Raw genomic sequence first — 54861 nt, 5'->3', positions numbered from 1 at the left:
ATCTCGGCCGCGCGCTCGCCATCGGGCCGGCGGAACGGCAGGCCCTCGTTGGTGTTGTAGGGGATGAAGTTCATCATCGCGTAGCGGCCCTGCAGCAGCGTGGCGATGCGGTCCAGCTCGTCGTCGCCGTCGTTGATGCCGGCCAGCAGCGTCCACTGGTACTGGATCGGGTAGCCGGTGGCGCGGGCATAGCGCTCGCCGGCCTCCACCAGCGCGGCGGGGTCGAAGCGCGGCGCGCGCGGCAGCAGTTCGGCCCGCTTGGCGGCGAAGGTGCTGTGCAGCGACAGTGCCAGCGCCGGCTTCACCGGGCCCTGCGGCAGCCGCTCGAACACCCGTTCGTCGCCCACGGTGGAGAACACCAGCTGCTTGTGGCCGATGCCGCCTTCCTGCCCAAGCAGCTCGATGGCCTGCATCACGTTGTCCAGGTTGTGCGCGGGCTCGCCCATGCCCATGAACACCACCTTCTTCACCGGCCGGCGCTGGCGGGCCAGCACCACCTGGGCCACGATCTCCGCGCTGCTCACCTGGCGCAACAGGCCGTCGCGGCCGGTCATGCAGAACACGCAGCCCACCGCGCAGCCCACCTGGGTGGACACGCACACGCCGTCGCGCGGCAGCAGCACGCTTTCCACCGCCTGGCCATCGGCCAGCGCCACCAGCAGCCGCTCGGCGCCGTCTTCGGCCGGATGGGCCGACCTGATCGTGGCCAGGCCGGCCAGCTCCGCGCCCAGGGCCGGCAGCGCCTGGCGGATGGCCCGCGGCAGGAAGTGCTCGGCCTGGCTGCGGCCGCCCTCCAGCGCACGCGCCTGCACCCACTGGCGCAGCAGCCGCGCCTCGTGGGTGGGCTTGGCGCCCAGGGCGCGCAGGCGTTGGCGGAGCTGGTCGATGCGCATGGAACGGCAGGATGAAGCGGCGGCGAAGGCCGGGAGTGTAGGCAGCCGCGCGGGGGCGAAGCGGTCTGCAGGGCTTAACCTGCTGCCATGAAATCCCGCGCTTCCTCCTCACCGGCCGCCAGCGGCGGCCTGGTCTATTCCACCGACGCCGGCCGGATGTGCCCGCAATGCCGGCAGCCGCTGGCCCGGTGCCAGTGCGCCGCGCTGGCCGCGCAGCAGAAGCTGGCCGCCGCCGACGGCATCCTGCGCGTGGGCCGCGAGACCAAGGGCCGCGGCGGCAAGGCGATGACGATCGTGCGCGGCCTGCCGCTGGAGCCTGCGGCGCTGTCGGCCATGGGCACGCGGCTCAAGACCCTGTGCGGCAGCGGCGGCACCGCGAAGGACGGCGTGATCGAAATCCAGGGCGACCACCGCGACAAGGTCGTCGCCCACCTGCAGGCGGCCGGCTACACCGTCAGGAAAGCGGGCGGCTGAGGCCGCTGGCCGCGGCCACGCGCCGCACTTCCTCCAGGCAGGCCGCGATGCACTCGGCCAGCACCGTGGCCACCGTCTTCACGATCGGCCCCGGCGGCTTGCCGGCGTCGATGGCCACGGCCACCGTCTGCGGCTCGGCGCCCTGGTCGCGCACCGGCACGAAGCACAGCGTGCCGGCAATCAGCTCCGGCGCCGCGTCCAGCTCCGAGGTGAGCGCCACATGCCGGCCCTGGCGCGCCAGCATCTTCACCAGCTGCAGCGAGTTGGTCTCCACCCGCGTGCGGCTGTCGGCGAACAGCCAGTGGTAATGCGCCTCCAGGTAGCGGCGGATCAGCAGCGCCTTGCTCTGCAGCACGATGGGATGGGCGCCCACCTCCTGCAGGCTGACGCTGGGCAGGCCGGCCAGCGCATGCCCCGGCGCCACCACGCAGCCCAGCGGCAGCGTGGCCTGCCACAGCGCCAGCAGCTCGCGCCGCGGGCTGAGGTTGAAGCCGGCCACCACGTCGGCCTGGCCGGCCAGCAGCGCGGCCACCGCCTCGTCGGTGCTGCGGATGTCGATGTCCAGCGAGATGCGCGGATGCTCGGCGCCCAGCCGCTCCACCAGCGCCGGCAGCACGCTGGTGCTGTGGCTGTCCATCGCCACGATGCGCACCCTGCCCTGGAACACGCCCTGCATCTGCCGGATGTCGGCCACCAGCCGGCGTTCGTCATGGCGCCAGCGGCGGGCCAGCGCCACCACCGCATCGCCGGCCGAGGTCAGCCGCATGCCGCGCGGCAGCCGCTCGAACAGCGCCACGCCCAGCTCCTCCTCCAGCTGCAGCACCTGGCGGTTGACTGCCGAGGCGGCCACATGCAGCTCGCGCGCGGCGCCCTGCACCGAGCCGGAGCGGGCCACCTGGTCGATGTAGCGCAGCACGGTGGGCAACAGCGAGTGGCGCACGGCGGCTCCTGCGTACTGATTTGGAGCACGCAGTATTGCCTCGATGCTGATGGACGGCAATGCAGCCGCTGCCTAGCATGCCTGCATGGACCTGCCGCCCACCCTCGCCGAGCTGAACAGCTGCCCGCCGGAACGCTTCCTCACGGTGCTGGGCACCGTGTTCGAGCATGCGCCCTGGGTGGCCGAAGCCGCGCTGCCCGCCCGCCCCTTCCGCAGCGTCGATGCGCTGCATGCGGCCATGATGGCCGTGCTGCAGGCGCTGCCCGAGCCCGCGCTGCTGGCCCTGCTGCGCGGGCACCCGGAACTGGCCGGCAGCGCCGCCCGCGCCGGCACCATGACCGCCGATTCGGCCGACGAGCAGGGCAGCCTGGCGCTGCAGGCGCTGGCCGCCGACGAGGCCGCGCAATGGGATGCGCTCAACACCGCCTACCGCAAGCGTTTCGGCTTCCCCTTCATCCTGTGCATCCGCCGGCACGACCGGGCCAGTGCGCTGCAGGCCTTCCTGCAGCGGTTGCACAACACACGCGACACCGAGCTGCGGCATGCGCTCGACGAGATCGCCGCCATCTCCCGGCTGCGGCTGGCCCAGCGCGTGCATGAAGCCGCCTGAGCGGCCACCCGCACGCCGCCCCTGTTCCTGCCGTCGATCCACCCGCCCGTACCGGAGCCGCCCATGCGCCCTGCCCTGACCCCCTCCTCGCCCCGCGGCCCGCGCCGCGTCCTGTCGCTGCTGGCCGCGCTGGCGCTGGCCGCGGGCGCCAGCGCGGTGCAGGCCGCCTGGCCCGACAAGCCGATCCGCATCGTCGTCACCTTCGCCGCCGGCGGCGCCAGCGACATCGTGGCGCGCGAGATCGCCGGCCCGCTGGGCAAGGCCCTGGGCCAGACGGTGGTGGTGGACAACAAGCCGGGTGCCGGCGGCACCATCGGCGGCGCCGAGGTGGCACGCTCCGCCCCCGATGGCTACACGCTGATGCTGTCGAACAGCACGCCGCTGTCGATCGGCCCCTTCACGCTGGCCAAGCCGCCCTACGACCCGGTCAGGCAGTTCACCCATGTGGCGATGCTGGGCGTGGCGCCGGTGCTGGTGATGGCCAATCCGCAGGCCGGCATGGCCACGCTGAAGGACCTGCCCAAGGCCGTGGCCGCCGCCAAGGGCAACATCAGCTTCGGCAGCGGCGGGCCCGGCTCCATCGGCCAGATCGTCGGCGAGATGATCAAGGTCGACATGAAGCTGGACATGACGCACGTGCCCTACCGCGGCGGCGCGCCGATGACCACCGACCTGATCGCCGGGCAGATCCCGCTGGGCATCGACGTGATCACCGCCTACGTGCCGATGCTCAAGAGCGGGCAGATCAAGGGCCTGGCCGTCACCTCGCGCAGCCGCTCGCCGCTGGCGCCAGAAGTGCCCACGGTGGTGGAGCTGGGCTATGCCGACCTGGTGGCCGACAACTACTTCGGCATCTCCGGCCCCGCCGGGCTGCCGAAGGACGTGACCGACAAGCTGGCCACCGCCCTGGCCGACGTGGCGGCACAGCCGGCCATCGTCAAGCGCTTCGAGGAACTGGGCATCACGCCGATGAAGCTCAACGGCGAAGCCTTCGCGGGCTTCGTGGGCAAGCAGGTGAACGACTGGGCGCCGGCCATCAAGGCCGCCAACCTGAGACCTTGACGCGGCACGCGGTCAGGCGAGCCCAGCTTACCACCCGCCCGCGCCGCGCCGGGTCGGGCGCCTGTCGGCCAGGCCTTCGGCCAGGAAGTCGATGAAGGCACGCGTGCGGGCGGCCAGGTTGTGCTGGGTGGGGTACACCGCATGGATGTCGGCCGAGGGCACCGTCCAGCCCGGCAGCACCTGCTGCAGCCGGCCCGAGCGCAGGTAGGGCGCCGCGTCCCACTCCGAGCGCAGCAGGATGCCGTGGCCGTCCAGCGCCCAGGCCATCGCGGTCTCGCCGTCATTGGTGCTGCAGCGGCCGCGCACCTTCACCGTCTCGCTGCGGCTGCCCTGGCGCAGCTGCCAGCTGCCGAAGGTCTCCTCGTCCTGCCGGATGACGATGCAGCCATGCGCATGCAGCTCGGCCGGTGTGCGCGGCTCGCCCGCCTGCTTCAAGTACAGCGGCGAGGCCACCAGCAGCCGCCGGTTGGGCGCCAGCCGTCGGGCGTTCAGCCGCGCGTCGCGCAGCTCGCCCACGCGCACCATCACGTCGAAGTGGCCCTCGTCGCGGCCGGGCGGCTTGTCGCTCAGCTGCAGCAGCACGTCCACGTCGGCATGCTGCTGCATGAAGCGCGAGACCAGCGGCGCGATGTAGCGCCGGCCGAAGCCCAGCGTGGCATGCACCCGCAGCAGCCCGCGCGGCGTGCCCCGGGCGGCGGCCACCCGCTGCTCCAGCTGCGCCAGCTCGGCGATCAGCCGGCTGCCTTCGGCCACGTAGGCCTCGCCTTCGGCGGTGAGCGCCATGCGGCGCGTGGTGCGGTTGAGCAGCCGCACGCCCAGCCGCCTTTCCAATGCGGCCAGCCGCTTGCTGACGGTGGGCGGCGTGACGCCCAGCTCCTGCGCGCAGGCAGCCAGGCTGCCGCGCTGCGACAGCATCACGAAGAACGCCAGGTCGGACACCGCATCCATCACATACCCTCCTCGCCGCCCTCAGCGCCGGCGGCGCAGGCCGACGATCACCGGATCGTGGTCGGACGACCGGAAGGCATCGGGCCGCCAGGCGTCCGGTGCGCAGCGGCTGCAGCCCGGCGCCCGGCCTTCCAGGTTGTAGTCCAGCAGCGCCGGCTCGTCGGCATTGATGTGCCACACCGCCGCGCCGGCCACCCGCGGCGCCAGCGCCGGCGACGCCAGCGCATGGTCCAGCCGGCCGGCCGCGCCGTCGTGCACATAGGTGTGGGCACCGGGCGCATGCTGCTGCAGCAGGTCCACCAGACCGGCCTGGCGCAGCCGCTGCAGCGGGTCTTCCTGCGCATAGGCATTGAGGTCGCCGATCACCAGCGCCTGCGGCCCCTGCCGCTGCACGAAGCCCGCCAGCGCCCGCGCCTGCGCCACGCGGCGGGCACTGAAGCAGCCCTGGCCGTCCGCCTGGTCGGCGTCGGCGCCCTGGGCATCGCCGCAGCGCTTGCTCTTGAAGTGGTTGACGATCACGGTGAATGGCTCGCCGCCGTCCACCGGCTGGAAGCGCTGGGCCAGGGGCGGGCGGTGGTGCACCGGGTCGGCATCGGTGGCGGGCGCGCCCAGCCGCCGCAGCCGTGCCGGGCGGTACAGCAGCGCCACCTGGATGGCATCGGTGCCGGTGAAGGCGGCCTGGGGAACGGCCGCATAGGTGCCCGCGCCCATCACCGCATTCAGCGCATCGGCCAGGTGCTGCGGCGCCTGCGGGTGGTTCTCGATCTCCATCAGCCCCAGCACGTCGGCACCGATGGCCTGCAGCGCCGCCACCAGCTTGGCCTGCTGTCGGGCCAGTTCCTCGGCGTTGTCGGCACCGCGCTGCGGGTTGGGCCGGGTGAAGTAGTTGAGCAGGTTGAAGCTGGCCACCCGCAGCTCGCCGCCCACGGCCGGCGGCGTGCCCGGGCGCGGCTGCGGACGCTGGAAAACCGGCGGCTGCACCGCCTGCAGCCGCCAGCCCTGCGCACCGCCGGCCTGCAGGCCGATGGGGCCCTGGTCCAGCACGCCCACCACCTCGGCCGTGGTCTCGCCTGCGCGCAGCGTGCCATCGGCATGGAGGAACGGCACCGGCGACGGATGGGTGCTGCTGCGGCCATCGTCCAGCACGATGCGCAGCGCAGCCTGCTGCCGGGCCAGGCGCAGCGCGGCCGGGCCGGGGCGCTGCAGGTCGGTGGGGATCTGCTGGCGGCCGCCGGCCGCGAGCGTGAGCTGGCCGTACCGGCCCAGCAGGTCGTTCCGCAGCACGGTGAGCGGGCCCAGCAGCCGCACCAGCATGCCTTCATGCCGCTCCAGGTCGTGGCCGGCGGGCAGCGGGAGCCGCAAGGCGAGCGGCTCCACCGGCCGCGGGGCCGGACCCAGCAGCTCGATGCCGCTCACCTCGTCCAGCTGCGTGGTGCCGGTGCCCGGCGCTGCGCCGCGCGGCGCCCACTCCACCACCCGGCCGGTGACGCGCACCCGCATGCCAGGCACCAGGCCCTGGCGGGCCCGGGCATGCACCTGCAGGCCTTCGGAGGTGCGGGCATCGCCGTCGCCCACCGGGTCCTGCAGGTGGAAGCTGCCGGCCAGCACCGCCGTCACCACGCCGGTGGTGCTGACCACCTGCCCTTGCAGCGGACTGGCAGCGCCGCTGCCCTGGATGGCCGCGATCGGCCGATCGGCCGCCTGGGCCAGCACGCAGGCCGCGGCCAGGCCCGCTGCCCCAAGCCCGCGCAGCGTCAAGGGCACGTCGATTGCTCCACCCCGCTGCGGGCTGCTTGCCTGCCATCCTGCCCACGATGAAATACGAGATCACACGCAAGGGCCGCCGCATCGAAGGCTACGGTGCGCACAGCGGCTACCGCATCCGCCTGTCCACCACCGAGCCGTTGGCCGGCCAGATGTGGCCGCTGCATGTGGGCGTGCGCGGGTCGGAGAGCGAGGCCGAGGTCAGCGTGCCGCTGCCGCAGATCCAGCTGCGCAGCCTGCAGGAGGCCTTCGACTTCGGCTACGACTGCGCCACGCTGTACATCGACGCCGAGGACCGGCGGCTGCCCTGATTTGCACAAGCGAAACCTGCGGCGCGCCTTGGCGGCGGAACTCGGCCGCCGGCCGGCCCTCACACACCCATGAACACCAAGTTTGCATTCCCCGGCCGCGGCAGCGGCCTCGCCCGAGGCCTGACGCTGGTGCTGGCCGGCTTGATGGCGGTGGCCGGCATGCTGCTGCTGTGGGCCACGCTGTTCGTGGGCGCAGTGGCCTTCTTCGGCTGGTGGGGCTGGCAGAAGCTGCGCGGCCGCCAGCCCACGATCGACCTCGCGGCGGCCTTCGCCCAGCGCCGCGGCGCCGCCTTCGGCCGGCAGCTCCGCCAGGGCGAGGTGGTGGACGTGGAGGTGCGCGAAGTGGACCGAGCAGGCGCCGCCCGCGACACCGCCTCGTTGCACACGCTGGACGGCGGCCGCTGAGCGCGGCCCGCCCGGAATCGCCGGCCTCACTCGACCGACTGCAGCGGCCAGCGCGGCCGCACGTCGAAGGCATAGTCGTGTGACGGCACGGCGCGGCCGGCCTGCAGCCGCATCGCCGCCGCCATCGCGATCATGGCGCCGTTGTCGGTGCACAGGTCCAGCTCCGGGTAGTGCACCCGCACCCGTGCCTTCTGGCAGGCCGCATTCAGCTGGGCGCGCAGCTCGCCGTTGGCGCCCACGCCGCCGGCCACCACCAGCCGGTCCGCGCCTGCCTCGCGCAGCGCGCGCATCGACTTCTTCACCAGCACTTCCACGATGGCGGCCTGGGTGCTGGCGGCCAGGTTGGCCCGGTCCTGCTCGCACACATTGCTGCCCAGCTTGCGCACCTGGGTGAGCACCGCCGTCTTCAGGCCGGCGAAGCTGAAGTCCAGGTTGCCGTTGTGCAGCACCGGCCGCGGCAGCGCGAATGCCGTGGCATCGCCGAAGGCCGCCATGCGCGACAGCGCCGGCCCGCCCGGGTAGCCGAGGCCGAGCAGCTTGGCCGACTTGTCGAAGGCCTCGCCGGCGGCGTCGTCGATGGTCTCGCCCAGCATCTCGTACTCGCCCACGCCGGCCACGTGCATCAGCTGCGTATGCCCGCCGGACACCAGCAGCGCCACGAACGGAAAGCGCGGCGGATCGGCCGACAGGAAGGGCGACAGTAGATGCCCTTCCAGGTGGTGCACGCCCAGCGTCGGCCGGTCGAGCGCGGCGGCCAGCGCACAGGCCACGCCCGCGCCCACCAGCAGCGCGCCGGCCAGGCCGGGGCCGCGGGTGAAGGCCACCAGGTCCACGTCCTTGAAGCCCAGGCCGGCCTCGGCCATCACCTGCCGGGCCAGGGGCAGCACGCGGCGGATGTGGTCGCGCGAGGCCAGTTCCGGCACCACGCCGCCATAGGCCTGGTGCATGTCGATCTGGCTGTGCAACGCATGGGAAAGAAGGCGCGGCACACCGGTGCCTTTGCTCGCGACCAGGGCCACACCGGTCTCGTCGCAGGACGATTCGATGCCGAGTACATTCATGCCGCCCAGTGTAGTCAGCGCCCGTCGGGTGGCGCGAACCTTGCTCGCCAAGCCCCCATGCCGTCGCCGCCCCCGTCGCCCTTGCGCATCGTCATCGTCGCGCCGGAGTCGCTGTCTCCCGAGCCGAACGACGTGGATGCCTGGTGGGAGGCCGAGCGCTCGCGCAGCCTGCGCATCGGCCTGCTGGAGGCGGGCTACAACATCGTGGCGGTGCTGCCGGTGGACGTCTTCCTCCCCGACCGGCTGGCCCAGATCCAGCCCGACATGATCGTGGTGGATGCCGAGAGCCAGGCCCGCGACACGCTGGAGCACGTGGTGATGGCCACGCGCGATGCCCGCCGGCCCATCGTGCTGTTCACCGACGACGAGGACACCACCCATGTGCGCGACGCCATTGCCGCCGGCGTCACCGCCTACGTGGTGGCCGGGCTGGCGTCCGAGCGCATCAAGCCGGTGCTCGACATCGCGCTGGCGCGCTTCGAGCATGAGGAGCGCCTGCGCCAGGACCTGGCCGAAGCCCGCAGCCAGCTCAGCGAGCGCAAGGTGATCGAGCGGGCCAAGGGCATCCTGATGAAGCGCCAGGGCATCCCCGAGGAAGAAGCCTATGCGCGGCTGCGCAAGACGGCGATGGACAAGGGCCTGAAGCTGGCCGACGTGGCCCAGCGCATCGTCGACGTGTCCGACCTGCTTGGCTAGACAAGCAAGCCGCTGCGGCACCAAGCCGGGGCGATTTCGCTGGCACGGCGCTTGCGTTTTGTAGCGCAGCAAGAGGTCAACGGCGATCTCCTGAACACATCGTGGTGCGCCAGCGTTGGCGCGGCACGAGACAAGGACGAAGGCGTCCCCCACACCCCGAGGCGAAGCCCGGGGCCTGTGAGGGACGCCTTTTTGTTTTGCCTTTCAGCCTGTCAGCATCGGGGACCACATGCCAGCCAAGGATCAGATCAACATGGGACGCCGCAACCTCGTCGCCGCCGCCGCAGCCACCACGGCCGCGGGCGTCGTGCCCGGCCTCAACACCGCCGTGTACGCGCAGGGCTCCGACAAGCCCGAGAAGGAGGAAGTGCGCATCGGCTTCATCCCGCTGACCGACTGCGCGTCGGTGGTGATGGCCTCGGTGCTGGGCTTCGACAAGAAGTACGGCGTGAAGATCATCCCCACCAAGGAAGCCTCCTGGGCGGGCGTGCGCGACAAGCTGGTCAACGGCGAGCTGGACATGGCGCATGTGCTGTACGGCCTGATCTACGGCGTGCACCTGGGCGTGGGCATGCCGGGCAACAAGGGCAAGGACATGGCCGTGCTCATGACCCTGAACAACAACGGCCAGGCCATCACGCTGTCGAAGAAGCTGGCCGACAAGGGCGCGGTGGACGGCGCCTCGCTGGCCAAGGCCATGGCGGCGGAAAAGCGCGACTACACCTTCGCGCAGACCTTCCCCACCGGCACCCACGCCATGTGGCTGTACTACTGGATGGCCAGCGTGGGCATCAACCCCATGAAGGACGCCAAGGTCATCACCGTGCCGCCGCCGCAGATGGTGGCCAACATGCGCGTGGGCAACATGGACGGCTACTGCGTGGGCGAGCCCTGGGGCCACCGCGCCATCATGGACGGCATCGGCATCACCGCCGTGACCACGCAGGACATCTGGAAGGACCACCCGGAGAAGGTGCTGGGCACCACCGGCGAGTTCACCAAGAAGTACCCCAACACCACCCGCGCGGTGATGATGGCCGTGCTGGAAGCCAGCCGCTGGATCGACGCCAGCCTGCAGAACAAGCTGAAGATGGCCGAGACCGTGGCCGACAAGAGCTACGTCAACACCAATGTCGACGCGATCAACCAGCGCATCCTGGGCCGCTACCAGGACGGCATGGGCAAGACCTGGGACGACCCCAACCACATGAAGTTCTTCAACGACGGCGCGGTGAACTTCCCGTACCTGTCGGACGGCATGTGGTTCCTCACCCAGCACAAGCGCTGGGGCCTGCTGCGCGAGCACCCGGACTACCTGGGCGTGGCCAAGCAGATCAACCAGGTCGACTTGTATAGGCAAGTGGCCAGCGCGATGAAGATCAGCGTGCCCAAGGACGCCATGCGCAGCAGCAAGCTGATCGACGGCGTGGTGTGGGATGGCAAGGAGCCGGCCAAGTACGCCGACGGCTTCAAGATCAAGGCCGCGTGAGCGGTCACCAAGGAAGCATCATGGTCAGTGCCGTTTTCCATTCGCCTTCGGCGGAAGCCGCTCCTGCGGCGGCCACCCAGCCGCCATCCGCCCCGGCCCGCCCGCCGGCCCCGCCGCGCGCGCCGTTCGACTTCCGCGCGCTGTGGATGACGGTGCTGCCGCCGGTGGTGGGCATCGCCCTGCTGGTGGGCGTGTGGGGCTTGCTCACCCAGGGCAGCACCACCTTTCCCACGCCGCTGGCCACCTTCGAGGCGGCGGTCAAGTTGTTCGCCGACCCGTTCTACAGCAACGGGCCCAACGACCAGGGCATCGGCTGGAACATCCTGTTCTCGCTGGAGCGGGTGGGCGTGGGCTTCGGCCTGGCGGCGCTGGTGGGCATTCCGCTGGGCTTTCTCATCGGCCGCTTCGAGTTCCTCAACCGCATGGTCAACCCGCTGATCAGCCTGCTGCGGCCGGTATCGCCGCTGGCCTGGCTGCCCATCGGCCTGCTGGTGTTCAAGGCCGCCAACCCGGCCGCGATCTGGACCATCTTCATCTGCTCCATCTGGCCGATGGTGATCAACACCGCGGTGGGCGTGCAGCGGGTGCCGCAGGACTACCTGAACGTCGCTCGGGTGCTGGACCTGAGCGAGTGGAAGGTGGTCACCCGCATCCTGTTCCCGGCCGTGCTGCCGTACATGCTCACCGGCGTGCGGCTGTCGGTGGGCACCGCCTGGCTGGTGATCGTCGCGGCCGAGATGCTGACCGGCGGCGTGGGCATCGGCTTCTGGGTGTGGGACGAGTGGAACAACCTCAACGTTCAGCACATCCTGATCGCCATCTTCGTCATCGGCATCGTGGGCCTGCTGCTGGAGCAGCTGCTGATGGCGGTGGCCCGGCGCTTCTCCTTCGACCACTGACACCGGAGCCATCGCCATGACCGCATTCATCCAGGTGGAACAGGCCGAGATGGTCTTCGACACCCGCAAGGGCCGCTTCCACGCGCTGCGCGACATCAACCTGCAGGTCGCCCAGGGCGAGTTCATCACGCTGATCGGCCATTCCGGTTGCGGCAAGAGCACGCTGCTGAACCTGATCGCCGGGCTGACCAAGCCCAGCGCCGGCGCGCTGATCTGCGACGGCCGCGAGATCGCCGCGCCGGGTCCGGAACGCGCGGTGGTGTTCCAGAACCATTCGCTGCTGCCCTGGCTCACCTGCCAGGAGAACGTGCACCTGGGCGTGGAGCGGGTGTTCGGCGGCCGCGAGACCAAGGCGCAGCTGCAGGCCCGTGCCCAGGCGGCGCTGGAACTGGTGGGCATGGCCCACGCCACGGCCAAGCGCCCGCACGAGATCAGCGGCGGCATGAAGCAGCGCGTGGGCATCGCCCGTGCGCTGGCCATGGAGCCCAAGGTGCTGCTGATGGACGAGCCCTTCGGCGCGCTGGACGCGCTGACCCGCGCCCACCTGCAGGACGAGCTGCTGAAGATCGTGGCGCGCACCCGCAGCACCGTGGTGATGGTGACGCACGACGTGGACGAGGCGGTGCTGCTGTCCGACCGCATCGTGATGATGACCAACGGCCCGGCCGCCACCATCGGCGAGATCCTGTCCATCGCCCTGCCGCGCCCGCGCGACCGGGTGGCGCTGGCCGAGAACGCGGAATACGTGCACTACCGCAAGCAGGTGCTGGACTTCCTGTACACGCGGCACGGCCACGTCGAGAAGGCTGCGGCCTGATAACCGCGTCGCCTGCGCAAGTCCCCGATCCCTTGCTGGTTGGGGCACACAACGCTGGCACGCACGTTGCTTTCGGGTAGGTCGACACCTCGCGGTGTCTGTCTATCTCCTCAGCAGGGCACAGGAGCCCGTTTTGTCCAACCTCCCGCTCACCCGGGAGGTTTTTTTTCGCCCCGTGGCGGGGCGAGGCCGCACCCACTTTAGTGCGGCACGCCGCTCAATGCTTCTCGCGCGCGTGGTTGATCGTGTACTTCGGGATCTCGATCGTCACGTCGGTGGCCGCCAGGATGGCCTGGCAGGACAGGCGCGACTGCGGCTCCAGGCCCCAGGCGCGGTCCAGCAGGTCTTCCTCGCTCTCGTCGGGCTCGCCGAGCGAGGCATAGCCTTCACGCACCACCACGTGGCAGGTGGTGCAGGCGCAACTCATCTCGCAGGCGTGCTCGATCTCGATGCCGTTTTCCAGCAGCGCCTCGCACACCGAGGTGCCCGCGGGCGCCTCGATGGCGCGGCCTTCGGGGCAGAGTTCGGCGTGCGGCAGGATCTTGATGACGGGCATGGCGGTGGCGGTCTCGTTCTTCAGACGTCGTCGATGTTGCGGCCCGCCAGCGCCTGGCGGATGCCGCGGTTCATGCGCATGGCCGCAAAGGCTTCGGTGCCCTGGGCCAGCGCTTCCACGGCGGCGTCGATGTCGTGGTGGTGGTCCTGCGTGGCGATGTCGCGCACACGCTGCATCAGGTGCTCGATCTCGGTGCGCTCGGCGCCGCTCAGCAGGTCGCCATCGGCGTCCAGCGCCGAGCGGGTGGCCAGCAGCATGCGGTCGGCCTCCACCCGCGATTCGCGCAGCGCGCGGGCGGCCATGTCGGTCTCGGCCTGCGCGAAGCCTTCGCTGAGCATGCGGGCGATGTCGTCGTCGGCCAGGCCGTAGCTGGGCTTGACGACGATGGCGGCTTCCACGCCCGAGTGCATCTCCTTGGCAGAGACGTTCAGCAGCCCGTCCGCATCCACCTCGAAGGTGACGCGGATGCGCGCCGCGCCAGCCACCATCGGCGGTATGCCGCGCAGCTCGAAGCGCGCCAGCGAGCGGCAGTCGCTCACCAGTTCGCGCTCGCCCTGCACCACATGGATGGCCATGGCGGTCTGGCCGTCCTGGTAGGTGGTGAACTCCTGCGCCTTGGCAGTCGGGATGGTGCTGTTGCGCTCGATCACGCGCTCCACCAGGCCGCCCATGGTTTCCAGGCCCAGGGACAGCGGGATCACGTCCAGCAGCAGGATCTCGCCGTCCGGCGCATTGCCGGCCAGCTGGTTGGCCTGCAGCGCCGCGCCGATGGCCACCACTTCGTCGGGATTGACGTTGGTCAGCGGCTCGCGGCCGAAGGCCTCGGCCACCGCCGCACGCACCGACGGCATGCGGGTGGAGCCGCCCACCAGCACCACGCCCTGCACTTCGTCGCGCTGCACCCGGGCATCGCGCAGCACGCGCTTGACCGAGGCCAGCGTGCGGTCGATCAGCGGCCGGGTGAGCACGTCGAACTGCGCGCGGCTGACCTCCACCGCCAGCGGGCCGTCGGCCAGCGTGGCAGACAGCGTGGCCTGCGGCGCGTCGGTCAGGCGCTCCTTCGCGGCGCGGGCGGCCACCAGCAGCGCCCGCTTGTCCTGCGCGCTGGCAGCGCTGCGGCCGGCCTGCTGCAGCGCCCAGTCGGCCAGGGCGCCGTCGAAGTCGTCGCCGCCCAGGGCCGCATCGCCGCCGGTGGCCACCACCTCGAACACACCGCGCGCCAGGCGCAGCAGCGAGATGTCGAAGGTGCCGCCGCCCAGGTCGTACACCGCGTACAGGCCTTCGCTGCCGTTGTCCAGGCCGTAGGCCACGGCGGCAGCAGTGGGCTCGTTGATGAGCCGCAGCACGTTCAGGCCGGCCAGCTGCGCCGCGTCCTTGGTGGCCTGGCGCTGGGCATCGTCGAAGTAGGCCGGCACGGTGATTACCGCGCCGAAGATCTCGTCGGCGTCGAAGGTGTCTTCCGCGCGCTGGCGCAGCGTGGCCAGGATCTCGGCCGACACCTCCACCGGCGACTTGATGCCGGCACGCGTCTCGAGGGCCACCATGCCCGGCTGGTCGACGAAGCGGTACGGCAGCTTGGCATGGCCCTCGATGTCGGACAGCGACCGGCCCATGAAGCGCTTGACGGAGACGATGGTGTTCTCCGGGTCCTCGGCCTGTGCGGCCAGCGCGGCGGCGCCGATCTGGCGGCCGTTGCCTTCGAGGTAGCGCACCGCTGAAGGCAGGATCGCGCGGCCCTGGCCGTCGGGCAGGCACTCGGCCACGCCGTGGCGCACGGCGGCCACCAGCGAATGCGTGGTGCCGAGGTCGATGCCCACTGCGATGCGACGCTGGTGGGGGTCGGGCGCCTGGCCCGGTTCGGAGATCTGGAGCAATGCCATAAGTGTTCTTATTGTCCCAAGCCGTCCAGGCGGCGGTCGATGTCATCACGAAAGCGCGCGACGAACATGAGGGCTCTGACCCGCTGCGCGGCCTGCTTCGCAGCCGCCGCGTCGGCGTTCTCGGCCAGCAGCGTGTCGAGCTCGGCGATCAATGCCGCTTCGGCCTGCCGCACCTCGGCGTCCAGCGCCTCCACCGAAGCCACGTCGCGTGCGTCGTCCAGCGCTTCGCGCCACTCCATCTGCTGCATCAGGAAGGCCGCGGGCATGGCCGTGTTGTTCTCGGCCTCGATCGGCGCGCCGCGCAGCTCGCACAGGTAGGCGGCGCGCTGCAGCGGCTGCTTCAGCCGGCCATAGGCCTCGTTCACCCGCACCGACCACTGCATCGCCACGCGCTGCGCCGCGCCGCCCTCGGCGGCGAAGCGGTCGGGATGCACCTGGCCCTGCAGCCGGCGCCAGCGCTGGTCCAGGTCGGCCCGGTCGAGCGCAAAGCGCTGCGGCAGGCCGAACAGCGTGAAGTCGTCGTCGCCCAGGTTCATGCCGCCCTGCCCATCAGTTCACCCGCTTTCCGTAGAACACGCTCAGGCCATTGTCGGGATAGCCGCCGAACGGGCCGCGCCGCACATAGCCGCAGCGCTCGTACAGCCGCACCGCGGCATGCTGGTCGCTGCCGGTCTCGAGCAGCGCCTGCCCGATGCCCTCGGCCACCAGCACGTCTTCCAGCGCCTGCAGCAAGCGCTCGGCAAGCCGCCGGCCACGCAGTTCCGGATCCACGTACATGCGCTTGATCTCGCCATACGGCGCGCCCGCGGTCTCGGGCTCCGCCGGCATGCGACGCACTGCGCCGCAGCCCACGATGCGATCGCCCTGCCAGGCCGCCAGGAAGTGCACCTCCGGCGCCAGCAAGGCCTGCACGTCGAGGATGTGGTTGTCCTCCGGGGCATACAGGCTGGCCAGGTAGTCGTCCAGCGCGGCCAGCAGCGCCACCACCTGCGGATGGTCGGGGCGTGTGGGGCGGATGTGGATGTCGTTCACGGTCAAAAAAAAGCGCGGCCGATGACAGCCGCGCGCTCGTGGAAGCCAGGTATCAGACGCGGAACGACTCGCCACAGCCGCATCGATCCTTCTCGCGCGGGTTGTGGAACTTGAAGCCTTCGTTCAGGCCTTCGCGCACGAAGTCGAGTTCGGTGCCATCGATGTACGGCAGGCTCTTCGGGTCGATCAGCACCTTGACGCCATGGCCTTCGAAGACGATGTCTTCCGGCGCCATGTCGTCCGCGTACTCCAGCTTGTAGGCCAGGCCCGAGCAGCCGGTGGTCTTGACGCCGAGCCGCACGCCCACGCCCTTGCCGCGTCGGGCCAGGTACTTGGTGACGTGCCGCGCGGCGGCTTCGGTCAGCGTGACAGCCATCGTGCGCCCTTACTGCACTTTCTTGCGGTAGTCCTCGACGGCGGCCTTGATCGCGTCTTCCGCCAGGATCGAGCAGTGGATCTTCACCGGCGGCAGCGCCAGCTCCTGCGCGATCTGGGTGTTCTTGATCGACATCGCCTCGTCCAGCGACTTGCCCTTCACCCATTCGGTGACCAGCGAGCTGGAAGCGATGGCCGAGCCGCAGCCGTAGGTCTTGAACTTGGCGTCCTCGATCAGGCCGGTGGCGGGGTTGACCTTGATCTGCAGCTTCATCACGTCGCCGCAGGCCGGGGCGCCCACCATGCCGGTGCCCACGGTGTCGTCACCCTTGTCGAAGCCGCCGACGTTGCGGGGGTTCTCGTAGTGGTCGATGACCTTTTCGCTGTATGCCATGTCGGTTCTCCTCAGGTTCTCAATGTGCGGACCACTGGATGGTGCTCAGGTCCACACCGTCCTTGAACATTTCCCACAGGGGGGACAGCTCGCGCAGCTTGGCCACGCGGTCCTTCAGCGTGGCCACCGCGTAGTCGATCTCTTCCTGCGTGGTGAAGCGGCCGATCGTCATGCGCAGGCTCGAGTGCGCCAGCTCGTCGCTGCGGCCGAGGGCGCGCAGCACGTAGCTGGGTTCCAGGCTGGCCGAGGTGCAGGCCGAGCCGGAGCTCACCGCCAGGCCCTTGACGCCCATGATCAGCGACTCGCCCTCCACGAAGTTGAACGAGATGTTCACGTTGTGGGGCACGCGCTTTTCGGCGTGGCCGTTCAGGAAGGTCTGCTCGATGTCCTTCAGGCCGTTGATCAGCCGCTGCTGCAGCATGCGGATGCGTTCGTTCTCGGCACCCATCTCCTCGCGGGCAATGCGGTAGGCCTCGCCCATGCCGACGATCTGGTGGGTGGGCAGCGTGCCCGAGCGCATGCCGCGCTCATGGCCGCCACCGTGCATCTGTGCCTCGATGCGCACCCGCGGCTTGCGGCGTACGTACAGCGCGCCGATGCCCTTGGGGCCGTAGGTCTTGTGCGAGGCCAGGCTCATCAGGTCGATGGGCAGGTTGGCCAGGTCGATCTGGATCTTGCCGGTGGCCTGCGCCGCATCGACGTGGAAGATGATGCCCTTCTCCCGGCACAGGTTGCCGATGGCCGGGATGTCCTGGATGACGCCGATCTCGTTGTTGACGTACATCACCGAGACCAGGATGGTGTCGGGCCGCAGCGCGGCCTTGAACTTCTCCAGGTCCAGCATGCCGTCTTCCTCGACGTCGAGGTAGGTGGCGTCGAAGCCCTGGCGCTCCAGCTCGCGCACGGTGTCGAGCACGGCCTTGTGCTCGGTCTTCACCGTGATGATGTGCTTGCCACGGGTCTTGTAGAAGTTGGCCGCGCCCTTGAGCGCCAGATTGATCGACTCGGTGGCGCCCGAGGTCCACACGATCTCGCGCGGATCGGCACCCACCAGATCGGCCACCTGCTGGCGCGCCTTCTCGACCGCCTCTTCCGCTTCCCAGCCCCAGGCATGGCTGCGCGACGCCGGATTGCCGAAGTGCTCGCGCAGCCAGGGCACCATCGCGTCGACGACGCGCGGGTCGCACGGCGTCGTCGCGCCGTAGTCCATGTAGATCGGGAAATGCGGGGTCATGTCCATGGCGGGATGCTGGGCGGCCACCGCTTGCGCGGCAGGCCTGCCGGTTGGATCGTTGAAGTTGCTGGCTTACTTGGAGAAGGCGGAGCCGAGGGCGAACACCGAGTTCGGCGCCGTGACCTTGATCGGCTTGACCACCGGCACGCTGGAGATCGCGCGCTTGACCGGCGCTTCCTCGATCGACACGCCCTTGGCGATCTGGTCCTCGACCAGCTTCTTCAAGGTGATGGAGTCGAGGAATTCGATCATCTTGGTGTTCAGGCTGGCCCACAGGTCGTGGGTCATGCAGCGGCCCGAGTCGTCGCCCATGCAGTTCTCCTTGCCCGCGCAGCCGGTGGCGTCGATCGGCTCGTCCACCGCGACGATGATGTCGGCGACGGTGATCTCGTCGGACTTGCGGCCGAGCGAATAACCGCCGCCCGGGCCGCGGGTGCTCTCGACCAGCTCATGGCGGCGCAGCTTGCCGAACAGCTGCTCGAGGTAGGACAGCGAGATCTGCTGGCGCTGGCTGATGGCCGCGAGTGCCACCGGGCCGTTGTTCGACCGCAGGGCCAGATCGATCATCGCGGTGACGGCAAAACGGCCTTTGGTGGTGAGACGCATGGATGACTCCTGTTGCTTCGGAAAACCTGCCGGCCGGGCTATCCGCCGGGCTGGGGGGCCTGACCTGGGATAACCCTCGACTGATTCCGAGTGGGTTACTCAAGTATATCGTAAGTTGAGTGTTTCGGTCGAGATTGCGGGCCGAAGTTCCGCAGGCGCCGTGCGCCCGCCGCGTCAGTTGCTGACGGGCGCCGCTTCCAGCCGCTGGCGGATGTGGGCCACCACGCCGTCGCAGCCGTGCTCGATGAGGTCGAGCACATGCTCGAAGCCGCCGGCCGGCCCGTAGTACGGATCGGGCACCCGGCCGTCGCCGCGCGGGCGCTGCGGGTCCGTGGCGTGCTCCAGCAACAGCACCAGTTCGGCGGTGGCGTCCTGCGGGCGCAGGCGGCGCAGGTCACGCAGGTTCTCATCGTCCATCGCCAGGATGAGGTCGAAGCGGTGGAAGTCCTCGACCGTCACCTGCCGGGCACGCAGCGCCGACAGGCTGTAGCCGCGTTGCTGCGCATGCTTGACCGCCCGGGCATCCGGCTTCTGCCCCGCGTGGTAACCGCTGGTGCCGGCCGAATCCACCTGCACCACGTCGCCCAGGCCGGCGGCCGCCAGCTTGGCGCGCAGCACGCCCTCGGCGGTGGGCGAGCGGCAGATGTTGCCCAGGCACACCATCAGCACCCGGTAGCGCACCGCGGCTTCATCGCGGCCGCGCTGGCCGAGCAATGCCTTGGCAAAGCGGATGACCATGCCGCGGCGCCCTCAGCCCTTGCCCACCAGCGGGATCACGTTGGTGTCGTGCCCCGCCGCGCCGAAGGCCTGCTCGCGCAGCACCGCCAGCTGGTCGCGCACCCGCGCCGCCTTCTCGAACTCGAGATTGCGGGCGTGTTCCAGCATCTGCTTTTCCAGCAGCTTGATGCGCTTGCCCAAGTCCTTCTCGCTCATCGCCTCCACCTCGGCGGCGGCCTGCGCATTCTTCAGGTCGTCCTTGGCGGTCTTGTCGCTGACCACGCCGTCGATCAGCTCGCGCACCTTCTTGTTCAGGCTGCGCGGCGTGATGCCCATCGCCAGGTTGTGCGCGATCTGCTTGGCCCGGCGACGCTCGGTCTCGTCGATCGCCTTGCGCATCGATTCGGTGATGCGGTCGGCGTAAAGGATGGCGCGGCCATTGAGGTTGCGCGCCGCCCGGCCGATGGTCTGGATCAGGCTGCGCTCGGCCCGCAGAAAACCTTCCTTGTCGGCGTCCAGGATGGCCACCAGCGACACCTCGGGAATGTCCAGGCCTTCGCGCAGCAGGTTGATGCCCACCAGCACGTCGAACACGCCCAGCCGCAGGTCGCGCAGGATCTCCACCCGCTCCACCGTGTCGATGTCGGAGTGCATGTAGCGCACCTTGACGCCGTTGTCGCTCAGGTAGTCGGTCAGCTGCTCGGCCATGCGCTTGGTCAGCGTGGTGATGAGCACCCGCTCGCCGATCACCACGCGGTCGCGGATCTCCTGCAGCACGTCGTCCACCTGCTGCTGCGCGGGCCGCACTTCCACCACCGGGTCGATCAGGCCGGTGGGGCGCACCAGCTGCTCCACCACCTGGCCGGCATGCTGCTGCTCGTAGGCCGCGGGCGTGGCCGAGACGAACACCGCCTGCCGCACCTTGCGCTCGAACTCGTCGAACTTCAGCGGCCGGTTGTCCATCGCGCTGGGCAGGCGGAAGCCGTAGTCCACCAGCGTGCTCTTGCGGGCGCGGTCGCCGTTGTACATGCCGCCGAACTGGCCAATCAGCACATGCGACTCGTCGAAGAACATCACCGCGTCCTTGGGCATGTAGTCCACCAGCGTGGGCGGCGGATCGCCCGGCGCGGCGCCCGACAGGTGGCGCGTGTAGTTCTCGATGCCCTTGCAGTGGCCCACCTCGGTGAGCATCTCCAGGTCGAAGCGGGTGCGCTGCTCCAGCCGCTGCGCCTCCACCAGCTTGCCCGCCTTGACCAGCTCGTCCAGCCGCCAGCGCAGCTCTTCCTTGATGCCCTCGATGGCGCGCAGCACGCTCTCGCGCGGCGTCACGTAGTGGCTCGACGGGTAGATGACGAAGCGCGGGATCTTCTGGCGGATGGCGCCGGTCAGCGGGTCGAACAGCGACAGCGACTCGATCTCGTCGTCGAACAGCTCCAGCCGGATCGCCAGCTCGGAGTGCTCGGCCGGGAACACATCGATGCGGTCGCCGCGCACGCGGAAGCTGCCGCGCGAGAAGTCGGTCTCGTTGCGCTTGTACTGCATGCGGATCAGCTGCGCGATGGCGTCGCGCTGGCCGATCTTGTCGCCCACCCGCACGATGAAGCGCATCTGCGTGTAGTCCTCGGGCTTGCCGATGCCGTAGATGGCGCTCACGCTGGCCACGATCACCACGTCGCGCCGCTCCAGCACGCTCTTGGTGGCACTCAGGCGCATCTGCTCGATGTGCTCGTTGATCGAGCTGTCCTTCTCGATGAACAGGTCGCGCTGAGGCACGTAGGCCTCGGGCTGGTAGTAGTCGTAATAGCTGACGAAGTACTCCACCGCGTTCTTCGGGAAGAACTCGCGGAACTCGGAGTACAACTGTGCCGCCAGCGTCTTGTTGGGCGCGAACACGATGGCCGGGCGGCCCAGCCGCGCGATCACGTTGGCCATCGTGAAGGTCTTGCCCGAGCCGGTGACCCCGAGCAGGGTCTGGAACGCCAGGCCGTCGTTCACGCCTTCGACCAGCTGCTCGATCGCCTTCGGCTGGTCGCCGGCCGGCGGATACGGCTGGAAGAGCTGGAAAGGGGAGCCGGGATAACTGATGAACTCACCCGCCGCCGGGGTGGAGGCTTCGGTTTCCGCCAATGCGGTCATGGGCCATCTCCTAAAATGCCGGGTGCGGTACACGCCACACGGCCAACCCTGCAGGGTACAGCAGCAAGGCTTCGCACGATGCAGCCCGAAGAGATCGGGCCTTTTCAGGAAAACACAATGTCGCTCTTCGCCAAAGTAGAAATGGCCCCGCGGGACCCCATCCTGGGTCTGTCGGAACAGTTCAATGCCGACCCGAACCCGAACAAGGTCAACCTGGGCGTGGGCGTGTACTACGACGACAACGGCAAGCTGCCGCTGCTGGCCTGCGTGGCCCAGGCCGAGAAGCAGATGGTCGAGGCGCCCAAGGCCCGCGGCTACCTGCCCATCGACGGCATCGCCGCCTATGACAAGGCGGTGCAGGGCCTGGTGTTCGGCGCCGAGAGTGACGTGGTGAAGGCCGGCCGCGTGGCCACCGTGCAGGCCGTGGGCGGCACCGGCGGCCTGAAGATCGGCGCCGATTTCCTCAAGCGCCTGAACCCCGGCGCCAAGGTGCTGATCAGCGACCCGAGCTGGGAGAACCACCGCGCGCTGTTCACCAATGCGGGCTTTCCGGTCGACACCTATCCCTACTACGACGCCGAGCGCCGCGGCGTGGCCTTCGATGCGATGCTGGGCGCGCTCGACACCGCCGACGCGGGCACCATCGTCGTGCTGCATGCCTGCTGCCACAACCCCACCGGCTACGACATCACGCCGGCGCAATGGCAGCAGGTGATCGATGTGGTGAAGTCGCGCGGCCTGGTGCCGTTCCTGGACATGGCCTACCAGGGCTTCGGCCAGGGCATCGCCGAGGACGGCGCGGTGGTGCAGCAGTTCCTGGCGGCGGGCATCGACTTCTTCGTCTCCACCTCCTTCAGCAAGAGCTTCTCGCTGTACGGCGAGCGCGTGGGCGCGCTGTCGGTGGTGTGCGGCAGCGCCGAGGAAGCCGGCCGCGTGCTCAGCCAGCTGAAGATCGTGATCCGCACCAACTATTCCAACCCGCCGACGCACGGCGCGCAGGTGGTGGCCACGGTGCTGACCACGCCCGAGCTGCGCCGCATGTGGGAGGAAGAGCTGGCCGGCATGCGCGCACGCATCAAGCTGATGCGCACCGCGCTGGTCGACAAGCTCACCGCCGCCGGCTTCCAGGGCGACCTGAGCTACATCACCCGCCAGCAAGGCATGTTCAGCTACTCCGGCCTGAACAAGGACCAGATGGTGCGGCTGCGCGATGAATTCGGCGTCTATGGCGTCGATTCGGGCCGCATCTGCGTGGCCGCACTGAACAGCCGCAACATCGACGCCGTGGCTTCGGCCATGGCCGCCGTGGCCTGAGGCCCGCGCGCCATTCGGACACAGGCCCGGCTTGCCGGGCCTTTTTCGTGGGCGCGGGTTTTGCCGCAGGCGTGACAATGCGTGGATTGCAGTCCCACAGTCCGGATCTCACCGAGGTTGCTCCAGATGCTCTATCAGCTCTATGAATCGCAACGGGCGCTGCTGGCCCCGTTCTCCGAGTTCGCCAGCGCGTCGTCCAAGCTGTACGACCACCCGCTGTCGCCCTTCACCCATACGCCGCTGGCGCACCGCATCTCCGCCGGCTTCGAACTGCTGCACCGGCTGTCCAAGGAATACGAGAAGCCGCCGTTCAACATCTCCTCGGTGACGGTGGCCGGCGTCGAAGTGGCCATCCAGGAGCAGGTGGCGGTCACCAAGCCCTTCTGCCGGCTGCTGCGCTTCAAGCGCTTTACCGACGAAGGCCCGGTGCTGGACCGCATGAAGGCCCAGCCGACCGTGCTGGTCGTGGCGCCGCTGTCGGGCCATCACTCCACGCTGCTGCGCGACACGGTGCGCAGCCTGCTGCAGGACCACAAGGTGTACATCACCGATTGGACCGACGCGCGCATGGTGCCGGCGGACGTGGGCCCGTTCCACCTGGACGACTACGTGGCCTACGTGCAGGAGTTCATCGAGTACATCGGCCCTGACGTGAACGTGATCTCGGTGTGCCAGCCCACGGTGCCGGTGCTGGCCGCGGTGTCGCTGCAGTCCACCCTGGGCCGCACCGTGCCGCGCACGATGACGATGATGGGGGGCCCCATCGACGCCCGCCGTTCGCCCACCGCGGTGAACAACCTGGCGATGAACAAGAGCTACGAGTGGTTCGAGAACAACGTGATCCACCGGGTGCCGGTGAACTATCCGGGCGCCGGCCGCCGGGTGTACCCGGGCTTCCTGCAGCACACCGGCTTCGTGGCGATGAACCCGGACCGCCACCTCACCTCGCACTACGACTTCTTCCTGGACCTGGTGCGCGGCGACGATGAAAGCGCCGAGAGCCACCGCGGCTTCTACGACGAGTACAACGCCGTGCTGGACCTGCCGGCCGAGTACTACCTGGAAACCATCAAGACGGTGTTCCAGGACTTCGCGCTGGTCAACGGCACCTGGCAGGTGCGCGGCCAGCTGGTGCGGCCGCAGGACATCACCGTGCCGGCGCTGCTGACCATCGAAGGCGAGCTGGACGACATCTCCGGTGCCGGCCAGACCCGCGCCGCACACGACCTGTGCACCGGCATCGGCAAGGAGCGGCAGTTCCATTACGACGTGATCGGCGCCGGGCACTACGGCATCTTCTCGGGCCGCCGCTGGCGCGAGAAGGTGTATCCCGAGGTGCGCGACTTCATCGCCCGCTTCGCCCCCAGCAGCGCTCCGGCGCTGCTCGGCGACGACCGCGTGCCGGCCGACGAGCCGGCGCGCCCGGCCGCGCGCAAGGCCGTTGCCCGCGCCCGCCGCAGCGCGGCCTGACAGACCCGGCCTCCGGCCCGGTGCCCCTGCGGCGCCGGGCCGGATAATCTTGCGGTGAGTACCCACCCACCCGCTGTCTTGTCCGACCTACCGTCCCCCGACGCGATCGACGCGCTGCTGCCGCAAACGCAGTGCACCCGCTGCGGCTACCCCGACTGCCGGCGCTATGCCGAGGCCATCGCTGCAGGCCAGGCCGACATCAACCGCTGCCCGCCCGGCGGCACCGAGGGCGTGCAGCGACTGGCCGCCCTCACCGGCTGCCCGGCCCTTCCGCTGGACCCGGCCTGCGGCGCCGAAGGCCCGCTGCTGCGCGCGGTGATCGACGAGGCCTGGTGCATCGGCTGCACCTTGTGCATCACCGCCTGCCCGGTGGACTGCATCGTGGGCGCGCCCAAGCAGATGCACACCGTGGTGGCCGAGCAGTGCACCGGCTGCGAGCTGTGCGTGCCCGCCTGCCCGGTGGACTGCATCTCGCTGGTCAGCGTGAGCGGCGAGCGCACCGGCTGGTCCGCCTGGAGCATCGCGCAGGCCGAGGAGGCCCGCGAGCGCTACGCCTTCCACCAGCTGCGCACCGCACGTGCCGCGCGCGAGAACGAGGCCCGCCTGGCCGCCAAGGCGCAGGCCAAGCTGGCCGACCTGCCTGCCGCCAGCCGCCTGACGGATCCCGCCGCGCTGGACCGCAAGCGCGCGGTGATCGAGGCCGCCCTGGCCCGCGCCCGTCAACGCCAGCAGGGGCCCGACCGCGCATGAAGACCGCCGACATCGAACCCTTCTTCGCCACGCTGAAGGCCGCCAACCCCCAGCCCAACACCGAGCTGGAGTACACCAACACCTTCGAGCTGCTGGCCGCGGTGCTGCTGTCGGCGCAGGCCACCGACGTGGGCGTCAACAAGGCCACGCGGCGGCTGTTCCCGGTGGCCAACACGCCGCGCAAGATGCTGGCACTGGGCCTGGAGCAGGTGACCGAATACATCCGCACCATCGGCCTGTTCCGCACCAAGGCGAAGAACCTGCTCGAGACCTGCCGGCTGCTGGTGGAGCAGCACGGCGGCCAGGTGCCGCGCACCCGCGAGGCGCTGGAGGCCCTGCCCGGCGTGGGCCGCAAGACGGCCAACGTGGTGCTGAACGTGGCCTTCGGCGAACCGACGATGGCGGTGGACACGCACATCTTCCGCGTCAGCAACCGCACCGGGCTGGCGCCGGGCAAGACGCCGCTGGCGGTGGAGCTGAAGCTGCTGGCCCGGGTGCCGCCGCTGTACTTGCCGGATGCGCACCACTGGCTCATCCTGCACGGGCGCTACGTGTGCCAGGCGCGCCGGCCGCTGTGCGAGGCCTGCCAGGTGCGACCCTGGTGCGACTACGGCCGGACGCTGGACCGCCGGCTTGCCACGAAAGGTGCCCCATGTTGATCGACCGCGGCCTGTTGCACACCCTGGCCCTGCGCCTGGCCGACCGCGAGATCGATGCCCGCGGCTACCTGGAGCAGATGGCGCAGCTGATCACGCGCTGGGTGGGCTGCTCCCGCGCGGGCCTGTGGACCTTCGTCGACACCGACGACGGCCCGGCGCTGCACTGCGTGGCCATGGCCGATGCCGGCGTGCCGCACCGCAGCGGCGAGCTGCCCACCGACATCCTCAGCGCCGACCATCCGCAGTACTTCGCCACCCTGCTGGCCGAAGGCTGCGTGGTGGCCGACGATGCCCGCCACCATCCGGCCAGCGCCAGCTTCGCGGCCGAATACCTGGTGCCGCAGGACGTGCATTCGCTGCTGGACGTGTGCCATTCCGTCAACGGCGAACTGTTCGGCGTGGTCACCTGCGAGCAGCTGGGCGCGCCCTGTACCTGGTCGGCCCGCCAACTGCAGACGGTGCGGCAGCTCGTCAGCCGCGCCGGCCTCACGCTGCGCGAGGCGAGCCTGGCGATGGGGGTGGCGTACCGCCGTCCGCGGGAAGGCCGGGCATGGAACGACACGGATTGGGGATGACCAGCCGCTGCCCATAGGCCGGCGGCCGCGGCCAGTCGGCGGCGGTGAGCGGTCCTGGCTGCCGCACCAGGCGCAGCGCATTGATCCAGCCGGCATGCCCCACCACCAGGGCCGGCCCGGGCGGCAGCGACTCCAGGAATGAGAGCACCCGCGCCCGCAGCGCCGCCACGGGCTCGCCACCGCCAGGCGGATGGTGCTCGAAGTCGGCATCCCAGCCGGCGAAGTCGGCGGCGAACAGCCGCGACCACGGCAGGCCGTCCCAGCGGCCGAAGTCCAGCTCCAGCAGCCGGGCGTCCACCCGGTGCCGGTAGCCCAGGCGGGCCAGCGCACGGCCCACGTCGGCGCAGCGTTGCAGCGGCGAGGTATGCACCTGCCGCGGCAAGCCGTGTCGCAGCGCGGCCTGGTGCATCTGGCGCGCCAGTCGCCGGGCGCGGCGGGGGTCCAGCGGCAGGTCGGTGCGGCCGATGCAGCGGCCCTCGGCGGCGCGCGGGCGCGGATGGCGCCAGATCCACAAGGCGTCGGCCGTCGCCTCGGGCGCGGCGTGCGGCTGCAGGCGGGAGCTCATGGCGCCCCGGCCGGCCAGGCGGCGGCCAGCGCCAGGTAGCCGGCCAGCTCGGTCCATTGCTGGGTGGCGCCCAGGCCGTCCCCGGTGTAGCCACCCAGCCGGCGCCGCAGCCAGCGGGCGCATACGGCCGCCACCGTCGCCATCGCGGCGGCCAGCGCGGCCACCCGCACCGGGGGCCAGCCCGCCGCCACCGCGCCGGTGGCCAGCAGCAGCGCCCAGGCCAGCGCCACCGCCAGGCTGGCGCCGCCCACCTGCTGGGCCAGCGGCTTGGCCTTGGCATGCGCCGGGTCGCCGCCGTAGGGCAGCACCACCAGCAGGACGACCGTCGCTGCGCGGGACAGGCCATGCGCCAGCACCATCGCCACACCGGTGGCCAGCGGCCCGGCGGCAGCCAGCAGCGCGCACAGTGCCGCCGCCTTGAGCGCCAGCGTGAGCAGCAGGCCCAGCGCGCCATAGCTGCCCAGGCGCGAGTCCTTCATGATCTCCAGCGCGCGCTCACGGTCCACCGCGCCGCCCAGGCCGTCGCAGGTGTCGGCCAGGCCGTCTTCATGGAACCCGCCGGTGAGCCAGACGGTGGCCGCCATCGACAGCAGCACCGCGATGGCCGCGGGCGCCGGCCACAGCGCCGCGGCGGCGCACAGCACCAGCGCCCCGGCCACCCCCACCGCCGCCCCCACCAGCGGAAAGTGCCTGGCGCTGGCATGCAGCCAGCCCGGGTCGAAGCGGCCCTGCTGCAGCGGGATGCGCACCGGCACCCGGGTGAGGAACTGCACCGCCACCAGCAGCAGCCGCCATTCGTGCACCAGCCGCTGCATGGCTTCAGCCTGCGCTGTCGGACACGCCGGCCGATTCGAAGCTGGCCATCTGCGTGAGCATCAGCGCCGCGGCCTCCACCAGCGGCCAGGCCAGCGCGGCGGCGGAGCCCTCGCCCAGCCGCATGTCCAGCGCCAGCAGCGGCTGCGCCTGCAGCGCGCGCAGCAGCGCGGCATGGCCGGCCTCGGCGCCGACATGGGCGAAGACGCAGTAGTCGCGCACCGCCGGGGCCACGGCGCAGGCCACCAGCGCGGCCGCACCGACGATGAAGCCGTCCACCAGGATCAGCCGCCGCTCGTGGGCGGCCTGCAGCATGGCGCCCACCAGGCCGGCGATCTCGAAGCCGCCGAGCGCAGCCAGCAGCGCCAGCGGCTGGCGCAGCGCGGCATGGCGGGCCAGCGCCTCGGCCAGCAGCGCCCGCTTACGGGCCACGCCGGCGGCGTCCAGGCCGGTGCCGCGGCCCACCGCGGCTTCCAGCGGCACGTCGGCCAGGCGGGCCAGCAGCATGGCGGCGCTGCTGGTGTTGCCGATGCCCATCTCGCCCAGCAGCACCGCGTTGCCGGGCAGGCCGCGCATCGCCTGCGCGCCGGCGGCCAGTGCGGCCTGGCACTGCGCATCGCTCATCGCGGGGCCCTGGCTGGCGTCGGCGGTGCCGGCCGCCACCTTGTGCAGCAGCAGGCCCGGGCGCGGCGCGAAGTCGTGCGCCACGCCGACATCCACCACCGTCACCGGCAGGCCGGCGCGGCGCGCGAACACGCTGACGGCGGCACCGCCGGCCAGCATGTTTTCCACCATCTGCCAGGTCACGTCCTGCGGATAGGCAGACACGCCGCGGCGGGCCAGGCCATGGTCGCCGGCAAAGACCAGCAGCTGCGGCGACTGCAGCACCGGCGCCTCGGTGCGCTGCACCAGGCCCAGCTGCAGCGCCAGCCGCTCCAGCTGGCCGAGCGCACCCAGCGGCTTGGTCTTGCGGTCGATGCGCTGCTGCAGCCGGGCGGCCAGCGCCGCGTCGGCGGTGGATTGCACGGTGGGAAGAAGCAAGGTGTCGCTCATGCGGTGTCGGGTGATGGGGTGAAGTTCGGCGGGTCCAGCAGGGACCGCAGCACGCCGGGCTGGAAGGCGGCGTCCACCGTGTCGGCCAGGCCGTCGAACACTGCGTCCAGCGGGCGCGGGCGGCGGCCGAACAGCGCCTGCAGCACGGCGGGGTTTTCCAGCAGCCCGTGCAGGTACAGCGCCAGCACGCTGCCGTGCTGCCAGCCCAGGCCTGGGGAGCCGGCCAGGGCGGGCTGCGGCGGCATGCCGCCCGGGCGTGGCAGCAGCTGGCTGTCGCCCAGGTGGATCTCGTAGCCCTCGAAGGACAGCTGCGACAGCGGCGCCCACACGCCCTGCAGCAAACCGAAGCGGTAGCCACGGCGCTGCAGTTGCTTGGCCGGCTGGAAGCGGGTGGCCAGCGGCAGCACGCCCAGGCCGGCGGTGCTGCCCGGCTGGCCGCCTTCCAGGCCTTGCGGATCGTGCAGCTGCTCGCCCAGCACCTGCAGCCCGCCGCAGACGGCCAGCAGCGGGCGGCCGGAGGCGGCATGGGCCTGCACCAGCGCGGCCAGGCCCTGCGCCTGCAGCCATTGCGCATCCGCCCGGGTGTGCTTGCTGCCGGGCAGCACCAGCCAGTCCGCCGCGCGCAGCGTCTCGGCATCGCGGCTGAAGCTCACGGCCACGCCGGCCTGGCGCAGCGGCTCGAATTCGTCCAGGTTGCTGGCATGCGGCGTGGCCAGCACCACCACCCGCGGGCCGGTGGCGGCGGCATGGGCGGCGGGCACCGCGTCTTCCTCCGGCAGGCCATGGTCGTGCTGCATCGGCACCACCGCCACCGTGGGCACGCCGGTCAGCTGCTGCAGCTGCGCCGGCGCGGGGGCCAGCAGCGTGGCATCGCCCCGGAAGCGGTTGAGCACGAAGCCGCGCAGCTGGCGCGCCACCTGGGCGTCCATCAGCGCATGGGTGCCGTACAGGTGGGCGAAGGCACCGCCGCGGTCGATGTCGGCCACCAGCAGGCAGGCGGCCTCGGCGGCGCGCGCAGTGCGGGTGTTGACGTAGTCGCTGGTGGCCAGGTTGATCTCGGCTGGCGAGCCGGCGCCTTCGATCACCAGCACGTCCACTTCCTCGCGCAGCGACTGCAGCGCGGCCAGCGCGGCCGGCCACAGGTGCTGGCTGCGTTCGCGCCAGGGCATGGTGGTGAGCTCCGGCCGCACCTGGCCCATCAGCACCACCTGGCTGCGGGTGTCGGCCTCGGGCTTGAGCAGCACCGGGTTCATGCGCACGTCGGGCTCGGCACGGGCGGCCAGCGCCTGGAAGTACTGCGCGCTGCCGATCTCGCCGGCTGGCCGGCCCGCGGCCGCCGGCACCACCCGGGCATGGTTGCTCATGTTCTGCGCCTTGAAGGGCGCCACCTTCAGGCCCTGGCGTGCATACCAGCGGCACAGCGCCGTGGCCAGCCAGCTCTTGCCGGCACCGCTGGTGCAGCCCAGCACCATCACCGCGCGCGCCGGCCGTTTCATGCGCCGATGCCCCGCGCCAGCGCCACCGCGGCCGACAGCGCCATCAGCAGCCCGGTGCACAGCGCCAGCGCGCGACCGGCGTGCCCGATCGCCTGCATGACGTGGGCGCTGCCGGGCTCCGGCGCGCCTGCATGGAGCGCATACACACCCGGCTTGCGCAGCCGCACGCCCAGGGCCAGCGCCATCGCGGCCATCGGCCAGCCGCCGTTGGGCGACGGCGTGCGCCGCGCCTGCGCCGCCAGCAGCCGCCAGCGCAGGCCGCGCGGCAACAGCGCCCGGGCGGCCAGGCGGGCCGGCAGCCAGGCCAGCACGTCGTCGGCCCGCGCGGCGAACTTGCCGGCCCACTCCCAGCGGCCACGGTAGCCCCACATCGCATCGGCGGTGTTGGCATAGCGGAAGAGCACCGCGCCCGGCAGGCCGGCCAGCGCGAACCACAGCAGCGGCGCCACCACCGAATCGTTCAGGTTCTCGGCCAGGGTCTCGATGGCCGTCTCGCGCACCTCGGCCGGCTGCAGCCGGGTGGTGTCGCGGCTGGCCAGGCGGGCGATGCGGTCGCGACCGGCGTCGATGCCGCGGGCCAGCGCGCTGTCCACCGCGGCCACCTCCTCGCGCAACAGGCGCCAGCTCAGCATCGGCTTGAGCAGCAGCCCGGTGGCCAGGGCCGCCGCGGCCACGCCGGCGCCGCCTTGAGGCAGCAGCCAGCGGTGCAACGCCACCTCCAGCAGCACCGCCAGTCCCACCACGGGCAGCGCGCCGGCCCACCAGGCCAGCAGGCCGCCGGCCAGCGCACGGCGCGGCGGCAGATCCGGCAGCCGGCGGCCGGCCCAGCCCAGGTAGCGGCCGATCCATACCACCGGATGCCAGCGGGCCGGCGGCTCGCCGAACAGGCGGTCGGCGAGCAGCGCCACGGCGATGGCCAGCGGCGGCAGCAGGCAGGCGGCGGCGGGTGTCATGTCGGTGTCACGGCTCAGGGCACCGGCACGGCCACCCAGCGCGCGCCAGCGGGGCTGGGGATGCGCTCGATGGTGAAGGCATGGCCGAACACCTCGGCCAGCGCCGCGCGCACCTCGGTGCTGTCCGGCGGGCCTTCGGCGCGCAGGCGGCCGGCCTGCATCACCAGCAGGCGGTCGGCGGCCAGGGCCAGCGTGATCTCGTGCAGCACCGCGGCCACCGCCGCCCCGGCACGCGCATGGGCCACCAGGCTGCGCACCAGGGCCTGCTGGTGCGGTGCATCCAGGTGGGTGGTGGGCTCGTCCAGCAGCAGCACCGGCGCCTGCACCGCCAGCGCGCGGGCCAGCAGCACCCGCTGGCGTTCGCCGCCGGAGAGCTGGTCCAGCCGGCGGCCTTCCAGCGGGCCGCATTCGGTCTCCGCCATCGCGGCATCGACCGCGGCTTCGTCCTGCGGGCCGGGCGCGCCGAACAGGCCCTGGTGCGGCAGCCGTCCCAGGCGCACCACGTCGCGCACCGCGATGTCGCCGCTGGCCTCGCCCTGCTGCGACAGCCAGGCCACGCGGCGCGCCCGCTCGCGCGCCGGCCACTGGGCCAGCGGACGACCGTCCAGCAGCAGCTCGCCGGCCGCGGGGGGCAGCAGGCCGGCCAGCGCGGCGAGCAGGCTGCTCTTGCCCGCGCCATTGGGCCCCACGATGGCCAGCCACTGCCTCGGCTGCAGCGCCAGCGACAGCCCCTGCACCACCGTGCGGCCGCCGCGCCGCAGGTGCAGATCCCGGGCCTGCAGCCGCGCCGTCATGCGCCGGCCCGCCGCCGCAGCAGCACCATCAGGTACATGCCGCCCACCACCGCGGTGAGCACGCCCACCGGCAGTTCCTGCGGCGCGATCAGGCTGCGCGCCAGCACGTCGGCGGCCAACAGCAGCATGCCGCCGGCCAGCGCCGACAGCGCCAGCAGCGCCCCATGCGTGACCACCACGCAGCGCCGCACCAGGTGCGGCGACACCAGCCCCACGAAGGCCACCAGCCCGGCCTGGGCCACGGCGGTGCCGGTGGCCAGCGCCATCAAGGCCACCAGCAGCAGCCGCAGGCGCGGCAGCACCAGGCCCAGGCTGGCCGCGCTGGCCTCGCCCAGCACCAGCGCGTCCAGCGCCCGGGCGAAGCGCATGGCCAGCGGCAGCGCCAGCGCCAGCGCGCCGCCCAGCACCAGCACGCTGGGCCAGTCCAGGAAGCCGGTGGTGCCCAGCAGGAACACCTGCTTGCCGCGCAGCGCCTCGGGCGACAGCAGCAGCACCACGTCGGCCAGCGCCCCCAGCAGCACGCCCACCACCACGCCGGACAGCAGCAGCTGCAGCGGCTGCCCGGCCCCGCGCGCCAGCAGCAGTGTGAGGCACACGCCGCCCAGCGCACCGGCAAAGGCGGCGCCCACCAGCCCCAGCTTGAGCAGCCAGCCCACGCCCGCCAGGCCCAGCGTGGCGCCGAACAGGCCGCCGGTGGCCAGCACCATCACCACGCCCAGCCCGGCGCCGGCGGCCGAGCCCAGCAGGTAGGGATCGGCCAGCGGATTGCGGAACAGGCCCTGCGCCAGCGCACCGGCCAGGCCCAGCAGCGCACCGGCCAGCAGCGCGCCCAGCGTGCGCGGCGCGCGGATGCCTTCGACCAGCACCCATTCCTCGGCCCAGGCGAAGGACCAGCCCTCGCTGCCCGCGGCCAGGCCCGCGGCCACCAGCAGCAGGCACACCAACGCCATGGCCGCGCCCAGGCGGCGGGCGCCGGCACTCATGGCGCCCGGCCTGCCAGCGCCTGCAGGCAGCCGGCCATCTGCTCGGCGGCTTCGCCCAGCCGCGGACCGGGGCGCACCAGCACGTCGTACACCTGCGGGTCGAAGCCGCACCAGCGGCGGCCGGCCACGGCGGGCACGGCGGACCAGCCCGGGCGGCGCGGCAGCTCGTCCAGGGTGGCCCGCGGCGCCATCACGATGTCGGGCCGCGCACGCACGATGTATTCGGGATTGAGCTTGGGAAACGGCCCCAGCGACGCCGGCACCACGTTGCCCAGGCCCAGGCGCTGCAGCGTCTCGCCGACGAAGGACGACTCGCCGGCCGCATAGGGCCCGCTGCCCACCTCGAAGTACACCCGCTGCCCGCGCAGCGCCGGCGGCACGCGGGCCGCGGCGGCGCCGATGCGCTGGTCGACGCGGGCCCACAGCGCCTGCCCGGCACCCGGCCGGCCCAGCAGCCGCGCCACGGTTTCCATGGTGCGCCGGGCGCTGTCGTGGGTGCGCGGCTCCAGCACCACCACGCGCAGGCCCAGGCCTTCCAGCCGCTCGACCGCGCGCGACGAGGCCGCGGCCAGCACCAGGTCCGGCCGCAGCGCGACGATGCGCTCGATCTGTGCATCCTCCAGCCCGCCGACCTGCGGCAGGCGCCGCACCGACTCGGGCCAGTTGGAAAAGCGATCCACGCCCACCAGCCGGTCGCAGGCGTCCAGCGCGCAGACCGTCTCGGTGAGCGAAGGCAGCAGCGAGACGATGCGCTGCGGCGGCGGCGCCTCCAGCGGCAGCGGGCGGCCACGGTCGTCCAGCGCCTCGGGCGCGGCGACGGCCGCGCCGGCCAGCAGGGCCAGCAGGGCCAGCAGGCCCAGCAGGGTCGGCCACCGGGCGCCGGCCCTCATGCCGCCGGCCCCTTCACCCGCACCGGGCAGCCGGCCACCATCAGCGTCACCCGCATGCAGGCCGCGGCCACCGCCTGGTGCAGCAGGCCCAGCGCATCGATGAAGCGGCGCGCGTCCGCCGACATCGGCGCCACGCCCAGGCCGATTTCGTTGGACACCAGCACCACCGGCCCCGGCGCGGCGGCCAGGGCGCCGCACAGCGCGGCGCGCTGCGCGGCCAGCGCCGCCTCGTCGGCCGGCACGCCCTGCAGCGGCATCGCCTGCTGGGTGAGCCACAGCGTCAGGCAGTCCACCACCAGCAGCCGGCCGGGTGCGGACAGCCGCCGCACCGCCTCGGCCAGCGCCTGCGGTTCCTCCACCGTGGCCAGCCCGGGCACCCGCGCCGCGCGCTCCTGGCGGTGGCGCTGGATGCGCGAGGCCATCTCCCCATCGCCGGCCAGGGCGGTGGCGATGAGCACCGCCTCATGCGCCGGCGCGGCCTGCAGCCAGGCCGCGGCCCGCGCTTCCGCGCAGCGCGACTTGCCGCTCTTCTGGCCGCCGAGGATCAGCTCATGCATGTCACAGCATCTTCGCGCTGTAGCGCAGGCCGATCCAGGCCTGGCGGCCCAGCGCCTGGTACTCGCGCGCCGGCTCGTACTGCTTGTCGGTGGCGTTGAGCACCTTGGCTTCCAGCTGCCACTGCGGCGCGAAGCGCCAGCGGGCGCTGAGGTCGAGCAGCGCATAGGCGCCGAGGTTGACGTTGCCGTCCGGCCGCGCGCCCACCGACAGCAGCGAGGCGCCGAAGGCCCAGCGGCCCAGGTCCAGGTCGGCCGACAGGCTTTCCTGGTGCGCGGCGCGGCGCGTGAGCCGGTTGCCGGTGCCGTCGTCGATCGCATCCAGGAAGTCCACCGTGGCGCGCAGCTGCAGCGCGCCCAGGCGGTGCGCCGCGGTGAGCGTGGCGCCTTCCAGCGTGGCACGGCCCACGTTGCCGGCGCAGCCGTACTGGTAGCCCGGGCCGGGCGGGCAGAAGGCCGCGTCGGGCTGGTAGGCCACGAGGTTCTTCACCCGGTTGCGGTAGACGGTCAGCCCGGCCTCGCTGCCGTTGCGTCGCCATTCCACGCCGGCCTCGATGCTGCGACCGCGCTCGGCCTCGATGGTGGGCACGCCGTAGTCGGGGTAGTACAGGTCGTTGAAGCTCGGCGCGCGGAAGGTGGTGCCGGCCAGCGCCCGCACGCTCCAGGCGGGCGCCAGGCTCATGCGCCAGCCCAGGCGGCCGGTGCTGTTGCCGCCGTAGACGGAGCTGTCGTCATGCCGCAGGTCGGCCTGCAGCGTGTGGGCACCGAAGCGGCCCGACCAGCCCAGCACCAGCGCGTTGTTGCTGCGGCGCTCGCTGCCCAGGTAGGTGCTGGCATCGGCCTTTTCCACCAGGCGCTCGAAGGCGACGACCACCTGGGTGTCGCCGTCGGGCGTCCAGGCGTTCTGCCAGGTGAGCTGGTTGCGGCGGGTGCGGTAGCGGTCGGGCGCTCGGTCGCCGCTGCGCAGGTCGTCGTCGCTGTGGGCGATCTGCACCGAGGTGGTCCAGGCCGCGCCGAGGCGGCCGCGGTAGTCCAGCGACACCACGCGGGTGTCCAGGTGGTTGCGCATGTCGCCGCTGGCGTCCTGGGCGAAGTCGGGCGCCAGGTATTCGCTGCCGTCGTACTGCGAGCGCAGGCGCGTGTCGGTCACCAGCAGGCCCACCCGGTGGCCTTCCACCGGCGTGATGCCCAGCTTGAGCGTGCCGCTGGTGCGGCGGTGGCCGTCGCGGTCGGGGTTGTAGTTGCCGAAGCGGTCGCCCTCGCGCAGCGACGACACGCCCTCGTCGCGCTCATGGCCCAGCGAGGCCGCATAGTCGAACAGGCCGCTGGCGCCGGTGACGGCCACGCTGCCCTTGCGCGCGCCATAGCCGCCCACGGCCGCATCGGCGTCGAAGGTGGTGCCGGCGCCCGACTTCCCGGTGCGGGTGAAGATCTGGATCACGCCGCCCACCGCATCTGCGCCATACAGGCTGGAGCCGGGCCCGCGCAGTACCTCGATGCGCTCGATCTGCGACAGCGACAGCGCCTCGAACTCCACCTGCCCCAGCGTGCCGGAGCCGATGCGCACGCCGTCGATCAGCACCACGGTGTTGCTGGAGCCGGCGCCGCGGATGAACACCGAGGCGCTCTTGCCGGTGCCGCCGTTGCGCGACACCTGCACGCCGGCCTCGCGGCGCAGCAGGTCTTCCACCGAATCGGCGGTGCTGGCGCGGATGCGCTCGGCATCGATCAGCACCACGTCGGAGGTCACGCGGTCCAGCGGCAGCGGCTCGCGGCTGCCGGTGACCACCACCGTTTGCGCGGTGGCGGAGGAAACGAAACAGGCGGCCAGGGCCAGGCGCAGCGTCAGCGACACCGGTCGCGCGGCAGGCGCGGAAATCAAACGAGTCATGGAAGGGCACAACGACAAGGGCAGCCGCCTGCTTCCCCGCGGGCGTCTGCGACATGGCCGCCACCCTGGAGGATGGCTGCCGCTCGTTGGCCGGTATCCGGGCTGGCGGATTCGGCGATGCAGCCTTCCCAGGCCAGGCTCATGAGCCGGCAACCCAGTGGCAGAGGGCATCGCCGCGGGATGGTTGATCGGATCAACCATCCAGTCCGCTTACCGTTGCGGGGGCAGCGCAGGTTGGGCGTGGCCCGTGGGGCCGTGCCTTCCTGCTTCCCGTTTACCCCGGGCTGCAACGAAGCGCAACCCAGGCACCAACGGCCCGGATGCTACCAGCCCCCCGCCTACAATCAGGGTCGCCCACCGATCGCCAACGCCATGTCCACCCTCGAAGATCTTGCCGAGCGGATCGAACGCCTCGTGCTTCGACACGAGGAACTCAAGCGCACCAACGCCCTGCTCGTGCAGCAGGTCGAAGCCGTCACGCTGGAGCGCGACCAGATGCGCTCGCGCCTGAATGCTGCCCGCGCCCGCATCGACGCCCTGCTCGACCGCCTGCCCGCCAACGGAGGCGACACCCGATGAAACAGATGGAAGTCACCATCCTCGGCCAGAGCTACATCCTCGGCTGCCCCGAAGGCGGCGAAAGCTCGCTGATGGCCGCCGTGGCCAGCGTGGACCGCGAGATGAGCGCCATCCGCGATGCCGGCCGCGTGAAGGCCCGCGAGCGCATCGCGGTGCTGGCCGCGCTCAACCTGGCCTACCAGTTGGCCGAGCGCCCGCCCGCCCCGCCGGCCGAAGGCCAGCCGGTGCCGCCGCCGGTGGACGTCGGCGCGCTGGTGCGCCGCATCGACCATGCGCTGGGCGACGACGGCCAACTGTTCTGAGACCCGCCGCCCGCCATGGAAATGCCGGCCTTTTCCTACGGCCCGCGGCAGCACCCGGCCTTAGAATGAATTCGTCCGTCGCATTCGCGCGGGTCCTATATTTCCTCGAACCGATGGTCTATGACCAAGGGCTTGGAACATCGCTCGGCTGGTGTGATCGTCTCGCGTCAGATGAACCCGAAGCCTTGCTGACCTCGCCCACCTGAACTTCCCTTTGGGGTTCGGGAATGCGGCTCGCGGCTTGCGGCGGACACCCCACCCTTCTTGCCTGGCGCGCCCTGCGCGCACCTCCCCCACGTGGCCTACTGGCTGATGAAGAGCGAGCCCGACGAGTGCTCGATAGACGACCTCGTGCGCCTGGGCCGCGTGCCCTGGACCGGCGTGCGCAACTACCAGGCGCGCAACTTCATGCGCGATGCGATGCAGGTGGGCGATGGCGTGCTCTTCTATCACTCGTCCTGCCCCGAGCCCGGCATCGCCGGCGTGTGCCGGGTGGCCAGTGCGGCCTATCCCGATGCCACGCAGTTCGATGCCGCCAGCCCCTACCACGACCCGAAGTCGCGCCCCGACGCGCCGCGCTGGCTGCATGTGGACGTGGACCACGGCCGCAAGACGCGGCTGCTGTCGCTGGCCGAGATGCGGCAACGGCCGGAGCTGGCGTCCATGGTGGTGCTCAAGCCGGGCAACCGCCTGTCCATCACGCCGGTGACGGCGGATGAATGGCAGGCCGTGACGGCCCTGCTGGACATCGCCTGAGGGCGCCCGCCGGATGGACGCCGCCTTCATCGTCTCCCTGCTGCTGGTGGGCACGGCCACCGGCTTCATGGCCGGGCTGCTGGGCGTGGGCGGCGGCATGATGATCGTGCCCTTCCTCACCCACCTGCTGGCTGCGCGCGGCGTGCCGCCTGGCGTGGCAGTGAAGATGGCCATCGCCACCTCGATGGCCACCATCCTTTTCACCTCGCTGTCCAGCGTGCGTGCGCACCACCGGCGCGGTGCGGTGCGCTGGGACATCGTGCGCCGGCTGGCGCCCGGCATCGTGCTGGGCGGCCTGCTGGCCGGGGCCGGCGTGTTCGCGGTGCTCAAGGGCGCGGCGCTGGCCCTGTTCTTCGCGGGCTTCGTCGGCTTCTCGGCCACGCAGATGCTGCTGGACCGCAAGCCCCAGCCCACGCGCCAGCTGCCGGGTGCCGCGGGCACCACCGCGGCCGGCGGCGTCATCGGCTTCCTGTCGGGGCTGGTGGGCGCGGGCGGCGGCTTCGTGTCGGTGCCCTTCATGACCTGGTGCAACGTGGCCATGCACAACGCGGTGGCCACCAGCGCGGCGCTGGGTTTTCCCATTGCGCTGGCCAACACCGTGGGCTATGTGGTGGGCGGCTGGAACCTGCCACCCGCCCTGCCCGGCGCCTTCGGCTACCTGTACCTGCCCGCACTGGCCGTGGTGGCCGCGGTGAGCGTGGTGATGGCGCCGGTGGGCGCGCGCGTGGCGCATGCGCTGGACGTGCGCAAGCTCAAGCGGGTGTTCGCGCTGGTGCTGTACCTGCTGGCCGGCTACATGCTGTGGCGCGGCATCACGGCCCGCTGACCGGCTTCAGTCGTCGGACCGCTCGAAGCGGATGCCGGCCAGCGTGACCACGTTGCCGCCGCGGCGCTGGGCCTCGGCCAGGGCCGAATCGCAGGCCTCGCGCAGCTCCTCCTGGCTGTGCGCGGTGTGCGGATAGCTGGCCACGCCCATCGAGACCGAGAAGCGCAGCTCCTCGCCATCCAGCACCACGATCTGCGTGGCGCATTCGCGGCGCAGGCTTTCCACCCGCGCATGCGCGGTGGCCAGGCCCACGCCCGACAGCAGCACCGCGAAGCGGCTGTCGTCCACCCGGCAGGACGCATCCATCGCGCGGGTGTTGCCGCGCAGCAGCCGGCCCAGCGTCTCGACGATGCGGGTGTGGGCGGGCTGGCCCAGCTCGGCCACGCGCGGCGTGGGCGGATCGACCGCGATGGCCACCAGGGCGAACTCGCGGTGCTCCCGCGAGGACAGGTCCACCTCGCGGCGAAGCTGGTCGTCGAAGTGGGCGCGGGTGTAGAGGCCGGTGCGGGTGTCGCGCAGCGAATGGTCCTGCAGCTCGCGGCGCAGCGTCTCGATGCTGCGCTGCAGCTGTTCCAGTTGCTCCAGCGCGGCGCGCAGCTGGGCGTCCTTGGCCTTCTGCGCCGCCTGGTCGGTCCAGGCGCTGCACAGCAGGCGGCGGCCCTCGGCGTCGGGCGGCGTCAGCAGGCGCAGCACCCGGTAGTCGTGCTTGTCGCCATCGCGCTCGAAGCGGTGCTCGCTGGTCAGCGGCTGGCCTTGCGACATGGCGGTGTGCTCGGCGGCACGCAGGGTGGTCACCAGCGTGGGGTCCAGCAGCTCGGCGTCGGTGCGGCCCGGCACCTCGGCGGGCTCCAGGTGCAGCCAACGGGCCATGGCCTCGTTCACCCACAGGTAACTGCCGCTGGCGGCGTCCTTGACGGCCAGCAGGACGCCCTGCCGCTCGGCCAGCGCCGGCAACAGCAGGGCGAAGGCGGCTTCCAGCGCGGAATCGGCGGAGGTGAGAGTGGGCAACACCGTGAATGCTTGGTTGTTGGAGCGGTGACTGGATAAATCCATCGAGACATTTTGCAAGCCGCGTGTAAACGACGGGCAAGCGGACGTTCTATGGTGAGGGGCCGTTGCAGTCGAGGCAAGCGGGCCGGCCACGGCGCTGCGTATTCTCCCTAGCTTGAACCGATGCCGGTTCATTGTCAGTGCGGCGCACTGGCACGAATGCTGCAAACAACGCTGCCCAAGGCGCGCAGATGCGCCCCGATCGTGCACTCCGTGCACGATTGCCGTGCACACCGGCGTGCGCAGCCATGACCCTCCCCCGGCAAGCCCCAGGCCTGCCGTTCGTCGTCGCTCTTGGAGGAGCATCGTGCGTCTGTCGCTGCCACTGAACCGGGCCCTGCCCGCGCGGTCCGCCCGCATCCCCACTTCCTTCGCCGACCGGCCGCATCGCGCCGCCGGGTCCGGGTACTGAACGCCATGGCCGGCTTCAAGACCTTCCTGCGCGCGGGCCACTGGCCCACGCTGGCGGCTTCCTTCCTCTACTTCGATTTCTGCTTCGCCGTCTGGGTGCTCAACGGCGCCATGGGTCCCTTCATCAGCGAGACCTACGGCCTGGACGCCGCGCAGAAGGGCTTCATGGTCTCGGTGCCCATCCTGGCCGGCGCACTGATGCGCTTTCCGCTGGGCGTGCTGTCGCAGTACATCGGCCGCAAGAACGCGGCGATGGTGGAGATGGCGCTCATCATCCTGGCCCTGGGCTTCGGCTATTACTTCGTCGACAGCTACGACGGCGTGCTCGCCATGGGCGTGCTGCTGGGCATCGCCGGCGCCAGCTTCGGCGTGGCGCTGAGCCTGGGCAGCGGCTGGTTCCCGCCGCAGTACAAGGGGCTGGCCATGGGCATCGCCGGTGCCGGCAACAGCGGCACCGTGCTGGCGGTGCTGTTCGCGCCGCCGCTGGCGATGAAGTTCGGCTGGCAGGCGGTGTACGGCCTGGCCGCGCTGACCATGCTGCTGCCGCTGGCGGTGATGTGGCTGGCCGCCAAGGAGCCGCCCGACCGCGAGCACCAGACGCTGCGCGAGCACACCGCCTGCCTGTTCGAGAAGGACGGCTGGGCCTTCAGCCTGATCTACGTCGTGACATTCGGCGGCTTCATCGGCCTGGCCAGCTTCCTGCCCACCTACTTCCACGACCAGTTCGGCGTCACCAAGGTGCAGGCCGGCCAGCTGACCATGCTGGCCACGCTGATGGGCTCGGGCGTGCGGGTGATCGGCGGCGCGCTGTCGGACCGGCTGGGCGGCATCACCACGCTGTCGGGCGTGCTGGTGCTGGTGGCCATCACCTTGCTGGCCTGCGGCTTCGCCGGTGCTTCGCTGCCGGTGACCACGCTGCTGTTCATGCTGTGCTTCGCGGCCCTGGGCGCGGGCAATGGCGCGCTGTTCCAACTGGTGCCGCTGCGCTGGCCGCTCACCACCGCGGTGGCCGGCTCGATGATCGGCGAGGTGGGCGCCTTGGGCGGCGGCTTCCTGCCCAACGCGATGGGACTGTCCAAGCAGTACAGCGGCAGCTACCTGTGGGGCTTCGTGGCCTTCACCGTGCTGGCGCTGGGGATGCTGGCGATGCTGCGCATCGTGCAGATCCGCTGGACCCGCACCTGGGCCGAGCGCGGCGGCCGGGCCCGCATCGTGCCCACGCCGGCCACCGCCGGCGGCCGCCAGGCCGGCACGCCAGCCGGCCGCTCGAAGAAGGCCCCGGCATGAAGCACGGCGCCTCAGCGTGGCAGGAACAGCAGCCAGGCCACCAGCGCGATGTTGAACAGGGCCGAGATCCAGAAGGCCGCCATCCACAGCGCCGCGGGGTCGCGCAGGGCCAGCGGCGTGGCCGGCGGCGCGCCGAGATGGCTGCCGCCGCCGGCGCTGCGGGCGGCGCCGCGCTCCAGCGCCAGCACCAGTTCCTCGGCGGTCTCGAAGCGCTGGCGCGGATCGCGCGCCACGGCCTTGAGCACCAGGTGGTCCAGCCACATCGGCACCTCGGGCCGCAGGCGCGACAGCGCACGCGGGTCGCGCCGGTAGCGGCCGGCCTGCCAGGGTTCGATCTCGCCGTAGGGCAGCCGGCCGCCCAGCCACTGGTACAGCGTGACGCCCAGGGCGAACAGGTCGCTGCCGGCATCGGCCGCGGCGCCGTCCCACTGCTCGGGGTTCATGTAGCTGGGCGTACCGGCATGCAGCTGGCGCTGCACCGCGGGCTCGCGACCCGAGATGGCCACGCCCAGGTCCAGCAGCCGCCAATGGCCGTCGTCGCCACGGTGCAGGTTGCCGGGCTTCACGTCGCGGTGCACCACGCCCAGCCGGTGCAGCCGGCCCAGCGCACGCCCGATGGCGATGCCGGCCTGCACCACATCGGCCACCCCGAAACGGGTGCGTTGTGCAAGCAATTGTTCGAGCGTGTGGCCGCCATGCCAGTCGAACACCGTGTACAGCGCGCTGGGCGCGGCCACCTCGTGCACCTGCACGAAGCCGGGCGCGCCGCTCTCGCCCACGCGCAGGCCCAGCCAGGCCTCGTGCGCCAGCATGGCCCGTTCCTCCGGATCGCTGGCGCGCGACTCGTGCAGCGTCTTCACCGCCACCAGCCGGCGGTCGGCGGTGCGGGCCTGGTACAGGCGGTGCACGCCGGTGTCGGCCACGCGCGCGGTGATGGTCAGGCCGTCCAGCACGTCGCCCACCTTCAGCGGCGGCGGTGGGTCGAGGCGGCGGCCACGCAGCAGCGCATCCTCCAGTCGGCCGGTGTCCAGGCCGCGGATGCGCAGCACGATGGCGCTGGCGTTGTCGGTGCCGCCGGCTTCCAGCGCGGCACGCACCAGCGTGTCGGCCGCCGCCTGGGCATCCGGCGCCTCGCGCATCAGGTGTGCCATGCGCCTGGCCGGCAGCAGGCCGTGCATGCCGTCGGTGGTGAGCACGAAGCAGTCGCCCACGCGCACCTCGCCCTGCACGAAGTCCAGGCGCACCATGTCGTCCAGGCCCAGCGCACGGGTGAGCCGGTTGCGCTGGTGCACGTTGCCGAACACATGGTCGGTGGTGAGCTGCACCAGCTCACCGTCCACCAGCTGCGCGGCGCGGCTGTCGCCGGCATGCGCGATGGTGAAGCCGTGGCCGTGCACCACCAGCGCGGTGACGGTGGTGAGCGCGGTGCGCGGCTCGCCGGCCTGTTCGCTCAGGTTCTGCCGCCGGCGGTTGTGGTCGGCCAGCCATTGGCTGTGGGCCTGGATCAGGCGGTCCAGCACCACCGTGGTCTCCCAGGTGTCGGGCGCATCGAAGTAGTCGGCCAGCAGGCCGCGCACCACCGTCTGCGCGGCCTCCTGGCCCCCACCGCCGGTGGACACGCCATCGGCCATCACCGCGATAAGGCCGAGCGGATCGCCCCGGCGCACGCCGGCGAAGTCCTCGTTGATGCGGCGGGGCCCGGTCTGGCTGGCCAGGCCGATGTCGACGTCGAAGCTCATGCCGGATTGTCACGGCCGCGGATGGCACCTCCCTTGCTTTTGAATCCGAAGGAAGCACGCTCATGAAGAAGATGAAACTGGTGATGGTGGGCAACGGCATGGCCGGCGTGCGCACGCTGGAAGAGCTGCTGAAGATCGCGCCCGACCTCTACGACATCACCGTGTTCGGCGCCGAGCCGCATCCCAACTACAACCGCATCCTGCTGTCGCCGGTGCTGGCCGGCGAGCAGACCATCCCCGACATCATCCTCAACCCGCTGAGCTGGTACGCCGAGCACGGCATCACGCTGCACCTGGGCCGGAAGGTGGTGGACGTGGACCGCCGCAGGCGCATCGTGCGCGCCGAGGACGGCACCGAGGCCGAGTACGACCGGCTGCTGCTGGCCACCGGCTCCACGCCCTTCGTGCCGCCGATTCCCGGCAAGGACCTGCAGGGCGTCATCGCCTACCGCGACATCGCGGACACCGAGGCGATGATCGACGCGGCCACTAAGTACCGGCATGCGGTGGTGATCGGCGGCGGCCTGCTGGGACTGGAGGCCGCCAACGGCCTGATGCTGCGCGGCATGCAGGTCACGGTGGTGCACATCGGCCGGTGGCTGATGGAACGCCAGCTCGACGAATCGGCGGCGCAGCTGCTGCAGAAGGCGCTGGAAGCGCGCGGCCTGCAGTTCAAGCTGGGTGCGCAGACGCAGTCGCTGTCCGGCGGCGACGACGGCCGCGTGAAGGCCGTGCGATTCCAGGACGGCAGCGAGATCCCGGCCGACCTGGTGGTGATGTCGGCCGGCATCCGCCCCAACACCGCGCTGGCCGAGAAGATCGGCATCCACTGCCAGCGCGGCATCGTGGTGAGCGACACCCTGCAGACGGTGACCGACCCGCGGGTGTACTCGGTGGGCGAATGCGCGGCCCACCGCGGCATCGCCTATGGCCTGGTGGCACCGCTGTTCGAGCAGGGCAAGGTGTGCGCCACGCACCTGGCGCAGTTCGGCATCGGCCGCTACCTGGGCAGCCAGACCAGCACCAAGCTCAAGGTCACCGGCATCGACCTCTTCTCGGCCGGCAACTTCATGGGCGGCGCCGACACCGAGGAGATCGTGATGAGCGATCCCTTCGGCGGCGTGTACAAGAAGCTGGTGATCCAGGACGACAAGCTGGTGGGCGCCTGCCTGTACGGCGACACGGTGGACGGCAGCTACTACTTCAAGCTGCTGCGCGAGGGCCGCAAGATCCACGACATCCGCGACAAGCTGATGTTCGGCGAGAGCAACATCGGCGACACCGGCCACGAGGGCCACAGCAAGGCCGCCACCATGCCCGACGAGGCCGAGGTCTGCGGCTGCAACGGCGTGAACAAGGGCACCATCTGCAAGGCCATCAAGGACAAGGGCCTGTTCACGCTGGAAGAGGTGCGCAAGCACACCAAGGCCAGTGCGTCGTGTGGCTCATGCACCGGGCTGGTAGAGCAGCTGCTGATGTTCACCGCCGGCGGCGACTACTCCAAGCCGCCCACCAAGAAGGCGATGTGCGCCTGCACCGACGCCAGCCACCAGGACGTGCGCGAGGCCATCCGCGCCCAGCACCTGCTGACCATCCCCGACACGTACCAGGCCCTGGGCTGGCGCACGCCCAATGGCTGCGCCAGCTGCCGGCCGGCAGTCAACTACTACCTCATCAGCACCTGGCCGAAGGAGGCGCGCGACGATCCGCAGAGCCACTTCATCAACGAGCGCAGCCACGCCAACATCCAGAAGGACGGCACCTACAGCGTGGTGCCGCGCATGTGGGGCGGCACCACCAACAGCTCGGAGCTGCGCCGCATCGCCGACGTGGTGGACAAGTACCAGATCCCGACGGTGAAGGTGACCGGCGGCCAGCGCATCGACCTGCTGGGCGTGAAGAAGGAAGACCTGCCCAAGGTGTGGCACGACCTGGGCATGCCCAGCGGCCATGCCTACGGCAAGACGCTGCGCACGGTGAAGACCTGCGTGGGCAGCGAGTGGTGCCGCTTCGGCACGCAGGATTCCACTTCGCTGGGCATCGAGCTGGAGCGGGTGCTGTGGCGCATGTATGCGCCGCACAAGGTCAAGCTGGCCGTCAGCGGCTGCCCGCGCAACTGCGCCGAGAGCGGCATCAAGGACGTGGGCATCATCGGCGTCGATTCGGGCTGGGAGATCTACGTCGCCGGCAACGGCGGCATCAAGACCGAGGTGGCGCACTTCTTCTGCAAGCTCAAGACGGCGGCCGAGGTGGTGGAGTACGCGGGCGCCTTCCTGCAGCTGTACCGCGAGGAAGGCTGGTACCTGGAACGCACGGTGCACTACGTGAACCGCGTGGGGCTGGACTACGTCAAGGCCAAGGTGCTGGACGATGCCGCCCAGCGCAAGGCGCTGTACGACCGGCTGGCCTTCTCGCTGGACGGCGAACCCGACCCGTGGTTCGAGTTCGAGAAGGCCGGCGTGGACCTGCGCCAGTTCGAGACCCTGGGAACCTGAACGATGACGCACTGGAAAGCCATCTGCCGCGTGGAAGACATCCCGGTGCTGGGCGCGCGCCGCGTGGCCCGTGCGGCCGGGCCGGCGGTGGCGGTGTTCCGCACCGCGCAGGATGAGGTGTTCGCGCTGCTGGACGAATGCCCGCACAAGCAGGGCCCGCTGAGCCAGGGCATCGTCTTCGGCACCAGCGTGGCCTGCCCGCTGCATAACTGGACCATCGGCCTGGACGACGGCTGCGCCCGTGCGCCGGACGAAGGCTGCACGCCGCGCTTCGCGGTGCAGGTGCAGGACGGCGTGGTGTCGCTGGACGCCGACGAGCTGGCCGCGGGACGCTGAATGACGGCCTTGCACGAAACGAAATCCACCTGCCCGTACTGCGGCGTGGGCTGCGGCGTGGTGATCGAATCGGCCGCTGGCCAGATCACCGGCGTGCGCGGCGACCCGGACCATCCGGCCAACTTCGGCCGCCTGTGCAGCAAGGGCAGCACGCTGCACCTCACCGCCACCGCGCCCATCCAGCAACATGCCCGGTTGCTGTTCCCCATGCGGCGCGCGCAGCGCGAGGCGCCGCCGCAGCCGGTGAGCTGGAACGAGGCGATGACCCTGGCCACCGACCGCTTCGAGCAGGTGATCCGCGAGCACGGGCCCGATGCGGTGGGCTTCTATCTCTCGGGCCAGCTGCTCACCGAGGACTACTACGTCTTCAACAAGCTGGCCAAGGGCCTGGTGGGCACCAACAACGTCGACACCAACTCGCGCCTGTGCATGAGCAGTGCGGTGGCCGGCTACAAGGCCACGCTGGGGGCCGATGCACCGCCGGCCTGTTATGAAGACCTGGGCCATGCACGCACGCTGTTCATCACCGGATCGAACACCGCCTATGCGCACCCCATCCTGTACCGCCGGATCGAGGACGCCAAGCGTGCCAATCCGCGGCTGCGCATGGTGGTGGTGGACCCGCGGCGCACCGACACCGCGGCCGCGGCCGACCTGCACCTGCCCCTCCTGCCGGGCAGCGACGTGGCCCTGTGCCACGGCATGCTGCACCTGATGCTGTGGGAAGGCTGGCTGGACACCGCCTACATCGCCGCGCACACCAGCGGCTTCGATGCGCTGAAGGCCCGGGTGCGCGACTACACCCCGCGCGAGACCAGCCGCCTGACCGGCATCAGCGAGGCCGCGCTGGTGCAGGCCGCCGCCTGGTTCGCCGGGCTCGACGAAGGCGGGCCGGCGCGAAGCCCGACGCTCTCGCTGTACTGCCAGGGCCTGAACCAGAGCGCCAGCGGCACCGCCAAGAATGCCGCGCTGATCAACCTGCACCTGGCCACCGGCCAGATCGGCAAGCCCGGCGCCGGGCCCTTCTCGCTCACCGGCCAGCCCAATGCGATGGGCGGGCGCGAGGTGGGCGGCCTGGCCAACCTGCTGTCGGCCCACCGCGACCTGGCCAACCCGGCGCACCGGGCCGAGGTGGCCGCCTTCTGGGGCGTGAGCGACGTGCCCGCCCAGCCCGGCAAGAGCGCGGTGGAGATGTTCAAGGCCGCGGCCGATGGCCAGATCAAGGCGCTCTGGATCGCCTGCACCAACCCCGCCCAGTCCATGCCCGACCAGGCGCTGGTGCGCGAGGCGCTGCGCCGCTGCGACTTCGTCGTGGTGCAGGAAGCCTTCTCCACCACCGCCACCGCCGCCTTCGCCGACCTGCTGCTGCCCGCCACCACCTGGGGCGAGAAGGAAGGCACCGTCACCAACAGCGAACGGCGCATCAGCCGGGTGCGCGCGGCGGTGCCGCCGCCCGGGCAGGCGCGGCACGACTGGCACATCGCCACCGAGCTGGCGCAGCGGCTCCAGGCCCGCCTGCGTGCCGGCGCGGCCGCACTGTTCCCCTACACCACGCCGGAGCAGGTGTGGAACGAGCACCGCGAGACCACCCGCGGCCGCGACCTCGACATCACCGGCCTGAGCTGGCCGATGCTGGATGCGCAAGGCCCGCAGCAATGGCCGCTGCCCGCTGGCCAGGCCACCGGCCGCGCCCGCCTGTACGAGGACGGCGTGTTCCCCACCGCCGACGGCCGCGCGCGCTTCTTCGACACGCCCTTCGAGCCGGTGGCCGAGCCGCGCGACGTGCGCTATCCCTTCAGCCTGAACACCGGCCGCCTGCGCGACCAGTGGCACGGCATGAGCCGCACCGGCAACGTGGGCCGGCTGTTCGGCCAGGTGCCCGAGCCCTCGGTGGCGCTGCATCCGGCCGAGCTGCAGCGCCTGGGCCTGCAGCCCGGCGACCTGGTGCACGTCACCTCGCGGCGCGGCTCCATCGTGATGCCGGCCGCGGCCGACGAGGGCATGGCACCGGCCCAGGCCTTCATCGCGATGCACTGGGGCGAGGAATTCATGTCCGGCCGCAGTGCACGCGGCCAGCCGCTGGCCGGCGTGAATGCACTGACCACGCCGCGCTACTGCCCGCGCTCGATGCAGCCCGAGCTCAAGCATTGCGCCGTCAAGCTGCTGAAGGCCGAGTTGCCCTGGCGGCTGGTGGCCATGGCCTGGCTGCCCGAGGAAGAGTTGCTGCCGGCGCGCAAGGCCTTGCAGCAGCTGATGCAGGCCTTCGGCTATGCGGTGTGCGTGCCCTTCGGCCACCAGCGCGGCGGCCTGCTGTTCAAGGCCGCGCTGGAGGCCGCGCCGGAGATGTCGGTGGTGCGCCGCATCGAGACGCTGCTGGGCCTGGCCTACGGCAGCCACGACGCCCCGGTGCTGCACTACGAGGACCCGCGCCGCGGCCAGCGCCGCGCGATGCGGCTGCGCCATGTGCAGGACGACCGGCGGCTCGACGGCTTCCTGCTGGCCGGTGACGCACGGGCCGAGGCCTGGCTCAAGCCGCTGCTGCAGGACGAGCTGCCCACCCAGGCCTACGGCCGCCAGTTGCTCAACCCCGGGCCCCAGGCGCCGCTGCCCACGCCCGTGCGCGGCCGCCAGGTGTGCACCTGCCTGAACGTGGGCGCGGGGGCCATCGAGGCCACGCTGGCGCAATGCAGCGGCAGCCCCGCCGAGCGACTGGCCCAGCTGCAGTCGCAGCTGCGCTGCGGCACGCAATGCGGCTCCTGCCTGCCCGAGCTGCGCCGCATGGTGGCGCAGCCGGTGGCGGCATGATCCAGCGCAATCGCGGCGCCGGCGCAAAGGTCCGAAACTTGCGAACCTGCGCGCAGGAGACATCGTCATGAGCATCAGTCACTACATCAAGGAGATCGGCCGCGGCAGTGCCGGCGCACGGTCGCTCAGCATCGAGCAGGCCCAGGACCTGATGGGCCTGGTGCTGGACGGCCAGGCCACCGACCTGGAGGTCGGCGCCTTTGCCATCGCCATGCGCATGAAGGGCGAGACGGTGGACGAGCTCACCGGCTTCCTGGCCGCGGTGCAGGCGCGCTGCGTGCACGTGCACAGCCGGCAGCCGGTGGTGGTGCTGCCCACCTACAACGGCGCACGCCGCCTGCCCAACCTCACGCCGCTGCTGGCGATGCGGCTGGCCCAGGAAGGCGTGCAGGTGCTGATGCACGGCCCCCGCCACGACCCCAAGCGGGTCAGCACCGCAGACGTGCTGCACGACCTGGGCCTGCCCATCGCGCATGACGTGGCCGAGGTGGAACAGGCCTGGGCCCGGCGCGAGCCCGCCTTCCTGTGCGTGGATGCGTTGTGCCCGCCGCTGGCGCGGCTGCTGGACGTGCGCTGGACCATCGGCCTGCGCAATTCCGGCCACACCGTGGCCAAGATGCTGGACCCGGTGCAGGGCGCGCCCGCGCTGCGCCTGGCCAGCTATACCCACCCCGAATTTGGCGAGCTGATGGCCGCCTATGCCCGCCAGGGTGGCGCCAGCATGATGCTGCTGCGCGGCACCGAAGGCGAGGCCGTGGCCGACCCCCGGCGCCAGCCGCGCATCGAGGCCTGGATCGACGGACAGCCGCGGCCCGAGCTGGGTTGCCCGGCGCAGGAAGGCGTGCTGGCCACCATGCCGCTGCTGCCGCGCACGCACGATGCGGCCACCACCGCGCTGTACATCCAGGCGGTGATGAGCGGCGAGAAGCCCGCGCCCGATCCGCTGGAGACGCAGGTGGCGCTGGTGCGCCGCACGCTGGCGTCCATGGCCGGCGCACGTCGGGTGGACAGCGCGGCCTGAAGCCGCGCCCGGCCCCGCTCGCGGCACGCGGCTGCCCGGGCGGCGGCGGCCGTCACAATCACGGCCTTTTTCACGCGCCCGCCCTGTCCCATGAACAAGCCGCAGCGTTTCACCGTGCACGACATCGGCCGCCTGGCCGGCGTGTCGGCCATGACGGTGTCGCGTGCACTGAACCAGCCGGAGCGGGTGTCCCCGGAGACGCTCAAGCGCGTGCTGGAGGCGGTCAAGCAGACCGGCTTCGTGCCCAATGCGATGGCGCGCGGGCTGCGCTCTTCCAAGGCGCGGCTGGTGGCCGCGCTGCTGCCCACGCTTGTGGGCCCCGTGTTCCAGGAGACGGTGAAGTCGCTCGACCAGACGCTGGTGGGCCATGGCTACCAGCTGATGATCGGCCAGACCGGCTACGACCAGGGCCGCGAGGATGCGCTGCTGGACGCCGTCATCCGCCGTCGGCCTGACGGCATCGTGCTGGTGGGCATCCAGCACAGCGACGAAGGCCGCCGGCTGCTGCTGGCCTCGGGCATCCCGGTGGTGGAAACCTGGGACCTCACGCCCACGCCGCTGGACATGCTGGTGGGCTTCTCGCACGACGCGATCGGCGAGTCGGTGATGGCCTACCTGCATGCCCGCGGCCACCGCCGCATCGGCCTGGTCAGCGCCGACGATCCACGCGCCCGTACCCGGGCCCAGGGCTTCGAGCGCGCCGGCGAGCGGCTGGGGCTGGCGCAGCCGGTGCACAAGCTGCTGTCGCCCGCGCCCAGCACGCTGGGGGCCGGCCGCGCCGCGCTGGCGCGGCTGCTGCAGCAGGCGCCGGGCACCAGCGCCATCTTCTGCAGCTCCGACACGCTGGCGCTGGGGGCGCTGATCGAGGCGCAGGCCCGCGGCCTGCGGGTGCCGCAGCAGATGGCAGTGGTGGGCCTGGGCGACCAGGAGTTCGCGGCCGACCTGCAGCCGGCGCTGACCACCGTGCGCATCGATGGCACCCGCATCGGCCGCTGCGCCGCGGAGCTGCTGGTGCAGCGCGCCGAAGGCCAGCCGGTGGATCAGCGGGTGATCGACATCGGCTTTGCCATCGTCGAACGCGCCAGCGCCTGAGGCCTCAGATCCGCTGCAGTGCCGCGATCTCGCGCGCCATGCCGCCCAGTGGCAGCGTGCGCTGCACCGCGCCGCGCTTGATGGCTTCCTTGGGCATGCCGAACACCACGCAGCTCTGCTCGTCCTGCGCCAGCGTGGCCGCGCCGGCATTGCGCATCTCCAGCAGGCCGGCCGCGCCGTCGTCGCCCATGCCGGTCATGATGATGCCCAGCGCATTGCCGCCGGCACACTTGGCCGCGGAGCGGAACAGCACGTCCACCGACGGCCGGTGGCGGTTGACCAGCGGGCCGTCCACCACCTCCACGTGGTACTGAGCGCCGCTGCGCCGCAGCAGCGTGTGCTTGCCGCCCGGCGCGATCAGCGCCTGGCCCGGCACCACCCGGTCGCCGGTGGCGGCTTCCTTCACCGTGATGTGGCAGATGCTGTCCAGCCGCGCCGCAAAGGCGGCGGTGAACTTCTCCGGCATGTGCTGCACGATGACGATGCCCGGCGACACCCGCGGCAGCTCGGTCAGCACCGCCTCCAGCGCCTGCGTGCCGCCGGTGGAGGTGCCGATCATCACCACCCGCTCGGTGGTCTGCGCCATCGCGCGGCCGCCCTGCGCCTGCGGCGGCAGGATCACGTCGGCGGTGTGCTTGACGGTGGGCGCCAGCGGCGCCGAGGCGGCCCGCGCGACGGTGCGGCGCACATTGGCCTGCGCGGCGGTGCGCACCGTGCTCACCAGTTCCTGCGCGGCATCGGCCAGGAACTGCTTGAGCCCCAGCTTCGGCTTGGTGACGATGGCCACCGCGCCGGCCGACAGCGCCTCCAGCGTGGTGCGCGCGCCCTTCTCGGTCAGCGTCGAGCAGATCACCACCGGCGTCGGCCGCTCGTCCATGATCTTGCGCAGGAAGGTGATGCCGTCCATCTTCGGCATCTCCACGTCCAGCACGATGACGTCGGGCCACTGCTGCTTCATGCGCTCCTGCGCCAGCATCGGGTCGGCGCAGGCGGCCGTGACTTCGATGCCAGGCGCTTCCGACAGCAGGCCGGTGAGCACCTGCCGCACCACGGCGGAATCGTCCACCACCAGCACCTTGATCCGTTTCATGTGGCCTCCGGTGCCAGGGTGGAATCGGCCGCCTCCGGCCGCTGGCGCAGGCGCAGCTCGGGCAGGCGGGCCTCGTGGCTCTTCATCCAGCGGGGCAGCGCATCGCCGGACATCGGCCGTGCGATCAGGAAGCCCTGGCCCACGGTGCAGCCGAAGCGCTGCAGCAGCCGCCAGTCCTCCATCGTCTCCACGCCCTCGGCCACCGACACCAGGCCCAGCCGGCCCGCCATTTCCAGCGCCGATTGCAGGATGACCCGCACATGCGACTGGCGGTGCGCGTTGTGCACGAAGGAGCGGTCGATCTTCAGCTCGGTGAACGGGATGCGCGCCAGCTGCTGCATCGACGAGAAGCCGGTGCCGTAGTCGTCGATCGACAGGCCCACGCCGCGCATGCGCAGCCGCGCCAGCACGCCCATGGTCACCGCGTCGTAGCCCACCACCGAGCCTTCGGTGATCTCCAGCACCAGCTGGCCGGCCGGCAGCCCATGGCGCGACAGCAGGCTGCACACGCCTTCCACCAGGCCCGGCGTGCGCAGCAGCAGCGGCGACAGGTTGATGGCCACCGACAGCACCATGCCGTGGGCATTCCAGTGCGCCACCTGGGCCATCGCCCGGTCGGCAATGGCCTGCGTCAGCGGCAGGATCAGGTCGTGCTGCTCGGCGATGGCGATGAAGCGGTCGGGCGGCACGGCGCCCAGCTGCGCATCGTTCCAGCGGGCCAGCACCTCCACCCCGCGCACCAGGCCGGTCCGGATGTCCACCTTGGGCTGGTAATGCGGCACCACCAGGCCGCGGGCCAGCGCGTCGCGCAGCTTGTCCGGCGGGATGGCCGGCTGCGCGCCGGGCACGCTGGCGGCCAGGGCGGGTGCGCCGGCGCCCTGGCTGCCTTCCAGCGCGCCGGCCAGCACGTCGGCCGTCAAGGGCTTGGCCACGCCGCCGAGCAGCGGCTGACCCAGCGTCGCGGCCATCACCTCCACCGCACGCACCAGCGCGCCTTCGCGCGCAGAGGCCACGATGAACGGGATGCGCAGGCCGCGCTTGCTCATCTGCTGGATCAGCTCGAAGCCGTCCATCACCGGCATCTCCAGGTCGATGACCATCAGCGTGGGCGGCGCGGGCAGCGCGGCCAGCAGGTCCAGCGCCTCGCGGCCGTCCCGTGCCTCGTGGATGCGGGCCACGCCCAGGCTGCGGCACAGGTCCGCCGCATGCTGGCGCTGGGTGGTGCTGTCGTCCACCACCAGCACCGCTTCATGACGCACCGCCTCCACTGCTGGCGGTTTGAGCGATTCCATCACCGTCTCCTAGACGGCGGCCCGTGCGGCCGCCCTTACAGCTTGCGGTATACCGACGGCGACACCTGCTGCACGCCATCCATCATGCCGTTGAGGCTCTCGGAATGGCCGACGACGAAGATGCCTCCGCGCCGCAGCGTGCCAAGCACCCGCTCCACCACCTGGCGCTTGGTCTCGGCATTGAAATAGATCATCACGTTGCGCAGGAAGACCATGTCGAAGCCCGACAGCTCGCCCGGCAGCGTCTCGTTCAGGTTCACGTGCAGCAGCCGCAGCCGCTCGCGCAGGGCCCGTTGCACCAGCAGCGTGCCCGCCTGCTCGCCCGTGCCCTTGAGGCAGAAGCGCTTGAGGTATTCGGGCGGGATGTTGCGCGCGCGCTCCATCGGATAGTGGCCCTGGCGGGCGCGCTGCAGCATGCGCAGGCTGATGTCGGAGCCGAACACCTCCCACGGCTTGTCGGCGCGCACGTCGGCCAGCACCATGGCCATGGTGTAGGGCTCCTCGCCGCTGGAGCAGGCGGCGCTCCAGATGCGGAAGGCCTGTCCACGCGGCGCGGCGGCGGCCGTCTCGCGCAGCAGCGCGAAGTGCTTGGGCTCGCGGAAGAAGTAGGTCTCGTTGGTGGTCAGCAGGTCCACCGCGATCTGCACCTCGCCCTCGGCGCGGCCGCTGTCCAGCAGCGCCAGGTAGTCGGCATACCGCTCCAGCCCATGGTGCTGCAGGCGCTTGGCCAGCCGGCCGCACACCAGCGCCTTCTTCCCGGACGACAGCGTGATGCCGGCGGCCGCATGGATGAAGGCCTGGAAGCGCCGGTAGTCGCTGTCGCTCAGCGCCGAAGCTTGCATCTGGCTGCCCCGCCCTCAGTGCGCCAGGCTGGTGTCGGCGGCCTGGCCGGCGGCGGCGATCTCTTCCACCGACAGCACCTGCTCGGCCGCCAGCAGGATGACGAACTTGCCGCGCACCTTGCCCATGCCGTGGATGAAATCGCTGCGGATGCGGGTGCCGAACGACGGCGGCGGCTCGATGTCGGCCGGCGCGATCTCCAGCACCTCGTTGACCGCATCCACCACCGCGCCCAGCACATGGCGCTCGCCTTCGCTCTCCACCTCGATGATGACGATGCAGGTGCGCTTGGTGATGTCGCTGCTGGGGCGGCCGAAGCGGGCCTGCAGGTCCATCACCGGCACCACCGCGCCACGCAGGTTGATCACGCCGCGGATGGAGGGCGGCATCATCGGCACCTCGGTCAGGCCGCGGTATTCGATGATCTCCTTAATGGCCAGGATGCCCAGCGCAAAGGTTTCGCCGCCCAGCATGAAGGTGAGGTACTGCTGCGGCTCGGCCGCCAGCATCGCCGGCATCGCACCGCCCGGGGCCGCCGTGGCGGAGGTGGTCACGTTCATCTGCGGTCTCCTGTCAGAAGGATGTGAAGTGGTGTTCATCGACCGGCGCCGCACGCACCGCCGCGGCGGCGGTGGCGCGCGGCGTGCGGCCTGGTGCCCGGCTGGCCACCTTCAGCGCCTGGCGCGTGGGCGCAGCGGCTTCGGCCTGCGGGCCACGGGCCGGGCTGAGCTGGAAGAAGGCCATGGTCCGTTGCAGCTGGTCGGCTTGGCTGCTCATTTCTTCGGCCGTCGCGGCCAACTCTTCAGAGCTGGATGCATTGAGCTGCGTGGTCTGGCTGAGCTGGCCCATGGCGGCATTGATCTGGCCGACGCCGGAGGACT

55 protein-coding genes, 1 pseudogene and 1 riboswitch (1 of these 57 only partly in view) are annotated in these 54861 nt (G+C 71.3%); of the genes and pseudogenes, 24 read left to right on the top strand and 32 right to left on the bottom strand.

What is annotated here, in order from left to right; genetic code table 11:
* Positions 1 to 893, bottom strand: partial view of an RNA methyltransferase gene (locus tag VO99_RS23130; protein ID WP_046115307.1) — the 5' portion only. 145 nt of this gene lie to the left of the window's left edge; only the first 893 of its 1038 coding nucleotides appear in the window; it begins with the start codon at positions 891 to 893; the stop codon falls past the left edge of the window.
* Between the two features lie 87 nt (positions 894 to 980).
* Here VO99_RS23130 and VO99_RS23125 point away from each other — a divergent pair, with 87 nt between their 5' ends.
* Positions 981 to 1367: a translation initiation factor Sui1 gene (locus tag VO99_RS23125; RefSeq protein WP_046115306.1), complete on the top strand. Its 387-nt coding sequence runs from the start codon at positions 981 to 983 to the stop codon at positions 1365 to 1367.
* Here VO99_RS23125 and VO99_RS23120 read toward each other — a convergent pair.
* Positions 1348 to 2307: a LysR family transcriptional regulator gene (locus VO99_RS23120; RefSeq protein ID WP_046115305.1), complete on the bottom strand. Its 960-nt coding sequence runs from the start codon at positions 2305 to 2307 to the stop codon at positions 1348 to 1350. The genes VO99_RS23125 and VO99_RS23120 overlap by 20 nt on opposite strands.
* 85 nt (positions 2308 to 2392) lie before the next feature.
* Between VO99_RS23120 and uraD the strand changes: the two genes are divergently transcribed.
* Complete coding sequence (uraD, locus tag VO99_RS23115) at positions 2393 to 2917, top strand: 2-oxo-4-hydroxy-4-carboxy-5-ureidoimidazoline decarboxylase (protein WP_046115304.1); 525 nt, start codon at positions 2393 to 2395, stop codon at positions 2915 to 2917.
* A gap of 63 nt (positions 2918 to 2980) precedes the next feature.
* Positions 2981 to 3979 (top strand): Bug family tripartite tricarboxylate transporter substrate binding protein, encoded by a 999-nt coding sequence (locus VO99_RS23110; RefSeq protein WP_157039725.1) that lies wholly within the window; start codon positions 2981 to 2983, stop codon positions 3977 to 3979.
* 27 nt (positions 3980 to 4006) lie between these two features.
* Here VO99_RS23110 and VO99_RS23105 read toward each other — a convergent pair whose 3' ends face one another.
* Together VO99_RS23105 and VO99_RS23100 are read right to left on the bottom strand one after the other, a co-directional pair.
* Positions 4007 to 4927 carry a LysR family transcriptional regulator gene (locus VO99_RS23105; RefSeq protein WP_046115303.1) on the bottom strand — a complete coding sequence of 307 codons (921 nt, stop codon included), beginning with the start codon at positions 4925 to 4927 and terminating at the stop codon, positions 4007 to 4009.
* A 21-nt stretch (positions 4928 to 4948) separates the two neighbouring features.
* Positions 4949 to 6691 carry an ExeM/NucH family extracellular endonuclease gene (locus tag VO99_RS23100; protein ID WP_198157035.1) on the bottom strand — a complete coding sequence of 581 codons (1743 nt, stop codon included), beginning with the start codon at positions 6689 to 6691 and terminating at the stop codon, positions 4949 to 4951.
* Between the two features lie 50 nt (positions 6692 to 6741).
* On the opposite strand from VO99_RS23100, the gene VO99_RS23095 reads away from it, so the two are divergent.
* On the top strand, positions 6742 to 7002 hold the full coding sequence (locus tag VO99_RS23095) for a hypothetical protein (RefSeq protein ID WP_046115302.1): 261 nt from the start codon (positions 6742 to 6744) through the stop codon (positions 7000 to 7002).
* Positions 7003 to 7071: 69 nt separating this feature from the next.
* The gene (locus VO99_RS23090) at positions 7072 to 7407 is read left to right on the top strand and encodes a hypothetical protein (RefSeq protein ID WP_046115301.1); all 336 of its coding nucleotides are present in this window, start codon (positions 7072 to 7074) and stop codon (positions 7405 to 7407) included.
* A gap of 26 nt (positions 7408 to 7433) precedes the next feature.
* Here the strand turns inward: VO99_RS23090 and tsaD are convergent, their stop codons facing one another.
* Entirely contained in the window at positions 7434 to 8468 is a 1035-nt protein-coding gene (tsaD, locus tag VO99_RS23085) for a tRNA (adenosine(37)-N6)-threonylcarbamoyltransferase complex transferase subunit TsaD (protein WP_046115300.1), read from the bottom strand.
* Between the two features lie 57 nt (positions 8469 to 8525).
* On the opposite strand from tsaD, the gene VO99_RS23080 reads away from it, so the two are divergent.
* From VO99_RS23080 to VO99_RS23065, 4 genes are all read left to right on the top strand, one after another.
* On the top strand, positions 8526 to 9164 hold the full coding sequence (locus tag VO99_RS23080; RefSeq protein WP_046115299.1) for an ANTAR domain-containing response regulator: 639 nt from the start codon (positions 8526 to 8528) through the stop codon (positions 9162 to 9164).
* A gap of 229 nt (positions 9165 to 9393) precedes the next feature.
* The gene (locus tag VO99_RS23075; RefSeq protein ID WP_046115298.1) at positions 9394 to 10653 is read left to right on the top strand and encodes a CmpA/NrtA family ABC transporter substrate-binding protein; all 1260 of its coding nucleotides are present in this window, start codon (positions 9394 to 9396) and stop codon (positions 10651 to 10653) included.
* Between the two features lie 20 nt (positions 10654 to 10673).
* A complete protein-coding gene (gene ntrB, locus VO99_RS23070) occupies positions 10674 to 11552 on the top strand; it encodes a nitrate ABC transporter permease (protein WP_046115297.1) in 879 nt (292 codons plus the stop codon).
* 16 nt (positions 11553 to 11568) lie between these two features.
* On the top strand, positions 11569 to 12369 hold the full coding sequence (locus tag VO99_RS23065) for an ABC transporter ATP-binding protein (protein ID WP_046115296.1): 801 nt from the start codon (positions 11569 to 11571) through the stop codon (positions 12367 to 12369).
* A gap of 217 nt (positions 12370 to 12586) precedes the next feature.
* Here VO99_RS23065 and fdx read toward each other — a convergent pair whose 3' ends face one another.
* The 10 genes from fdx to uvrB form a co-directional block, all read right to left on the bottom strand.
* Positions 12587 to 12925: an ISC system 2Fe-2S type ferredoxin gene (gene fdx, locus VO99_RS23060; protein ID WP_046115295.1), complete on the bottom strand. Its 339-nt coding sequence runs from the start codon at positions 12923 to 12925 to the stop codon at positions 12587 to 12589.
* 20 nt (positions 12926 to 12945) lie between these two features.
* The gene (gene hscA / locus VO99_RS23055) at positions 12946 to 14805 is read right to left on the bottom strand and encodes a Fe-S protein assembly chaperone HscA (RefSeq protein ID WP_046115294.1); all 1860 of its coding nucleotides are present in this window, start codon (positions 14803 to 14805) and stop codon (positions 12946 to 12948) included.
* An 8-nt stretch (positions 14806 to 14813) separates the two neighbouring features.
* On the bottom strand, positions 14814 to 15341 hold the full coding sequence (gene hscB, locus VO99_RS23050) for a Fe-S protein assembly co-chaperone HscB (protein WP_046115293.1): 528 nt from the start codon (positions 15339 to 15341) through the stop codon (positions 14814 to 14816).
* Positions 15342 to 15354: 13 nt separating this feature from the next.
* Positions 15355 to 15837: a GNAT family N-acetyltransferase gene (locus VO99_RS23045; protein ID WP_232315481.1), complete on the bottom strand. Its 483-nt coding sequence runs from the start codon at positions 15835 to 15837 to the stop codon at positions 15355 to 15357.
* Between the two features lie 52 nt (positions 15838 to 15889).
* Entirely contained in the window at positions 15890 to 16213 is a 324-nt protein-coding gene (iscA, locus tag VO99_RS23040) for an iron-sulfur cluster assembly protein IscA (protein ID WP_046115292.1), read from the bottom strand.
* 9 nt (positions 16214 to 16222) lie between these two features.
* A complete protein-coding gene (gene iscU, locus VO99_RS23035) occupies positions 16223 to 16606 on the bottom strand; it encodes a Fe-S cluster assembly scaffold IscU (RefSeq protein ID WP_046115291.1) in 384 nt (127 codons plus the stop codon).
* Between the two features lie 19 nt (positions 16607 to 16625).
* The gene (locus tag VO99_RS23030; protein WP_375136416.1) at positions 16626 to 17840 is read right to left on the bottom strand and encodes an IscS subfamily cysteine desulfurase; all 1215 of its coding nucleotides are present in this window, start codon (positions 17838 to 17840) and stop codon (positions 16626 to 16628) included.
* A gap of 72 nt (positions 17841 to 17912) precedes the next feature.
* The gene (gene iscR, locus VO99_RS23025) at positions 17913 to 18446 is read right to left on the bottom strand and encodes a Fe-S cluster assembly transcriptional regulator IscR (protein WP_046115290.1); all 534 of its coding nucleotides are present in this window, start codon (positions 18444 to 18446) and stop codon (positions 17913 to 17915) included.
* A gap of 174 nt (positions 18447 to 18620) precedes the next feature.
* Positions 18621 to 19109, bottom strand: coding sequence for a low molecular weight protein-tyrosine-phosphatase (locus tag VO99_RS23020; RefSeq protein ID WP_046115320.1), 489 nt, complete (start codon positions 19107 to 19109; stop codon positions 18621 to 18623).
* A gap of 87 nt (positions 19110 to 19196) precedes the next feature.
* The gene (gene uvrB / locus VO99_RS23015) at positions 19197 to 21299 is read right to left on the bottom strand and encodes an excinuclease ABC subunit UvrB (protein ID WP_046115289.1); all 2103 of its coding nucleotides are present in this window, start codon (positions 21297 to 21299) and stop codon (positions 19197 to 19199) included.
* Between the two features lie 117 nt (positions 21300 to 21416).
* On the opposite strand from uvrB, the gene VO99_RS23010 reads away from it, so the two are divergent.
* The 5 genes from VO99_RS23010 (at position 21417) to VO99_RS22990 (ending at position 26067) form a co-directional block, all read left to right on the top strand.
* Complete coding sequence (locus VO99_RS23010; RefSeq protein ID WP_046115288.1) at positions 21417 to 22613, top strand: amino acid aminotransferase; 1197 nt, start codon at positions 21417 to 21419, stop codon at positions 22611 to 22613.
* A gap of 126 nt (positions 22614 to 22739) precedes the next feature.
* Positions 22740 to 24083 carry a polyhydroxyalkanoate depolymerase gene (locus tag VO99_RS23005; RefSeq protein ID WP_046115319.1) on the top strand — a complete coding sequence of 448 codons (1344 nt, stop codon included), beginning with the start codon at positions 22740 to 22742 and terminating at the stop codon, positions 24081 to 24083.
* A 78-nt stretch (positions 24084 to 24161) separates the two neighbouring features.
* Entirely contained in the window at positions 24162 to 24833 is a 672-nt protein-coding gene (gene rsxB / locus VO99_RS23000) for an electron transport complex subunit RsxB (protein WP_046115287.1), read from the top strand.
* Positions 24830 to 25492: an endonuclease III gene (nth, locus tag VO99_RS22995; protein ID WP_046115286.1), complete on the top strand. Its 663-nt coding sequence runs from the start codon at positions 24830 to 24832 to the stop codon at positions 25490 to 25492. The genes rsxB and nth overlap by 4 nt, the downstream gene beginning before the upstream one ends.
* On the top strand, positions 25486 to 26067 hold the full coding sequence (locus VO99_RS22990; RefSeq protein WP_046115285.1) for a GAF domain-containing protein: 582 nt from the start codon (positions 25486 to 25488) through the stop codon (positions 26065 to 26067). The genes nth and VO99_RS22990 overlap by 7 nt, the downstream gene beginning before the upstream one ends.
* On the opposite strand, the gene VO99_RS22985 is transcribed toward VO99_RS22990, so the two are convergent.
* The 10 genes from VO99_RS22985 to VO99_RS22940 are packed head-to-tail and all read right to left on the bottom strand — an operon-like array spanning position 25979 to position 36059.
* Entirely contained in the window at positions 25979 to 26632 is a 654-nt protein-coding gene (locus VO99_RS22985; protein WP_083440854.1) for a histidine phosphatase family protein, read from the bottom strand. The genes VO99_RS22990 and VO99_RS22985 overlap by 89 nt on opposite strands.
* On the bottom strand, positions 26629 to 27447 hold the full coding sequence (locus VO99_RS22980) for an adenosylcobinamide-GDP ribazoletransferase (protein WP_046115284.1): 819 nt from the start codon (positions 27445 to 27447) through the stop codon (positions 26629 to 26631). The genes VO99_RS22985 and VO99_RS22980 overlap by 4 nt, the downstream gene beginning before the upstream one ends.
* A gap of 4 nt (positions 27448 to 27451) precedes the next feature.
* On the bottom strand, positions 27452 to 28498 hold the full coding sequence (gene cobT, locus VO99_RS22975; RefSeq protein WP_046115283.1) for a nicotinate-nucleotide--dimethylbenzimidazole phosphoribosyltransferase: 1047 nt from the start codon (positions 28496 to 28498) through the stop codon (positions 27452 to 27454).
* Positions 28495 to 29994, bottom strand: coding sequence for a cobyric acid synthase (locus VO99_RS22970; protein ID WP_046115282.1), 1500 nt, complete (start codon positions 29992 to 29994; stop codon positions 28495 to 28497). Before VO99_RS22970 ends, cobT begins: the two co-directional genes overlap by 4 nt.
* A complete protein-coding gene (cbiB, locus tag VO99_RS22965) occupies positions 29991 to 30947 on the bottom strand; it encodes an adenosylcobinamide-phosphate synthase CbiB (protein WP_046115281.1) in 957 nt (318 codons plus the stop codon). The genes VO99_RS22970 and cbiB overlap by 4 nt, the downstream gene beginning before the upstream one ends.
* A 14-nt stretch (positions 30948 to 30961) precedes the next feature.
* The gene (locus VO99_RS22960) at positions 30962 to 31741 is read right to left on the bottom strand and encodes an ABC transporter ATP-binding protein (RefSeq protein ID WP_046115280.1); all 780 of its coding nucleotides are present in this window, start codon (positions 31739 to 31741) and stop codon (positions 30962 to 30964) included.
* Positions 31738 to 32724 carry a FecCD family ABC transporter permease gene (locus VO99_RS22955; protein ID WP_046115279.1) on the bottom strand — a complete coding sequence of 329 codons (987 nt, stop codon included), beginning with the start codon at positions 32722 to 32724 and terminating at the stop codon, positions 31738 to 31740. The genes VO99_RS22960 and VO99_RS22955 overlap by 4 nt, the downstream gene beginning before the upstream one ends.
* A complete protein-coding gene (locus VO99_RS22950; protein ID WP_046115278.1) occupies positions 32721 to 33614 on the bottom strand; it encodes an ABC transporter substrate-binding protein in 894 nt (297 codons plus the stop codon). Before VO99_RS22950 ends, VO99_RS22955 begins: the two co-directional genes overlap by 4 nt.
* Positions 33611 to 34171, bottom strand: a complete 561-nt coding sequence (locus VO99_RS22945) for a bifunctional adenosylcobinamide kinase/adenosylcobinamide-phosphate guanylyltransferase (RefSeq protein WP_046115277.1) — start codon at positions 34169 to 34171, stop codon at positions 33611 to 33613. The genes VO99_RS22950 and VO99_RS22945 overlap by 4 nt, the downstream gene beginning before the upstream one ends.
* Position 34172: 1 nt before the next feature.
* On the bottom strand, positions 34173 to 36059 hold the full coding sequence (locus tag VO99_RS22940) for a TonB-dependent receptor domain-containing protein (protein ID WP_046115276.1): 1887 nt from the start codon (positions 36057 to 36059) through the stop codon (positions 34173 to 34175).
* A 71-nt stretch (positions 36060 to 36130) separates the two neighbouring features.
* Positions 36131 to 36387, bottom strand: a riboswitch (cobalamin riboswitch).
* A gap of 44 nt (positions 36388 to 36431) precedes the next feature.
* Here VO99_RS22940 and VO99_RS22935 point away from each other — a divergent pair.
* The 4 genes from VO99_RS22935 to VO99_RS22920 all read left to right on the top strand — a co-directional run bounded on the left by VO99_RS22935 (position 36432) and on the right by VO99_RS22920 (position 38522).
* A complete protein-coding gene (locus VO99_RS22935; protein WP_046115275.1) occupies positions 36432 to 36638 on the top strand; it encodes a coiled-coil domain-containing protein in 207 nt (68 codons plus the stop codon).
* On the top strand, positions 36635 to 36940 hold the full coding sequence (locus VO99_RS22930; protein ID WP_046115274.1) for a cell division protein ZapA: 306 nt from the start codon (positions 36635 to 36637) through the stop codon (positions 36938 to 36940). The genes VO99_RS22935 and VO99_RS22930 overlap by 4 nt, the downstream gene beginning before the upstream one ends.
* A 312-nt stretch (positions 36941 to 37252) precedes the next feature.
* A complete protein-coding gene (locus VO99_RS22925) occupies positions 37253 to 37696 on the top strand; it encodes an EVE domain-containing protein (RefSeq protein WP_046115317.1) in 444 nt (147 codons plus the stop codon).
* A 13-nt stretch (positions 37697 to 37709) separates the two neighbouring features.
* Complete coding sequence (locus tag VO99_RS22920; RefSeq protein ID WP_046115273.1) at positions 37710 to 38522, top strand: sulfite exporter TauE/SafE family protein; 813 nt, start codon at positions 37710 to 37712, stop codon at positions 38520 to 38522.
* 6 nt (positions 38523 to 38528) lie between these two features.
* Here VO99_RS22920 and VO99_RS22915 read toward each other — a convergent pair whose 3' ends face one another.
* Positions 38529 to 39533, bottom strand: coding sequence for a GGDEF domain-containing protein (locus VO99_RS22915; protein ID WP_046115272.1), 1005 nt, complete (start codon positions 39531 to 39533; stop codon positions 38529 to 38531).
* A 456-nt stretch (positions 39534 to 39989) separates the two neighbouring features.
* On the opposite strand from VO99_RS22915, the gene VO99_RS22910 reads away from it, so the two are divergent.
* A complete protein-coding gene (locus tag VO99_RS22910) occupies positions 39990 to 41270 on the top strand; it encodes an MFS transporter (protein ID WP_046115271.1) in 1281 nt (426 codons plus the stop codon).
* A gap of 11 nt (positions 41271 to 41281) precedes the next feature.
* Here VO99_RS22910 and VO99_RS22905 read toward each other — a convergent pair whose 3' ends face one another.
* Positions 41282 to 43009, bottom strand: a complete 1728-nt coding sequence (locus tag VO99_RS22905; RefSeq protein WP_046115270.1) for a bifunctional protein-serine/threonine kinase/phosphatase — start codon at positions 43007 to 43009, stop codon at positions 41282 to 41284.
* Positions 43010 to 43071: 62 nt separating this feature from the next.
* Here VO99_RS22905 and nirB point away from each other — a divergent pair, with 62 nt between their 5' ends.
* From nirB to VO99_RS22880, 5 genes are all read left to right on the top strand, one after another.
* Positions 43072 to 45504, top strand: coding sequence for a nitrite reductase large subunit NirB (nirB, locus tag VO99_RS22900; protein ID WP_046115269.1), 2433 nt, complete (start codon positions 43072 to 43074; stop codon positions 45502 to 45504).
* A gap of 3 nt (positions 45505 to 45507) precedes the next feature.
* Positions 45508 to 45840 carry a nitrite reductase small subunit NirD gene (gene nirD, locus VO99_RS22895; protein WP_046115268.1) on the top strand — a complete coding sequence of 111 codons (333 nt, stop codon included), beginning with the start codon at positions 45508 to 45510 and terminating at the stop codon, positions 45838 to 45840.
* 9 nt (positions 45841 to 45849) lie between these two features.
* A complete protein-coding gene (locus VO99_RS22890) occupies positions 45850 to 48645 on the top strand; it encodes a nitrate reductase (RefSeq protein ID WP_046115316.1) in 2796 nt (931 codons plus the stop codon).
* Between the two features lie 67 nt (positions 48646 to 48712).
* On the top strand, positions 48713 to 49666 hold the full coding sequence (gene ybiB, locus VO99_RS22885) for a DNA-binding protein YbiB (RefSeq protein ID WP_046115267.1): 954 nt from the start codon (positions 48713 to 48715) through the stop codon (positions 49664 to 49666).
* A 90-nt stretch (positions 49667 to 49756) separates the two neighbouring features.
* Positions 49757 to 50758, top strand: coding sequence for a LacI family DNA-binding transcriptional regulator (locus tag VO99_RS22880; protein ID WP_046115266.1), 1002 nt, complete (start codon positions 49757 to 49759; stop codon positions 50756 to 50758).
* A gap of 4 nt (positions 50759 to 50762) precedes the next feature.
* On the opposite strand, the gene VO99_RS22875 is transcribed toward VO99_RS22880, so the two are convergent.
* From VO99_RS22875 to VO99_RS30970, 5 genes and pseudogenes are all read right to left on the bottom strand, one after another.
* Entirely contained in the window at positions 50763 to 51848 is a 1086-nt protein-coding gene (locus VO99_RS22875; RefSeq protein ID WP_046115265.1) for a protein-glutamate methylesterase/protein-glutamine glutaminase, read from the bottom strand.
* Positions 51845 to 53140: an EAL domain-containing response regulator gene (locus VO99_RS22870; RefSeq protein ID WP_046115264.1), complete on the bottom strand. Its 1296-nt coding sequence runs from the start codon at positions 53138 to 53140 to the stop codon at positions 51845 to 51847. Before VO99_RS22870 ends, VO99_RS22875 begins: the two co-directional genes overlap by 4 nt.
* 35 nt (positions 53141 to 53175) lie before the next feature.
* On the bottom strand, positions 53176 to 53982 hold the full coding sequence (locus VO99_RS22865) for a CheR family methyltransferase (RefSeq protein WP_046115263.1): 807 nt from the start codon (positions 53980 to 53982) through the stop codon (positions 53176 to 53178).
* A 15-nt stretch (positions 53983 to 53997) separates the two neighbouring features.
* Positions 53998 to 54540 carry a chemotaxis protein CheW gene (locus tag VO99_RS22860; protein WP_046115262.1) on the bottom strand — a complete coding sequence of 181 codons (543 nt, stop codon included), beginning with the start codon at positions 54538 to 54540 and terminating at the stop codon, positions 53998 to 54000.
* A gap of 13 nt (positions 54541 to 54553) precedes the next feature.
* Positions 54554 to 54861 (bottom strand): annotated as a pseudogene (locus VO99_RS30970) (methyl-accepting chemotaxis protein); the annotation flags it as partial.

It is taken from the genome of Aquincola tertiaricarbonis (genome assembly GCF_000969605.1).
Lineage (GTDB): Bacteria > Pseudomonadota > Gammaproteobacteria > Burkholderiales > Burkholderiaceae_C > Aquincola > Aquincola tertiaricarbonis.
The sequence above is the reverse complement of the archived record's forward strand: the minus strand, read 5'-3'. Positions and strand labels throughout refer to the sequence as shown.

Excerpts from the sequence above, each read along its gene's own strand:
- uraD (WP_046115304.1), top strand. The coding sequence starts at position 2,393 with ATGGACCTGCCGCCCACCCTCGCCGAGCTGAACAGCTGCCCGCCGGAA.
- VO99_RS22990 (WP_046115285.1), top strand. The coding sequence starts at position 25,486 with ATGTTGATCGACCGCGGCCTGTTGCACACCCTGGCCCTGCGCCTGGCC.
- VO99_RS23010 (WP_046115288.1), top strand. The coding sequence starts at position 21,417 with ATGTCGCTCTTCGCCAAAGTAGAAATGGCCCCGCGGGACCCCATCCTG.
- VO99_RS22910 (WP_046115271.1), top strand. The coding sequence starts at position 39,990 with ATGGCCGGCTTCAAGACCTTCCTGCGCGCGGGCCACTGGCCCACGCTG.
- uvrB (WP_046115289.1), bottom strand. The coding sequence starts at position 21,299 with ATGACCGCATTGGCGGAAACCGAAGCCTCCACCCCGGCGGCGGGTGAG.
- nth (WP_046115286.1), top strand. The coding sequence starts at position 24,830 with ATGAAGACCGCCGACATCGAACCCTTCTTCGCCACGCTGAAGGCCGCC.
- VO99_RS23030 (WP_375136416.1), bottom strand. The coding sequence starts at position 17,840 with ATGACCCCGCATTTCCCGATCTACATGGACTACGGCGCGACGACGCCG.
- iscR (WP_046115290.1), bottom strand. The coding sequence starts at position 18,446 with ATGCGTCTCACCACCAAAGGCCGTTTTGCCGTCACCGCGATGATCGAT.
- ntrB (WP_046115297.1), top strand. The coding sequence starts at position 10,674 with ATGGTCAGTGCCGTTTTCCATTCGCCTTCGGCGGAAGCCGCTCCTGCG.
- VO99_RS22920 (WP_046115273.1), top strand. The coding sequence starts at position 37,710 with ATGGACGCCGCCTTCATCGTCTCCCTGCTGCTGGTGGGCACGGCCACC.
- VO99_RS22935 (WP_046115275.1), top strand. The coding sequence starts at position 36,432 with ATGTCCACCCTCGAAGATCTTGCCGAGCGGATCGAACGCCTCGTGCTT.
- VO99_RS22870 (WP_046115264.1), bottom strand. The coding sequence starts at position 53,140 with ATGGAATCGCTCAAACCGCCAGCAGTGGAGGCGGTGCGTCATGAAGCG.
- VO99_RS22985 (WP_083440854.1), bottom strand. The coding sequence starts at position 26,632 with ATGAGCTCCCGCCTGCAGCCGCACGCCGCGCCCGAGGCGACGGCCGAC.
- VO99_RS22945 (WP_046115277.1), bottom strand. The coding sequence starts at position 34,171 with ATGCATGAGCTGATCCTCGGCGGCCAGAAGAGCGGCAAGTCGCGCTGC.
- VO99_RS23075 (WP_046115298.1), top strand. The coding sequence starts at position 9,394 with ATGCCAGCCAAGGATCAGATCAACATGGGACGCCGCAACCTCGTCGCC.
- hscA (WP_046115294.1), bottom strand. The coding sequence starts at position 14,805 with ATGGCATTGCTCCAGATCTCCGAACCGGGCCAGGCGCCCGACCCCCAC.
- VO99_RS23105 (WP_046115303.1), bottom strand. The coding sequence starts at position 4,927 with ATGGATGCGGTGTCCGACCTGGCGTTCTTCGTGATGCTGTCGCAGCGC.
- hscB (WP_046115293.1), bottom strand. The coding sequence starts at position 15,341 with ATGAACCTGGGCGACGACGACTTCACGCTGTTCGGCCTGCCGCAGCGC.
- VO99_RS23125 (WP_046115306.1), top strand. The coding sequence starts at position 981 with ATGAAATCCCGCGCTTCCTCCTCACCGGCCGCCAGCGGCGGCCTGGTC.
- VO99_RS22865 (WP_046115263.1), bottom strand. The coding sequence starts at position 53,982 with ATGCAAGCTTCGGCGCTGAGCGACAGCGACTACCGGCGCTTCCAGGCC.
- VO99_RS22970 (WP_046115282.1), bottom strand. The coding sequence starts at position 29,994 with ATGAAACGGCCGGCGCGCGCGGTGATGGTGCTGGGCTGCACCAGCGGT.
- iscA (WP_046115292.1), bottom strand. The coding sequence starts at position 16,213 with ATGGCTGTCACGCTGACCGAAGCCGCCGCGCGGCACGTCACCAAGTAC.
- nirD (WP_046115268.1), top strand. The coding sequence starts at position 45,508 with ATGACGCACTGGAAAGCCATCTGCCGCGTGGAAGACATCCCGGTGCTG.
- VO99_RS22875 (WP_046115265.1), bottom strand. The coding sequence starts at position 51,848 with ATGAAACGGATCAAGGTGCTGGTGGTGGACGATTCCGCCGTGGTGCGG.
- VO99_RS22905 (WP_046115270.1), bottom strand. The coding sequence starts at position 43,009 with ATGAGCTTCGACGTCGACATCGGCCTGGCCAGCCAGACCGGGCCCCGC.
- VO99_RS22930 (WP_046115274.1), top strand. The coding sequence starts at position 36,635 with ATGAAACAGATGGAAGTCACCATCCTCGGCCAGAGCTACATCCTCGGC.
- VO99_RS23020 (WP_046115320.1), bottom strand. The coding sequence starts at position 19,109 with ATGGTGTGCCTGGGCAACATCTGCCGCTCGCCCACCGCCGAGGGCGTG.
- VO99_RS22980 (WP_046115284.1), bottom strand. The coding sequence starts at position 27,447 with ATGCAGCGGCTGGTGCACGAATGGCGGCTGCTGCTGGTGGCGGTGCAG.
- VO99_RS22860 (WP_046115262.1), bottom strand. The coding sequence starts at position 54,540 with ATGAACGTGACCACCTCCGCCACGGCGGCCCCGGGCGGTGCGATGCCG.
- VO99_RS22880 (WP_046115266.1), top strand. The coding sequence starts at position 49,757 with ATGAACAAGCCGCAGCGTTTCACCGTGCACGACATCGGCCGCCTGGCC.
- VO99_RS22925 (WP_046115317.1), top strand. The coding sequence starts at position 37,253 with ATGAAGAGCGAGCCCGACGAGTGCTCGATAGACGACCTCGTGCGCCTG.
- VO99_RS22955 (WP_046115279.1), bottom strand. The coding sequence starts at position 32,724 with ATGAGTGCCGGCGCCCGCCGCCTGGGCGCGGCCATGGCGTTGGTGTGC.
- ybiB (WP_046115267.1), top strand. The coding sequence starts at position 48,713 with ATGAGCATCAGTCACTACATCAAGGAGATCGGCCGCGGCAGTGCCGGC.
- nirB (WP_046115269.1), top strand. The coding sequence starts at position 43,072 with ATGAAGAAGATGAAACTGGTGATGGTGGGCAACGGCATGGCCGGCGTG.
- tsaD (WP_046115300.1), bottom strand. The coding sequence starts at position 8,468 with ATGAATGTACTCGGCATCGAATCGTCCTGCGACGAGACCGGTGTGGCC.
- VO99_RS23080 (WP_046115299.1), top strand. The coding sequence starts at position 8,526 with ATGCCGTCGCCGCCCCCGTCGCCCTTGCGCATCGTCATCGTCGCGCCG.
- VO99_RS23095 (WP_046115302.1), top strand. The coding sequence starts at position 6,742 with ATGAAATACGAGATCACACGCAAGGGCCGCCGCATCGAAGGCTACGGT.
- fdx (WP_046115295.1), bottom strand. The coding sequence starts at position 12,925 with ATGCCCGTCATCAAGATCCTGCCGCACGCCGAACTCTGCCCCGAAGGC.
- VO99_RS23005 (WP_046115319.1), top strand. The coding sequence starts at position 22,740 with ATGCTCTATCAGCTCTATGAATCGCAACGGGCGCTGCTGGCCCCGTTC.
- iscU (WP_046115291.1), bottom strand. The coding sequence starts at position 16,606 with ATGGCATACAGCGAAAAGGTCATCGACCACTACGAGAACCCCCGCAAC.
- VO99_RS23110 (WP_157039725.1), top strand. The coding sequence starts at position 2,981 with ATGCGCCCTGCCCTGACCCCCTCCTCGCCCCGCGGCCCGCGCCGCGTC.
- VO99_RS23065 (WP_046115296.1), top strand. The coding sequence starts at position 11,569 with ATGACCGCATTCATCCAGGTGGAACAGGCCGAGATGGTCTTCGACACC.
- VO99_RS22960 (WP_046115280.1), bottom strand. The coding sequence starts at position 31,741 with ATGACGGCGCGGCTGCAGGCCCGGGATCTGCACCTGCGGCGCGGCGGC.
- VO99_RS22950 (WP_046115278.1), bottom strand. The coding sequence starts at position 33,614 with ATGAGGGCCGGCGCCCGGTGGCCGACCCTGCTGGGCCTGCTGGCCCTG.
- cobT (WP_046115283.1), bottom strand. The coding sequence starts at position 28,498 with ATGAGCGACACCTTGCTTCTTCCCACCGTGCAATCCACCGCCGACGCG.
- cbiB (WP_046115281.1), bottom strand. The coding sequence starts at position 30,947 with ATGACACCCGCCGCCGCCTGCCTGCTGCCGCCGCTGGCCATCGCCGTG.
- VO99_RS23090 (WP_046115301.1), top strand. The coding sequence starts at position 7,072 with ATGAACACCAAGTTTGCATTCCCCGGCCGCGGCAGCGGCCTCGCCCGA.
- VO99_RS22940 (WP_046115276.1), bottom strand. The coding sequence starts at position 36,059 with ATGACTCGTTTGATTTCCGCGCCTGCCGCGCGACCGGTGTCGCTGACG.